The organism is Pseudomonas sp. B14-6 (assembly GCF_013260315.1).
GTDB classification, from domain to species: domain Bacteria; phylum Pseudomonadota; class Gammaproteobacteria; order Pseudomonadales; family Pseudomonadaceae; genus Aquipseudomonas; species Aquipseudomonas mandelii.
Window position 1 is genome coordinate 1,211,103 of record NZ_CP053929.1, and the last position, 57,671, is coordinate 1,268,773.

43 protein-coding genes and 1 pseudogene (2 of these 44 cut by a window edge) are annotated in these 57,671 nt (G+C 58.6%); 22 read left to right on the plus strand and 22 right to left on the minus strand.

The window, feature by feature from the left end; all coding sequences use genetic code 11:
• The 11 genes from HP062_RS05510 to HP062_RS05560 form a co-directional block, all read right to left on the minus strand.
• Positions 1 to 823, minus strand: partial view of an autotransporter serine protease gene (locus HP062_RS05510; protein ID WP_172791022.1) — the beginning only. 2,135 nt of this gene lie to the left of the window's left edge; only the first 823 of its 2,958 coding nucleotides appear in the window; its start codon is at positions 821 to 823; its stop codon lies beyond the left edge, outside the window.
• Positions 824 to 895: 72 nt separating this feature from the next.
• A complete protein-coding gene (locus tag HP062_RS05515) occupies positions 896 to 2,263 on the minus strand; it encodes a TolC family outer membrane protein (RefSeq protein WP_042932057.1) in 1,368 nt (455 codons plus the stop codon).
• Between the two features lie 2 nt (positions 2,264 to 2,265).
• Positions 2,266 to 3,615, minus strand: coding sequence for an HlyD family type I secretion periplasmic adaptor subunit (locus HP062_RS05520; RefSeq protein WP_010460397.1), 1,350 nt, complete (start codon positions 3,613 to 3,615; stop codon positions 2,266 to 2,268).
• Entirely contained in the window at positions 3,612 to 5,387 is a 1,776-nt protein-coding gene (locus HP062_RS05525) for a type I secretion system permease/ATPase (RefSeq protein ID WP_169857734.1), read from the minus strand. The genes HP062_RS05520 and HP062_RS05525 overlap by 4 nt, the downstream gene beginning before the upstream one ends.
• A gap of 173 nt (positions 5,388 to 5,560) precedes the next feature.
• Positions 5,561 to 5,986 (minus strand): AprI/Inh family metalloprotease inhibitor, encoded by a 426-nt coding sequence (locus HP062_RS05530; protein WP_172791023.1) that lies wholly within the window; start codon positions 5,984 to 5,986, stop codon positions 5,561 to 5,563.
• Positions 5,987 to 6,060: 74 nt separating this feature from the next.
• A complete protein-coding gene (locus HP062_RS05535) occupies positions 6,061 to 7,518 on the minus strand; it encodes a serralysin family metalloprotease (protein WP_172791024.1) in 1,458 nt (485 codons plus the stop codon).
• A 438-nt stretch (positions 7,519 to 7,956) separates the two neighbouring features.
• A complete protein-coding gene (locus tag HP062_RS05540) occupies positions 7,957 to 8,220 on the minus strand; it encodes a hypothetical protein (RefSeq protein WP_172791025.1) in 264 nt (87 codons plus the stop codon).
• A gap of 118 nt (positions 8,221 to 8,338) precedes the next feature.
• Positions 8,339 to 9,424 (minus strand): polyamine ABC transporter substrate-binding protein, encoded by a 1,086-nt coding sequence (locus HP062_RS05545; RefSeq protein ID WP_077747854.1) that lies wholly within the window; start codon positions 9,422 to 9,424, stop codon positions 8,339 to 8,341.
• Positions 9,425 to 9,475: 51 nt separating this feature from the next.
• Positions 9,476 to 9,817: a cupin domain-containing protein gene (locus tag HP062_RS05550; RefSeq protein ID WP_010460408.1), complete on the minus strand. Its 342-nt coding sequence runs from the start codon at positions 9,815 to 9,817 to the stop codon at positions 9,476 to 9,478.
• A 43-nt stretch (positions 9,818 to 9,860) separates the two neighbouring features.
• Positions 9,861 to 11,267 carry an FAD-binding oxidoreductase gene (locus tag HP062_RS05555; RefSeq protein ID WP_172791026.1) on the minus strand — a complete coding sequence of 469 codons (1,407 nt, stop codon included), beginning with the start codon at positions 11,265 to 11,267 and terminating at the stop codon, positions 9,861 to 9,863.
• A 50-nt stretch (positions 11,268 to 11,317) separates the two neighbouring features.
• Entirely contained in the window at positions 11,318 to 12,133 is an 816-nt protein-coding gene (locus HP062_RS05560) for a helix-turn-helix domain-containing protein (protein ID WP_172791027.1), read from the minus strand.
• 263 nt (positions 12,134 to 12,396) lie between these two features.
• Between HP062_RS05560 and HP062_RS05565 the strand changes: the two genes are divergently transcribed.
• A complete protein-coding gene (locus tag HP062_RS05565; protein WP_172791028.1) occupies positions 12,397 to 12,672 on the plus strand; it encodes a DUF1652 domain-containing protein in 276 nt (91 codons plus the stop codon).
• Positions 12,673 to 12,729: 57 nt separating this feature from the next.
• On the opposite strand, the pseudogene HP062_RS05570 reads toward HP062_RS05565, so the two are convergent.
• Positions 12,730 to 15,203: pseudogene (locus HP062_RS05570) on the minus strand (UvrD-helicase domain-containing protein).
• Between the two features lie 281 nt (positions 15,204 to 15,484).
• On the opposite strand from HP062_RS05570, the gene HP062_RS05575 reads away from it, so the two are divergent.
• Positions 15,485 to 16,180 carry a pirin family protein gene (locus HP062_RS05575; RefSeq protein ID WP_077747847.1) on the plus strand — a complete coding sequence of 232 codons (696 nt, stop codon included), beginning with the start codon at positions 15,485 to 15,487 and terminating at the stop codon, positions 16,178 to 16,180.
• 187 nt (positions 16,181 to 16,367) lie between these two features.
• On the opposite strand, the gene pgm is transcribed toward HP062_RS05575, so the two are convergent.
• From pgm to HP062_RS05595, 4 genes are all read right to left on the minus strand, one after another.
• Positions 16,368 to 18,014 carry a phosphoglucomutase (alpha-D-glucose-1,6-bisphosphate-dependent) gene (pgm, locus tag HP062_RS05580; protein WP_083376719.1) on the minus strand — a complete coding sequence of 549 codons (1,647 nt, stop codon included), beginning with the start codon at positions 18,012 to 18,014 and terminating at the stop codon, positions 16,368 to 16,370.
• A 119-nt stretch (positions 18,015 to 18,133) separates the two neighbouring features.
• Positions 18,134 to 19,534, minus strand: coding sequence for a PLP-dependent aminotransferase family protein (locus HP062_RS05585; protein ID WP_172791030.1), 1,401 nt, complete (start codon positions 19,532 to 19,534; stop codon positions 18,134 to 18,136).
• Positions 19,535 to 19,601: 67 nt separating this feature from the next.
• Entirely contained in the window at positions 19,602 to 21,080 is a 1,479-nt protein-coding gene (locus HP062_RS05590) for a hypothetical protein (RefSeq protein ID WP_172791031.1), read from the minus strand.
• Between the two features lie 560 nt (positions 21,081 to 21,640).
• A complete protein-coding gene (locus HP062_RS05595) occupies positions 21,641 to 22,663 on the minus strand; it encodes a zinc-dependent alcohol dehydrogenase family protein (RefSeq protein WP_010460426.1) in 1,023 nt (340 codons plus the stop codon).
• Positions 22,664 to 22,932: 269 nt separating this feature from the next.
• Here HP062_RS05595 and HP062_RS05600 point away from each other — a divergent pair, with 269 nt between their 5' ends.
• The 4 genes from HP062_RS05600 to HP062_RS05615 all read left to right on the plus strand — a co-directional run bounded on the left by HP062_RS05600 (position 22,933) and on the right by HP062_RS05615 (position 30,031).
• Positions 22,933 to 23,850: a LysR family transcriptional regulator gene (locus HP062_RS05600; RefSeq protein WP_008156370.1), complete on the plus strand. Its 918-nt coding sequence runs from the start codon at positions 22,933 to 22,935 to the stop codon at positions 23,848 to 23,850.
• A 311-nt stretch (positions 23,851 to 24,161) separates the two neighbouring features.
• Positions 24,162 to 25,415: a multidrug efflux RND transporter periplasmic adaptor subunit MexE gene (mexE, locus tag HP062_RS05605; RefSeq protein ID WP_010460432.1), complete on the plus strand. Its 1,254-nt coding sequence runs from the start codon at positions 24,162 to 24,164 to the stop codon at positions 25,413 to 25,415.
• A 15-nt stretch (positions 25,416 to 25,430) separates the two neighbouring features.
• A complete protein-coding gene (locus HP062_RS05610; protein ID WP_172791032.1) occupies positions 25,431 to 28,613 on the plus strand; it encodes an efflux RND transporter permease subunit in 3,183 nt (1,060 codons plus the stop codon).
• Positions 28,610 to 30,031, plus strand: coding sequence for an efflux transporter outer membrane subunit (locus HP062_RS05615; protein WP_010460436.1), 1,422 nt, complete (start codon positions 28,610 to 28,612; stop codon positions 30,029 to 30,031). Before HP062_RS05610 ends, HP062_RS05615 begins: the two co-directional genes overlap by 4 nt.
• A gap of 55 nt (positions 30,032 to 30,086) precedes the next feature.
• Here HP062_RS05615 and HP062_RS30960 read toward each other — a convergent pair whose 3' ends face one another.
• Positions 30,087 to 30,215: a hypothetical protein gene (locus HP062_RS30960; protein WP_256577972.1), complete on the minus strand. Its 129-nt coding sequence runs from the start codon at positions 30,213 to 30,215 to the stop codon at positions 30,087 to 30,089.
• A 182-nt stretch (positions 30,216 to 30,397) separates the two neighbouring features.
• Here HP062_RS30960 and HP062_RS05620 point away from each other — a divergent pair, with 182 nt between their 5' ends.
• The 3 genes from HP062_RS05620 (at position 30,398) to HP062_RS05630 (ending at position 34,749) form a co-directional block, all read left to right on the plus strand.
• Complete coding sequence (locus HP062_RS05620; RefSeq protein ID WP_010460438.1) at positions 30,398 to 31,453, plus strand: tetratricopeptide repeat protein; 1,056 nt, start codon at positions 30,398 to 30,400, stop codon at positions 31,451 to 31,453.
• A gap of 126 nt (positions 31,454 to 31,579) precedes the next feature.
• Positions 31,580 to 33,082, plus strand: coding sequence for an ATPase domain-containing protein (locus tag HP062_RS05625; protein WP_010460440.1), 1,503 nt, complete (start codon positions 31,580 to 31,582; stop codon positions 33,080 to 33,082).
• Positions 33,083 to 33,096: 14 nt separating this feature from the next.
• Positions 33,097 to 34,749, plus strand: coding sequence for an ATP-binding protein (locus HP062_RS05630; RefSeq protein WP_186353662.1), 1,653 nt, complete (start codon positions 33,097 to 33,099; stop codon positions 34,747 to 34,749).
• Positions 34,750 to 34,779: 30 nt separating this feature from the next.
• On the opposite strand, the gene HP062_RS05635 is transcribed toward HP062_RS05630, so the two are convergent.
• The 5 genes from HP062_RS05635 to HP062_RS05655 form a co-directional block, all read right to left on the minus strand.
• Positions 34,780 to 35,157, minus strand: coding sequence for a response regulator (locus HP062_RS05635; RefSeq protein ID WP_059405185.1), 378 nt, complete (start codon positions 35,155 to 35,157; stop codon positions 34,780 to 34,782).
• A gap of 77 nt (positions 35,158 to 35,234) precedes the next feature.
• A complete protein-coding gene (locus tag HP062_RS05640; protein WP_010460446.1) occupies positions 35,235 to 36,416 on the minus strand; it encodes a hybrid sensor histidine kinase/response regulator in 1,182 nt (393 codons plus the stop codon).
• Positions 36,410 to 37,003, minus strand: a complete 594-nt coding sequence (locus HP062_RS05645) for a chemotaxis protein CheB (protein WP_169857728.1) — start codon at positions 37,001 to 37,003, stop codon at positions 36,410 to 36,412. The genes HP062_RS05640 and HP062_RS05645 overlap by 7 nt, the downstream gene beginning before the upstream one ends.
• On the minus strand, positions 37,000 to 37,833 hold the full coding sequence (locus tag HP062_RS05650) for a protein-glutamate O-methyltransferase CheR (RefSeq protein WP_010460449.1): 834 nt from the start codon (positions 37,831 to 37,833) through the stop codon (positions 37,000 to 37,002). Before HP062_RS05650 ends, HP062_RS05645 begins: the two co-directional genes overlap by 4 nt.
• A complete protein-coding gene (locus HP062_RS05655) occupies positions 37,833 to 41,324 on the minus strand; it encodes a response regulator (RefSeq protein ID WP_172791033.1) in 3,492 nt (1,163 codons plus the stop codon). Before HP062_RS05655 ends, HP062_RS05650 begins: the two co-directional genes overlap by 1 nt.
• Positions 41,325 to 41,582: 258 nt before the next feature.
• Here HP062_RS05655 and HP062_RS05660 point away from each other — a divergent pair, with 258 nt between their 5' ends.
• The 13 genes from HP062_RS05660 to HP062_RS05720 all read left to right on the plus strand — a co-directional run.
• The gene (locus HP062_RS05660) at positions 41,583 to 41,942 is read left to right on the plus strand and encodes a response regulator (RefSeq protein WP_172791034.1); all 360 of its coding nucleotides are present in this window, start codon (positions 41,583 to 41,585) and stop codon (positions 41,940 to 41,942) included.
• A 341-nt stretch (positions 41,943 to 42,283) separates the two neighbouring features.
• Positions 42,284 to 43,576: a glycosyltransferase gene (locus HP062_RS05665; RefSeq protein WP_172791035.1), complete on the plus strand. Its 1,293-nt coding sequence runs from the start codon at positions 42,284 to 42,286 to the stop codon at positions 43,574 to 43,576.
• A gap of 148 nt (positions 43,577 to 43,724) precedes the next feature.
• Positions 43,725 to 44,591 (plus strand): phospholipase, encoded by an 867-nt coding sequence (locus HP062_RS05670; protein ID WP_172791036.1) that lies wholly within the window; start codon positions 43,725 to 43,727, stop codon positions 44,589 to 44,591.
• Positions 44,592 to 44,780: 189 nt separating this feature from the next.
• Positions 44,781 to 45,668, plus strand: a complete 888-nt coding sequence (locus HP062_RS05675) for a phospholipase (RefSeq protein ID WP_172791037.1) — start codon at positions 44,781 to 44,783, stop codon at positions 45,666 to 45,668.
• An 81-nt stretch (positions 45,669 to 45,749) separates the two neighbouring features.
• The gene (locus HP062_RS05680) at positions 45,750 to 46,655 is read left to right on the plus strand and encodes an AraC family transcriptional regulator (RefSeq protein WP_077747836.1); all 906 of its coding nucleotides are present in this window, start codon (positions 45,750 to 45,752) and stop codon (positions 46,653 to 46,655) included.
• A gap of 296 nt (positions 46,656 to 46,951) precedes the next feature.
• Positions 46,952 to 48,262: a sugar ABC transporter substrate-binding protein gene (locus HP062_RS05685; protein WP_172791038.1), complete on the plus strand. Its 1,311-nt coding sequence runs from the start codon at positions 46,952 to 46,954 to the stop codon at positions 48,260 to 48,262.
• Positions 48,263 to 48,444: 182 nt separating this feature from the next.
• Positions 48,445 to 49,371, plus strand: coding sequence for a carbohydrate ABC transporter permease (locus HP062_RS05690; protein WP_077747832.1), 927 nt, complete (start codon positions 48,445 to 48,447; stop codon positions 49,369 to 49,371).
• Between the two features lie 10 nt (positions 49,372 to 49,381).
• Positions 49,382 to 50,212: a carbohydrate ABC transporter permease gene (locus HP062_RS05695; protein WP_007936731.1), complete on the plus strand. Its 831-nt coding sequence runs from the start codon at positions 49,382 to 49,384 to the stop codon at positions 50,210 to 50,212.
• Between the two features lie 159 nt (positions 50,213 to 50,371).
• Entirely contained in the window at positions 50,372 to 51,475 is a 1,104-nt protein-coding gene (locus tag HP062_RS05700) for an ABC transporter ATP-binding protein (protein WP_172791039.1), read from the plus strand.
• 15 nt (positions 51,476 to 51,490) lie between these two features.
• Entirely contained in the window at positions 51,491 to 52,963 is a 1,473-nt protein-coding gene (locus tag HP062_RS05705; protein ID WP_172791040.1) for a mannitol dehydrogenase family protein, read from the plus strand.
• A gap of 158 nt (positions 52,964 to 53,121) precedes the next feature.
• Positions 53,122 to 54,618 carry a xylulokinase gene (gene xylB, locus HP062_RS05710; protein WP_172791041.1) on the plus strand — a complete coding sequence of 499 codons (1,497 nt, stop codon included), beginning with the start codon at positions 53,122 to 53,124 and terminating at the stop codon, positions 54,616 to 54,618.
• 13 nt (positions 54,619 to 54,631) lie between these two features.
• Positions 54,632 to 55,570 (plus strand): carbohydrate kinase, encoded by a 939-nt coding sequence (locus HP062_RS05715; RefSeq protein ID WP_172791042.1) that lies wholly within the window; start codon positions 54,632 to 54,634, stop codon positions 55,568 to 55,570.
• Positions 55,571 to 55,952: 382 nt separating this feature from the next.
• Positions 55,953 to 57,671: the 5' portion of a type VI secretion system tip protein VgrG gene (locus tag HP062_RS05720; RefSeq protein ID WP_172791043.1), read on the plus strand. It continues 354 nt past the right edge of the window; the window shows 1,719 of its 2,073 coding nt (coding positions 1-1,719); it begins with the start codon at positions 55,953 to 55,955; its stop codon lies off the right edge, out of view.

A 57,671-nucleotide genomic window follows, 5' to 3' on the forward strand; every position in this document is an offset into this window, starting at 1 on the left:
TTCCGCACTGGTTGTACTTTTGCTGGTTACTTTGATCCAACCCCGACACGGCCAGCCAGTGGCCTTCCAGGTCCGGCTGGAAGTAAGGCAAGGCCGAACGCACGCTGGCATTGGGGTAACCGCTGTTGCCGGCGCTGAACACATTGATCACACCGCGACGGGAAACGTCAGCCGCCGCATCGAGCCAGGTGCCTTTGTTCCAGTGCTGGGCGTAGGCGGCGTGCAGATCGTCGAGGGTGCGATAGCTGACGTCCGGTGGCTGGCTGCCCCAACTGTTATTGATCGCCCGCACACCGGCGTCGGCCAAGGCGTTATAGACTGCTTTGAAGTAGCGCGGATCCGGATTGGGGCCGAACAGAAAACTGTCGTTCTTGTTGGTATTGCCGACGTAGACCTGCGCGTTGTACGCCACACCGTGCATGCCGGTGCCATCGCGGGAGGCGCCAATGGTGCCGGCGACATGGGTGCCGTGGGAGTCGTTGTTGGCGTTGAGGGTGCCGTCGACATTGAACAGTGAGCCGTCGACGTAGCTGCCGCTGGCCAGTACCGCGTGGTAACGGTCGGTGGCGAATTCGGGATGGGCTGCATCGAAGCCTGAATCGAGTTCGCCGATTTTCACACCCTTGCCGGTGATGCCGGCGGCGTAGGCCTGGTCGGCCTGCATGCGGGCCAGTCCCCAGTCCCGCTGAAATTCCACCGAGCGCCAACTGGCCGCATCGCCCAGGGTGCCGTTTTCCTGATAAAGCGCCTGGGCCGAGCCTGGCGCTACTGAAATCCAGAGCAATAACGTGCCGACCGACATCGGCTTGATCTGTACGTCCATGTCAACTTCTCGCTTTTTTGGCGTTTTTAGAATTCTGGTTGCCCACTAGGGGCTGCAACGCAACAGCTCAAATCATTGAGATCTCGGGCCTTGACCGAATGCCTCGTCCACCTTGGCCAGATCCTGCTCATTCAAGGTCCCGGCGTAGTAATGCAACTTGGTCCAGGCCATCAGGTAGTCGTACCTTGCCTGAGCCAAATCCCGGCGGGTGGTAAATAGTTGTTGTTCGGCATTCAACGCATCCAGGTTCACCCGCTCACCGCCCAGGATGCTTTGCTTGGTCGAAACCACCAGCGCTTCCGCCGATTTCAGGGCTTTCTGATAAGCGCGCAACTTGTTCACCCCCGACAGGCAGGCACTGAATTGCCGACGCAGCTCGATCAGGGTTTCCCGGGTCTTGCCATCGAGTTCGTACTCGGCCTGTTCCATTGTGCGGCTGGCCTGACGGGTCGACGCCGACACCCCGCCGCCGGCGTACAACGGCACGCTGACTTCAATGCCGATGGTGTTGGTGTCGTAACGCTGGTTGTAGGTATTGCCGCTTTCCGATTCGTTCTGGCGCACCGAAGCGTAGGCACTGACTTTCGGCAGGTGTCCGGCGCGGTTGCGTTCGACTTCATACCGCGCGACTTCCACCGCCTGACGCTGGGAGGCCAGGTTCGGGTTGTTGGCCACGGCCATCTCGTGCCAGGTGTCGTAGTTGGCCGGCAGCAGGCTGAAGGTCTGGAAGTTCTGGTCCAGTGGCGCCAGATCGGTGATGTCGACGGCCGGCACACCAATCAGCGCGCCCAGTTCGCGCAAGGACGCGTCCTGCTCGTTGCGTGCCTCGATTTCCTCGGCGGTCGCCAGTTCGTAGCGAGACTCGGCCTCAAGAATATCGGTGCGCGTGCCCTCGCCCTGGCGGAACATCTGCTCGTTCTGCTGGAACTGCTGTTCGAAGGCCTTCTTCTTCGCCAGCGCGATGTCGATCTGATCCTGGGCGAACAGCGCATTGGTGTAGTTTTCCAGCACACGAACCAGCAATTCCTGGCTCTTGCCGCGGAACGCTTCGTCGGCAAACAGCGACTGCGCCACGCCTTTGCGATACCCCGCGTAGGCTTCGTAATCGAGCAACGGCTGTTGCAGGGTCAGGTTCGAGCCGTAGCTGCCGTAGTTGCGGTCCTCGGTGAAGTCCGGCCGACCTTCATTGATTTGGGTGACCTTGGAGGTGTTGCGCCCCTTGTTGTAGGTGTAACCGAGCCTGGGCAACAACCCGGCCCGGCCTATGATGCGGTTTTCAAGGCCGGCATCGCGTTCCTTCATGGCGCCAAGGAATACCGGGTCATTGCGCAACGCTTGCTCGTAGATATCGAAAGGCCCCATGGCGGCCATCGCACCGTTGCACGTCAGCAACGCCAGGGTGGCTGTGAGCATTGAAAGCTTATTCATACAGCCGAACATCCTTATTCCTCGGTCAACGCGGAGCCTGCCCGGTCGAGCAGCGGTTTGAACAAATAGTTGAGGAGTGAACGTTCACCGGTGCGCACGAACATTTCCGCCGGCATGCCGGGCTTGATCACCAGCCCGTTGAGTTTTTCCATGGCCTGATCGCTGACGCTGCTGCGCAGCACGTAGTACGGCGCGCCGGTTTTCTCGTCGACCATCTGGTCGGCGGAAATCAGGCTGACTTCGCCGGGTACGCGCGGTGTACGGCTCTGGTTGAACGCGGTGAACAAAATGTCCACCGGCAAGTGGGTGCCGACCTTGTCGATCAGGTTGATCGGCAAGTGCCCTTCCACTTCCAGGCGGGTGCCTTGCGGCACGATCTCCAGCAAGGTGTCGCCCTGGCGGACCACCGCACCTTCGGTGTGCACCCCAAGGTTGACCGCGATGCCGTCGGCGGTGGCGATGATCTCGCTGTGTTGCAGATCAAACCCGGCGGAGGTCAGTTGCTCTTCCAGGGTCACGCTTTTGAGTTGCGCGTCGGCCAGTTGCGTGCGGACTTCTTTCTGGTATTCCTCGATGTGCTGTTGCAGCTTCAGGCGCGACTCGAGGATGCCCTGCTCGACCCGGCCGCTTTCGCCGCTGTTTTCCGCCAATTGCTGCTGCACCTGCGACAGCTGCCGCTGGAACTCCATCAAGCGATTGCGCGGGATGTAGCCGTTGTCTGCCAGGGGCTGAAGGTTACTCAGTTGTTGCTGCAAGGAGCTGGCCTGAGCCGAAAGGTCGGTACGCGCGCGGCGCATGCCGGCCAATTGCGCGCTGGCGCCTTCGATGCTGGCGCGCAGACCCGCCTGCTCGCGGGAAAACGCTTCGCGGCGGCTGCTGAACAATTGCCGCTGGCCTTCGAGGACCAGCGCCAGGCGTGGGTCGGGATCGTTGCTCAGTTCCGCGGGGAAATTCACCTGCTTGAGGTTGTCCCGCTCGCTCTGCCAACGCGCCAGGCTGGCCCAGGCCATGCGGTATTGCGCTTGCAGCGATTGCACATCGGCCGCGACCTGGGTCTGGTCGAGCTGGAACAGCGGTTGGCCCTGCTTTACCACCTGGCCTTCGCTCACCAGGATCCGGCTGACCACGCCGTTGCTCATCGATTGCACGGCCTTGCGCTTGCCCGAGACCACGACTGTGCCTTGCACCGGGATTCCTTGGTCGAGCGGCGCGAGGCTGGCCCAGGTGAAGAAACTGCCAGCACCGACGATCGCCAGAATCCAGCCCATGCGGGAGAAGAAACGAGCATCACGCTCAGGGCGTTCGGCGATGTAATCGTGTTCCATCGTCGCTTCGTTTTCAGTGTTCATGCGAGCGCTGGTCATACACCCGAATTCCTTGTCGTAGGCTGATACTGGCGACTCATGCTGAGCCCGCCTGGTGCTTGAGCCGGTTTTTCACGTTGCTGTTCCTGGGCGCCGGAGAGTGCCTTGAGCACTTCCTGGCTGGGGCCAAAGGCCTGTAAACGACCGTCGTTGAGCACCAGCAACTTGTCAGCCTGGGCCAAGGCCGAGGAACGATGGGTCACCAGAATCACGCTCGTGCCCTGAGCTTTCATTTGCGCGATGGCGCCGGCCAGCGCCGCTTCGCCCACGGTGTCGAGGTTGGAATTGGGTTCATCGAGCACCACCAGGCTTGGCTTGCCGTACAGCGCGCGGGCCAACGCCACCCGTTGCTTCTGGCCGCCAGACAAGCCACTGCCGTCCTCGCCCAGCACCGTGTCGTAGCCCTGCGGCATGCGCAGGATCAGTTCATGGACGCCCGCCTGTTGCGCCGCTTCGACGACTTTTTGCGGATCCGCTTCGCGAAACCGGGCGATGTTTTCCGCGATGCTGCCGCTGAACAATTCGATGTCCTGGGGCAAGTAACCGATGTAGGGACCCAGATCGTCGCGGTTCCAGCGATGGATGTCCGCGCCATCAAGCCGCACCGTGCCGCCGAGGGTTGGCCAGACGCCAACCAGCACCCGGGCCAGGGTCGACTTGCCGGAGCCGGAGGCGCCGAGTACGCCCAACACTTCGCCGGCACTCAGGCTGAAATTGACCATGTGCAGGGTCGCCGCGCGTTGCCCCGGAGGGCCGGCGCTGACTTGTTCGAAGGTGATTTGCCCCTTCGGCGCCGGCAGTGCCATGGCTTCGTCACTCGGTGGAAAGGCTTGCAGCAGCGAATCAAGACGACGATAAGCGAGCTTGGCGCCGCTCCACTGTTTCCACACCGCGATCAGCTGATCGATGGGGCTCAGGACGCGGCCCATCAGAATGGAGCCGGCGATCATCATTCCGGCGGTCATATCGCCCTTGATCACCAGTAACGCGCCGAGGCCCAGGACCAGGGATTGCAGGCACAGCCGCAAGGTTTTGCTCAGGGAGCTGATGATGGCGCCGGTGTCGCTGGCCTGATTTTGCAGGCCGAGAAAACGCGAATGCACTTGGAACCAGCGCTTGCGCAACACGCCGAGCATGCCCATCGCCTGGATGGTTTCGGCATTGTGCAGATGACTGGTGGCCAGTTGGCTGGACTTCTGGGAAAACCCGGCGGCTTCGCCCAAGGGCTTTTTGGTCATTGCCTCGTTCAGGCACGCGAGGCCGATGAGCACCAGCGCGCCCACGGTCGCGAACACACCGAGCCAGACGTTGAACAGGTAAATCACGAAGAGGTAGACCGGAAACCACGGCGCGTCGAAGAAGGCAAACAGCGCAGGACCGGTGACGAATTGGCGAATGTGGGTCAGATCGCCAAGGGACTGACCGGCGTTGCCCTCGCCCTTGAGCAGGTTGCGCTCGAACGCGGCCTGATACACCCGCAGGTTGAAACGGCGCTCCAGTTGGCTGCCGATGCGGATGACGATGAAGCTGCGCACGATCTCGAGCAACCCGATGAAGGCGAAAAATCCGACCACCATCAGCGACAACATGGCCAGGGTGGTTTCGTTTTGCGAAGACAACACGCGGTCGTAGACCTGGAGCATGTAAATCGACGGGACCAGCATCAGCACATTAATTAACGCGGTAAAACAACCGACGCTGATCAGGATGCTCTTATAGTCGCCCAGTGCCTTGAATAACGGTGCGGTGGCCGGGCTCATTGCCATCTTCATGGTTTCTTCCTGAGGTGTTAATCCTCGTCATGCCTGACGAAGTTTCCATTAACTGTCCGCGCAGAGGCAGATATAGGTTTGGCGCATCAGCGCTTACAAACCAATAACAACTTTTATTCTGGTTTGGTGCTTATAACGATAATGACCGTCGCTCTTTCGCCGTTGCCTTTTAATTACTGCGTCTGGCGCACAAGTGTTATGACCAGCGCGGATTTCAATGTGGCTTTATAAGCGCCGTCACGTTGACGGCTGAGAAATAGAATCTTCGAACCTTCGTTGCCGGTGATCGCAATGCCGTCCGGTTCCGGGAACCAACCGGTAGCGGTTTTGCCATCCAGCCAGGCGCTAAGGCAGCTGGCGCCCTCACCCAATGTCTGGGTTTGCTGAAAGTCGATGACGCACACGTTGGACGGTTTGTCTTGCAGCGCCCGGGACTCTGGCGAGTCATCTTTGGCGCTGAGAGTCGCCTGCCATTTGCCGGCCAGTTCCGACGGATCCGCTAATTTCAGGCTGCTTGACATGGCTGTCTCTCCAAAAAAAATCATCAACGTCGCCTGGAGCCACGCGGTTGTAAGGTTGGTAAAGGCTTTATGAGCCATAGGTTGTTGTACTCCGGCAGCGGTCTTTGGCACAGAGGGCGGCGCATCGGCGCCACCCTCCTTATCGCGCTACATCACGCGGCGATGTCCGAGAACGCCGCCTGGCCAACGGTGCTGACCAGGAAGTCAGCCACGCCATGCCCGGAGAAGTCCACCGCCAACTGGCTGTTACCGCCCGAAGAGGTCAACACGGCATCGCCTGCCGCACCGGTGAACGAATTCACGAAGTGCAGGCCCGCGCCTTTGGTGATGGCGGTCAGGTCGATCTTGTCCAGGCCACTGACAAAATCGAGGATCTGATCAGTCGCACCCGGCTTGGAATCGCTGCTCGCTGCGAACACAAAAGTGTCCGAGCCGGTACCGCCCCACAGCTTGTCCGCACCGCCCGCGCCGAAGAGGATGTCGTTGCCGGCACCGCCCTTCAGCTCGTTGGACACGCCATTTCCAATCAGCAGGTCGTTACCCGAACCGCCAATCGCGTTCTCGATGGTTGCACCCTTGGCAATGGAAACGTTGCCAACCATGCCGCCAACATCGGAGAACGAGGCCTCATTGAGGTTGATCTTCTGGCTCTGGGTAAAACCGGAGAAGTCCAGCGTGTCTTTGCCGCCCGCATCCCACACCGAGAACACGACCTTGTCCGACGACGAAGACGCGCTCAGGAAATCGCGACCGGCATTGGAGTTGAAACCGTAGGTGGTGTCACCGGTGCGGGTGGTGGTGTTGGCACCGTAGAGTTTCTGGATGGCGGCAATATCGTCCAGCAACGGACCGGACGCATAGGCTTCGACGCCGGCCTTGCTGAAGTTCTGGTCGGTGTTGCTTTCACTCCAATAGCTCATGAGGCTGTAGCCGCGGGTGTCTTCCGCGTAGGTCGCGTCGTTGTAAGTCGGCGCGCCTTCACCGGCGTTGTAGTCGCCGGGGTGGGCCAGGCCCAGGGAGTGACCGATTTCGTGGGTCAGGGTTTGACGACCGTAGTTGTTCAGGTCCGGTGTCTTGTTGGGCGTGTAGCTGCTGTTGGTCAGGTACCAGGAAGTACCGTCATAACCGGCGCCGGTGCCAGGCAGGTAGGCGAATGCCGCTGCGCCGTCCTGGCCGCTGCTGTAATTGCCGAAGGTCATGTGACCGTCGCCGCCTGTGGCTTTCTCGGTGAAAGTGACTTTGGCCACATCGGCCCAGGATTGCATGGCGAGCACGGCCTGGGCTTTCTGCTGGGCGCTGAACTGACTGAAACCGGAAATCCCGTGCTTGTTCATGGTGCTCGACGACGCCGAGGTCAGGAACGTGTAGGTCAGTTCGATTTTGCCGCTGCCGTCCTTGTCCTGATAGGCAGCGCCGTCACGCAGCAATTGCGTCGCTGCCTCGTCGACGGAGTAGGACGGTTTGCCATTGACCGTGAGATTGCCACCCCGGTCATACTGATGGCTGAAGCTGTCGATCTGGTTGTACGCAGAACTGGGCGCAGCCAATGCTTGCAATGGCGAAAAGGCCTGTTCGGCAAGATCAATAGCGTTGTTTTTAACTTTCGACATAAACACACTTCCTTGTTTAGCAATGGAACAGTTTTTGTCAGATAGCGACAATCTCTGGCGAGATCGTCCTATCACTCGCCCAATGAAGGCGAAAGAAAATTGACACAATTCGAAATCAAACGTCTACATTTTTTTTGACGTCAAATTGTTCTGCCCCGGCAAGTACCCGGAAACAATGCCTGCGCTGTCGAAATATAGTTTTTAGTTGAGGGTTTCGGACTAATTGTCTGACAATTGCGTATTTAAATATTAAATAGAGGTAAGTTGGTTTTTGTCGAGAGCGTCTCACTTTTCCGTGACTTATTAATATGAGTGCCAGTGCAATGCCATCAGCCAAATCAAACGCCCGATGAGGGCAGTCATCCGCGATGACTTCCAGACGAACAGGAGCCAATGGTGAACACGTTGCGTGTTCACCATCGCATTTACCCACCGCCATCACTGCTTTCTAAACCTCATCAACAACGGACAAGACCGTTTCTCGACTGTCCAGAATCCCCAGTTGCTGGAGGATGTCATTGATGCCCCCCATAGGCCGAGATCCTCAGGTGTCGGGGCTTCGACCAAGATACGACGCAAGCTCAGGTTGACCTTCAACCTGCCATAGGCGATTTCATCGGACTGGGCGCCTTTATCGATGATTCGCTTGGCAGCGAGGTTAATCTCTCCTTCAACGTAAGCTTGCAAAGCTGATTTGTTCATCGCGATTCTCCTTTGCAGACGTTATGTCTGTGCCGGAAACGCTACAAAGGATTTTGCCAGCCATCTACTGTCAGAATTTACAGGTCCAGACGGTCAATGCCGCGATTGGGTTATGGCCTCAACTCCCCGTCCGAATCTTGTTCCACACCCTCGTCCGAATCCGGTCGATATTCAGCGGCATCGCCTCCAGGGCGAACAGCTTGCCCATCATTTCCGGGCTCGGATAAACCTTGGTGTCATTCTTGATGGCCGGTTCGATCAGGCTGTCGGCCTGCTGGTTGCCGTTGGCGTAGTGAACATAGTTACTGATGCTGGCCATGACGTCCGGGCGCAGCAGGTAGTTCATGAACGCGTAGCCGGCCTTTTCGTCCGGGGCGTCGGCGGGCATGGCGACCATGTCGAACCAGATCGCGGCGCCTTCCTTGGGAATGGCGTAGCCGATGTCGATACCGTTCTTGGCTTCTTTGGCACGGTTCTCGGCTTGCAGGATGTCGCCGGAGAAACCGACAGCTACACAGATGTCTCCGTTGGCCAGGTCGCTGGTGTATTTGGATGAGTGGAAATAGCTGACGTAGGGCCGGACTTTCATCAGCAGCGCTTCAGCTTTTTTGTAGTCTTCCGGGTTCTTGCTGTGGTGCGGCAGCCCGAGGTAATTCAGCGCGGCCGGCAGCAGTTCGGGGCCGTTGTCGAGGATGGCGACGCCGCACTTTTGCAGCTTGGCCATGTTCTCGGGCTTGAAGATCAGGTCCCAGGAGTCCACTGGCGCGTTGTCGCCCAGCACGGCCTTGACCTTGGCGATGTTGTAGCCGATACCGGTGCTGCCCCAAAGATATGGGAAGCCGTGTTCGTTACCCGGGTCGTTGGTCTGCAATGCCGTGAGCAATACCGGGTTGAGGTTCTTCCAGTTCGGCAGCTGGTTCTTGTCGAGCTTCTTCAGCGCCCCGCCCTGAATCTGCCTTGCCATGAAGTGGTTGGACGGGAATACCACGTCGTACCCGGATTTTCCGGTCATCAGCTTGCCGTCCAGGGTTTCGTTGCTGTCATAGACGTCGTAGCTGAAGGCGATGCCGGTTTCTTTCTGGAAGTTTTTGGTGGTATCCGGCGCGATGTAGTCCGACCAGTTATAGATCTTGACGGTCTCGGCGGCATGGCTGAGGGACGCGACAAGCGCAAGGGGTGCCAGGGTCAGTGTCTTTCGGATCATGAGTCGATTCCTGTATGGGTTGTTTTTGGCAGGCAATCAAAGGATCAAAAATCAAAAAATCAAAACGTAGGTCTTGCGCACGGTTTCCTGGATATCCCAGATGCCGAGGCTGTTGGCTGGCAACATCAGTGCGTCGCCGGCTTCGATGTAGAGGGTTTCACCGTCGTCGGGGGTGAAGGTGCAGCGGCCCTGGATGAAGTGACAGAATTCCTGGGCAACGATCTGCCGGCGCCAGCGGCCGGGCGTGCACTCCCAGACGCCGGTTTCGACGCCATCGTCGCGTTCGACGCTGGTGGTCGAAGCCACCGCCACCGGCGCTCCCAACGGCACGGCGACGGGGTTCGACTCCTCCAGTTCCAGTGTTGCGGTGTTCTTGAATTGCGTGATGCCCATGGGAGTACCTGTCGATTGAGCCTGTAGATGTAGAACGCGGCGTTTACTGCATGAGACCTTCCATGAACCCCGCCACCTTGCTCGCCAGTTTGCGGCGCCAAGGGGCTGTCGCCGGGTTGGCCAGGGTCTGGTCTTCGTGGACGAAGCTGCGGATGATTGCGTTGTAACCCAGCCAGCGGCAGGGCTCTGGCTCCCAGGCCCGGAGCGTGTCCAGACCGCCTTGAGGCATGACCCAAGGCTGGTGAACCAGTTCGGTATCGCGCTCAAGAATCAGATCCGCCAGGGTTCGGCCGCCCAGGTTGCTGGCGCCGACGCCCTCGCCGCCATAACCGCCGGACAAGGCAATGCCGCTGGCCTGATCGCAGAGCATGTGCGGCTTGAAGTGCCGGGACATGCCCAGGTTGCCGCCCCATGCGTGGGTAATCTGCACGTTCTTGAGTTGCGGGAAGAGTTCGCTGAACAGGTAGCGCCGCAACTCCACTTCGCTGGTGGTCAGGTCAAAGTCATGGCGCAATTTTCCGGCAAACTGGTAGCCGCCCCGGGCGCCGAACACCAGGCGGTTGTCGGCCGTACGCTGGCCGTAGGTGACCTGTCGACTGCTTTCGCTGAACGCCTGGCCGCGGCTCAGGCCGATTTCGTCCCAGGTCGCGGCAGACAATGGTTCGGTGGCGACAATCAGGCTTTGTACCGGTAACTGATAACGACCGAGGGGTGGCAACGTGACCGAATAACCTTCTACCGCCGGCACGATCCAGCGGCTGCGGACCTGAGCCTTTGCCGTGCGCAAACTCCCCGACTGCCACTGCGTGACCGCGCTGTTTTCGTAGATTTTGACACCCATGCGCTCGACCGTTTCTGCCAGGCCTCGCACCAACTTTGCCGGGTGAATGGTCGCAACGTGCGGTGCATAGATACCGCCATAAGGCTTCGCCACTCTGATCTGTTGCGTCAGTTGCTCCGGGCTGAGCCAGCGGTAATCGCTTTCGGTCAGGCCTTGGCGGTAAAGCTTGTCCAGATAGTCGCGCAGGCTGGTTTCCTGCTCGGGATAACGCGCGGCACAGTACAACACCCCGCCTTTGCGATAATCGCAGTCGATGCCCTCCCGTTCGATGACAATCTCGACTTCATCAGGAATGCTGTGCAGCAGATCGAAAGAGGCCCGACGTTGGTCTGGCGGCAAACCCGCCAACAGACGGTCCTCGCCCAGCAAGTTACCCATCAGCCAGCCGCCGTTGCGGCCCGACGCGCCAAAACCGGCGGTTTGCGCTTCGACGATGGCAATGTCCAGGCCTGGCGCCAGGCGCTTGAGGTAATACGCGGTCCAGAGCCCGGTGTAGCCCGCACCGATGATGGCCACGTCGACGTCCAGGTCATGTTCCAGCGCAGGACGCGCCAGCAACGGCTCGTCGAGTTGATCCATCCACAAACTGATAGTGCGCCACGCCGACATGCCAGACTCCGCCACTCAAACTTCGATGGCGTCGATCCTAGTGCGTGACCTCAGGGGCTGTCGTGCGCGCGTGCACGCAAAGAAATTTGTTTGATGTAAGCCTTGGGCGACAGCCCTGTGTGCTGGCGAAAACAACTGTAGAACGCCGACAAGGAGTTGAAGCCGGCGGCAAACGCCAGCTCATCAATGCGCAGCGGTGGCATGGCGGCGTCCAGCGCCGCGAGTAAATGCTGCAGCCGCGCCTGGTTGACATAGCGATAGAAGCTCTGGCCCAACACTTGATTCAGCAGATAGGAAATCTGATTGCGGCTGTAACCGCACTCCTGCGCCACCCGTTGCAGATCGAGCTCGGGATCCAGATAAGGCTGCTGGCGCTGGAAATACTGTTGCAGGTCCTCAGCCATGAAACTCAGCTGGCGCGGTGAAAGCCCAAGTCGGCTGGCGGCCGGGCGCGAATTCGTAGCGGTGTTGCGTTGCGGTTGTTCGCGCACCAGTGATGCGTATTCGTTGACTCGCCAGATCAACCCGTCGCGCACCGTGATCGCTTCACTGGAACGGAACGACACCAGCCCTTCGCCGCCGCGCAAGGTCATCTGGTACTGGATGAACGCAGTGTTGCCGTCCAGCCGTATGCGATCGGAATGCTCCAGCGCTTCGTCCGGGTTACGCGGCATGCTGCCGCGCACGTACTCACGCAACTCATCCAGGCCCATGACCCGGTTCTGGAAAAAGTCGTTGTACTGAATGTCCGGGTGATAAAGCGCCATCACACCGTCCAGATCCCGGTGTTTCCAGCACAGGTGGTAGCGCATGACCGTCTCGCCCGTGGCCTGGGTTTGCAGGGGGCCATCATCATCGGCGTGCATAAGGGACTCGACGAAAAAAGCCGAGCTTGCCGAAGTTCGGCCGCGGCTTCAATGACCTCGCCTGATCGCCGGTAACGCCGAGCAAGGCCCGGCACGTGATCCATATCAAAAAAACGGTAGCAATCGCCAAACGGACTGAAAAAAATCACATGGTTTTCACATCCGGGTGCTACTTTTAAAGGCAGTCACCGGTTGAGCCATTGAAGGCTCTTCCCTCCTAACATGAGCTAAAGGAAGCGCTCGATGAAGAAGGCGGGCAACACATGAATAAAGGGTCTTTCAGCAAAGTCACGTTTCCAAACGCCTGTCAGCTGATGCGCTGGCATTTCCATCCCATGGGATTTGAGGCGAGCATGGACGCGCCGGGCAGCATGATTGCCCGCCTGTTTGACCGCGCCAGTGGCGAGACCATGATCGCCATTGCAGGCATTCCATGCGCAACCGTGATGAATGCCGCGGACGTAGAACGAATAATCGAAGCCGTGGAAGACGAGTTAGAGTCTTTCATACTTCCCCAGGCCTTCAAGAGTTATGCCTGAAGGCCAAACGCCCAACAAAAAGCCCACATCATGTGGGCTTTTTTGTGGGGCTCGGGTTCAGGCCAGTTTCTGACCCTGGCGATGATCAGCAAAGAATGGCTTGTCCTTGCCAATCCGGTCAGATGCCTTGGGCATGTTCGCCGCCTGAGTATCCTGCCCGTCGACATACCAGTAGCAATGACTCACCGCCCGAGTGATGCCGACGTAAGCCAGTCGCAGGATTTCGTCTTTCTGTGCGTTGTCGTATGGCTCGTTGTCGCCCGTCTTGCCAAGGCCCGCCATGCGATAGACCTGATTCTTGTAGGGAGAACTGGTCAGATGCTGACAATCACCCAGCAAAAACACCGCGTCAGCCTGCAAGCCCTTGGCGCTGTGATACGTCAGCTGTTTGATGCGCCGCGCTTCATACGGCAAGTTAGAATCCACATTAACTACAGATTGAATGTGTTGTTCAATCAATAACTTATCGCTGCTTTTTCGATAAAGCATCAAGATTGAATCACCTTGTCGGTAATGCTGGATCAGGCGTTGAGCCATGCCTTGATCATCCCGATCCATGACGTTCACCGGCAACAGCGCCTTGGGTTCACCGCTGGCCTTGGCCTTCTTTCCGGCGATCGACGGCGCAGCGCGGACGATATGCTCGGCCGCATCAATGATGTGCTGATGACTGCGGAAATTGTCGCTGAGCATCACTTTGGTCGTGCTCGGTGACGGGAATTCCTTGTTGAACTCCATGAAATACGCTGGAGAACTGCCGCGCCAGCCATAAATGGACTGCCAGTCATCGCCGACGCAGAGCAAGGACGAACGTTGCGCGCCTCGCCCCACATGCATCGCCGGGCCGCGACTGCGGATCTCGGCCAGACTGGCACGGATCCACGAGACAATTTGCGGCGATACGTCCTGGAATTCGTCGATCATCAGGTGTGACAAGGGCCTTAGCAGCTCATCGCTCAGCAGCTTCAGGTTTTCCGGGGAATGCTCGCTAAACAAGGCAAACATCCGGTTGTAGGTCATCACCGGTGGTTTTTGATCAAGCAAATGATCTTCCAGGGCGCGCCAGAACAGGCTCAGAGCCTCGAAGAAATACCGGTCCGGGTCATCCTTGGCGAAACTCATCTGGCCTACGGCACTCGGAACATCCAGGCCGAGGTTTTCGATAAACCCGGCGGCGGCCACAAAACAATCCAGCAAGGGGGCTGATCCCAGCTCACCCTTGACCTTGTAATCGAAACCCGGACCGGCACTGGCATCCCCTGCCAGGGAAGCCAGCACGCGCTTTGATGATTCGTAACTATCCAGCCATATCAATGGTTTACGACAGAAAGCTTGAAACAGGGTGCGCTTAACCGCCCATTCCGCGCGGACAGTCAACTTGGCATTCGGGCGGCAGACCTGCGGATTTTCCCGTGGGTCAAAACCGAGTACCACCCAGGCGTCCAGCGTGGGGATGTAGCCGTGACAATGGAAAGTCGCACCATTGATATCGAAAGCCTGCCGATTGGGCTCGATGCCTTTGGCTGGCCAGGCGCCGGCACGAAACCACAGGTCTTCAATCGTGTCGCAGAGCTCCTCGTCACGTTTGGCCGCCAACTCGGTCACCGCCACGCGCTTCTGCACGTCGGGGTGATCGCGCTCAAGCTCCTTGAGCTGCAAGGCATGACGGGACAATGGCTTGATCAGTTCGCGAAAACGCTCATCGCGAGTGTGCAGGCTGTGAAAACAGGCATTGAGTTGCTGACGCTGCGCGTCATTGATGCGCAGGTCGAAGGGATTGCTGTCGACCTCCTCATCGCCGTTTTGCGCGCGATTGCTGAGGTTTTCGAATGCTTGCAGGCGCTCGAAGCCCGGCAGGCTGCGCACCATCGGCAGGATTCGCGAGTGGAAGGTGCGCACCAGGTCGCGCGCCTCCTTGAGGCTCAGTGCCCGACCCCACACACCAAACAATTCGATCAGCTTATTAATGAAGTCCTTGCGCGACTCACGGGTGAAGGTCACCACGGTCATCGAGCTCAGCTCGAAGCCCAGGTAATGGGTCAGCAGCAGGATACGCAGGACCAGTGTCGTCGACTTGCCTGCACCCGCCCCGGCAATCACCGACGTCGAAGGCGTGTCGCTGAAAATCATTTTCCACTGGGCGGCGCTGGGCTGAGCGTGAGGTGGCAGCAGTCGGGCGACATCGGCCTTCATGCGCTTCTTCAGGTCAGTGCCGAGTGGCAGGCGCCAATCGTCGAACAAGTTGTGATCGACATTAGGTGGCCGGTGCTCGGTGGAGCGCGAATCGCGGATCAGCAGAACCTGCCGGCCTTCTTCCAACCCCTCGGCTTTGCCTTCCTTATAGCCGTAATCGACCCCGGCGCTGTGACCACTGCGAAACCCATCGGCTTGCCCGTGCAACCACGAGGCACGGTGTTGCGCGCGCAGACGGGTCAAGCCATGGCCAAAGAACCGGGCGGCGAGGCGCTTGAGCAGTGGCATCTCGGCCAGGGGACGAAGTTCGGGAGGAAGATCGGGGTGTGTTGCGGCACGCGGGCTGACTCCAGGGTGTGAGGCTGACGAGGGCTATGGTGTCCGTATTTGCCGTTGAGTTCTAGTGAAATGCTTACAGGTCATTGGCTTATACGATGAAGTGAAGGCTGGATGAGAACGTTTCGAGGTTATTTGATATCAACTTATCCGATCATGATGAGGCATTTTTTACGCTTTTTATCGATTGGTGCCTGATAGATGATGCCCGCCATCAACCACCGGTTCTCGTTTCGTGGCTCAGGCGCTCTGCCCCATGACGAACCTTTTTCAGGAGACGATCATGCTTGAACTCAGACCTTTCAGCTCCCTGGGCGGCGCCCACCATGGCTGGTTGGATGCCCACCACCACTTTTCGTTCGCCGAGTACCACGACCCGAAACGCATGAACTGGGGCAACCTGCGGGTATGGAACGACGACGTGATTGCCTCCGGCACTGGGTTCCCTAAACACCCGCACCGGGACATGGAAATCATTACCTATGTTCGTGAAGGTGCAATTACCCACGAAGACAACCTCGGCAACAAGGGCCGCACCGAAGCGGGCGACGTTCAGGTCATGAGCGCCGGCACCGGGATCGCTCACAGTGAATACAACCTGGAAGCGAACGAAACCAGGATCTTTCAGATCTGGATCATCCCGAACGAATCAGGCCTGGCCCCCTCATGGGGCGCCAAGCCATTCCCGAAAGGCCAGCGTGAAGGCTTCGTGACGTTGGCCAGCGGTAAGGCGGGTGACGATCAAAGCCTGCGAATCCGTGCCGATGCACGGCTGGTGGCCGCCAATCTGAAAGCCGGTGAATCCGCCGAGTATCGCCTGGACAGTGGCCGTCGCGCTTATCTGGTTCCGGCTACCGGGGTCATTGAAGTCAATGGCTTGCGTGCACAAGCTCGAGACGGTGTTGCTGTGGCGGATGAGCAGGTGTTGCGGGTAACTGCGATTGAGGACAGTGAGATCGTGTTGGTGGATCTGGCTTGATCGGGTAAATGCAGGGCAAAAAAAGGGGCGACCGTTGATGGTCGCCCCTTTTTTACATCTGAATCCTGAGTGGCCGTGCTGGCGTCTTCGCGGGCAAGCCTCGCTCCTACAGGATAGATATCGCTCACAATCATGTGATCGACTCCGCCCTTGCAGGAGCGAGGCATGCCCGCGAAGGGTCGCTCAATCACTTCGCAGAAATAGCGCCATCCACCAGGGTCTGAGCTTCTGCAACCAACTGCTTGAGGTGCTCGTCACTGACGAAGCTCTCAGCGTAGATCTTGTAAATATCTTCAGTCCCCGAAGGCCGTGCCGCGAACCAGCCGTTCTCGGTCATGACTTTCAAACCGCCAATGGCCTGGTCGTTACCCGGCGCGTGGCTGAGGATGCTCTGGATCGCTTCGCCCGCCAGTTGGGTCGAGGTGACCTGATCCGGTGACAGCTTGCTCAACAAGGCCTTCTGTTCAGGGTTGGCCTTGGCGTCGACGCGCACCGAGAACGGTTCGCCGAGCTCGTCAGTCAACGCACGGTAGGCCTGGCTCGGGTCGCGACCGGTACGAGCGGTCATTTCTGCCGCCAGCAATGCCGGAATCAAGCCGTCCTTGTCGGTGCTCCAGACGCCGCCGTCCTTGCGCAGGAACGAGGCCCCCGCGCTTTCTTCGCCGCCAAAGCCCAGCGAACCGTCGAACAGACCGTCAGCAAACCATTTGAATCCGACTGGCACTTCGTACAGGCGACGGCCCAGGCGCTTGGCCACACGATCGATCAAGCCGCTGCTGACCACGGTTTTGCCCACGGCAGCATCGGCGCGCCACTGTGGACGGTTCTGGAACAGGTAATCGATGGAAACGGCGAGGTAGCTGTTCGGTGCCAGCAGACCACCGGACGGGGTCACGATGCCATGGCGATCGTGATCCGGGTCGCAAGCAAACGCTACGTCAAAGCGCTCTTTCAGACCGATCAGGCCTTGCATGGCATGGCTCGACGAGGGGTCCATCCGGATTTGCCCGTCCCAGTCGACTGTCATGAAGCGGAACGTCGGGTCGACCTGTTTGTTCACCACTTCCAGGTCCAGACGGTAGTGCTCGGCAATCGCCGACCAGTAGCGCACCCCTGCTCCGCCCAGCGGATCAACACCCAGACGCAGCTTGGCATCACGGATGGCATCGAAGTCGATCACGTTGATCAGGTCGGCGACGTAGGTGTTGAGGTAATCGTGACGATGGGTCGTGCCGGCCTTCAATGCCTGCTCGTAGCTGATGCGTTTGACCCCGGCCAGCTTGTTGCCCAGCAGCTCGTTGGCCTTCGCTTCGATCCACTTGGTGATGTGGGTATCGGCCGGTCCACCGTTGGTGGGGTTGTATTTGTAGCCACCGCTTTGCGGCGGATTGTGCGATGGCGTGATGACGATACCGTCCGCCAGGCCCGAGGTACGGCCGCGGTTGTAGCAAAGAATCGCGTGGGAAATCGCCGGGGTCGGCGTGTATTCGTCACCCTCGGCGATCATCACGGTCACGCCGTTCGCGGCCAGCACTTCCAGGGCGCTGGCGCCGGCCGGGGTGGACAGTGCGTGGGTGTCGATGCCGACAAACAGCGGACCATCGATACCCTGGGCTTCGCGGTACAGGCAGATCGCCTGACTGATCGCCAGAACGTGCCATTCGTTGAAACTCAGATCGAACGAGCTGCCTCGGTGTCCGGACGTGCCGAAGGCTACGCGTTGGGTAGAGATGGCGGCATCAGGCTGGCCGGTGTAATAGGCCGTTACCAGTCGCGGGATGTCGACCAACAATTCTGCCGGTGCCGGTTTGCCCGCAAAAGGACTGAGTGTCATGCAAAACCTCTGGAATAGAGTGGTTCAGGAGTAGGAGCGCAGTTTACTGGCAGTTTGACCGCAGCGCGACGTTATCGATCCCGAGGGAAATGTTATCAATCGCCAAAGCCCACCCCTGCTCAATCGATCGATTCCAGGCGCAAGGCATCGCCCAGCAAACCCATGGCCGCCGCGAGGTCGTGGTCGCCGCCGAAGGTATGGCTCAGGCGCAAGTGTTGCGCGTGCAACCCTTGGAGGCTGAACAGCTCCCCTGGCGCAATCACCACCTGGTGCCTGAGCAGGCGCTGGAACACCCGACGCACATCGACCTGACGCAGCGATTGCACCCAAATCGTCGCACCGCCCAAGGGTTCGACAAAGTGCAAGGCATCCCCCAGACGCTCCTGTAACAGTTGGGTCATGTGCACCTTGCGGTCCTTGAGCAGCCGGCGCAATACCAACAAGTGCTGATCGATTCGTCCATTGCTGTAAAGCCGTGCGATGGCTTTCTGGCGAATCGGTGACAACCGGAATGAACGTAACAGGAAATGCCGCTGCAGTTCGACGCTCAATTGCCGCGAGAGCAGATAACCATAAGGCGCTTCCGGCCCGATGGATTTTTCGAAGGTGGAGAAAACGATCAGCCGGTCCGGGTTCAGCAGATCGCGAAACCGCAGGCCGTCGGGCTCGAATGCGAGCTCGCCATAGCAGTCGTTCTCCAACACCCAACTGCCATGACGCTCCAGCAGTTCAGCGGTTGACTGCCTGTTGCTGTGGGAAGCCACGCTGCCGCGCGGCATGTTGAGGCCGGAAGAAAGCAAGACCAGCCGCACCGGCTTGGTCTCCAGCAGTTGCTTGAGCTGCTCAAGGTCCAGGCCACCATGGGCTTGCAGGGGCAACTCGATGACCTGGACGTCAGCGTCCTGGAGCAAGCGCAGGATCATCCAGTCGCAGGGCGATTCGACGACTACCATGGCATCTTTGAGACACAGTACAGCGATCAGTATTTCCAGGACACCACGCAAATCGGCGCCAATGTAGACATTATCGGCGTGCCAGCAACGTGCCGGAGACGAGGTATAGCGTGCGGCCAGTGCGGCGCGCAGTTCCAGTTCACCACAAGGTTGTGAAGTCGGTTGCGGCTGACGCGGATATTGACGCAGCAGTTCTCTTTCAAGCAGCAACAACGGGCTGTCCAAGGGCTGCAACAACGCCGGTTCATCCGCGCTCAACACCAGCATCCCCGGTCGCCTGGCGTTCACATAAACCGTCTCGAGCAGGTCATTGCCGCTGCTGAGCGGGTGAATGGACGACACCGGCAGCGCGTAATAGCCGGATTTGGCGACCGAATACACCCGCCCTTCCTTTTCCAGCAGCGAATAGGCGTACTGAATCGTCGAAATCGATACGCTCAAACGGTCCGCCAATTGCCTTAATGAAGGGAGGCGGACCCGCGTGTCGCTGACGGGCTCGTTGATGAGGTTAGTCAGGTAACGGTACACCGCCTGATAGGCAAAGTCGGTTTCGCGGGGTCCTTTCATGGGTGATGACCGAGCACGCCACGCGCCGCGTGGGGTGGGTGGATGAGCGCGGTAACCCCGAGCATTTTCAACGACCCGTTGACCGTTCGCCATTTGCGGCGTTGCCCGCGTCGAGGTCCAGCGCAGGCTCATCCGCATTACCGACTGCCGGGCCCGGCCCTTCGCCCCTCGCAACCGGTTCCATCCGGTAAAGCGTGCCGATCAACTTGACGGTCAACCCGCTGACGTCGACCATCCATTGCAGCACCTGCTCGGGAGCCGACTTGCCCTGCATCGCCCGGTGCAGATCAGGCAACGCCACGAGCATACCGGGATGGCATTGGCGTAGAAAACGCTCAAGCGAGGCGCCGTTATCGACGAAGGGCGCGAACAGCAAGCACACCAGTTGAGCCTCACTCAAGCCCAGGCTTTTCTGGGCCTGCGCCGCTGCCAATGCACGCTGGTCGGACATTGTCGTCGGGTTAACGAACGTTTCCATTACCTGCTCGCAATAGCGCTCGGGAAGCTGTTTGCGACGCATCATGACCAAGGCCCGCTGTACGTAATCGGCGACGCCTGCTTCATAGGTGCGGCCATGAACAAAACACGCCTCCAGCCCCCGAACGTGCGCAGAAATCGTCAGGCTGACAAACTCGTTATCACTAAGCTGGGCCGCCAGTTCGTCAGGCTGAAACCCGAGGAAATCGGTGAGTAGCGGCCAGCGATCTTCCAGATTGCTGACCAGCATGTCGTGAATATCGATGAAGGTTGTGCGCCGACACGCTTCAAATGATTCGGCCGGCCGCCACTCAGCCTGCCCATGCTCAGAATAAAACTCGCGGTAGCAATCGCTGCCCAGTTCATCCAGTCGCGCGAACAGCTCCTCATAACCGGATTCAGGGTCATTCGATGCATTGAGGCCAGCCTTTTGCGCCGCACGGGTCAACCCATGCATGAACTGCTTTTGCTGACGAGGTGTATCGCTGCTGACCAACGCATCGACGCCTCGGTCCCAACGGCAGATTTGCCCATAAAACTCGCCCGCCGCCAGGTACCCGTCATCCCACAGGTCAAGCGGTCCGTTCCAGGTTCGCCGGTGACCCACCATCAACAGATTGAGACGATTTGACTCGCGACCTGCATCGGAGACCGGCGCCAGATGGCTGAATGGCAGGACTTCCCGGTTATCGACCATCACCACTTCGACCCGAGGATCGTCGTAGAGAAACAGCGCACTGCAACTGTGGTGGATGTTTTCAAGGGCCATCGGGCTTGCGCCATTCGTGCGCAAGGTCGCGACTCGCAGCTGGAACGTCGCAGGCGCCCGGCCAGCGATGCTCAATTGTGCGGCGCGCAGCAATGCCAGCGTGTAGCAACAGTCGCGGGTTCCGGACTGGATCGACAAGACCTTGTATTCGCCGATCCGCTCCATGCCACCCGCAGAGACCACCAGGCGCTGAATCATCAGCTGCAGTGCCGTGCGCTCGGCGCGTGAAAAAAAACTCAGCAATCGCTGCAATACTTGCTGATAAACATAGTTCATTGCCTGTTCATGGGTATGGGTCATCATTGTTTACCTGTTACGCATAGGTTCGATGTCACGCAAACAACTGTGTGCATTGCGCAAACGGCTGACTGACATGATTAAAGTGTTTCGATTGATATGAAATCCTAACACTTAGTTTTGAGTAATTATTTGAAATGAATCGAGCTTACTTGTGACCCCGCCCGCGCATGATTGCAGGAAAGCCCCGCAGGACAAGGGTCCTGTGACCACGCGAGGGATCCTAGGAAATGTCCGACAGCGTCCCACAGACATGTAGCACGAGAAATAAAGAAAGAAGTCGCAATTAATTTTTCGGCAATTGATCGATAACACGCTATTTGTTGAGCTTGTATTACCGGAGCGCGAAGAAAAGTATCTGTCCAATACCCAGCCATAGCTCATTCCTTGAGATGAAAGTAATCATTCAATTATCGGGGCTTATAGGGTGATTAGAAGATACAGATTGAGAGCAAAAACCAGTTCAGTTGCTGAACTGACTCGTCGCAGGTTGAGGGGACGTCTCGGAGTTTCGGAGGGGGAAATGCAAAAGTCCGTGCAAGCACGGACTTTTTTCAGTGGTGTTACGCCGGATCGACCTGGAGCGCAACCCGTTCGCGACACGGGCATTCATCCATGTAGCGGTGCGCCTCGACAAACTCGGAAAACGGAAAGACCCGAGTCTTGAGTGGCAGCAACACGCGGTCTGCGGTCAGCTGGTTGATGTCGCGCAAGGCACGTTGCAGTGCGACCTGATCCTGGATGATGCCCAGCTCCGGCTTGCCAGTGAAGTTGCCGATGCAGTGAACGAAGAACTGAATGTTCTTCTGGAACGCTGCGCAGGCCGGGAACGGCGTCTGGTTACCACCTTGCAGGCCGTACAGCACCAGGCTGCCACGAGGCGCGAGCACATCGCCGAGCAGTGACATCTGCGGACCGCCGAGGCCATCGAACACCACATCCACGCCGCGGTTGTCGGTGATTTTGTTGATCCGCATGAGCAGATCCTCTTCCTCGGTGACGATTACTTTCTCGGCACCCAGTGACAGCAGGTATTCACGTTCTTCAGCGGTCTTGGTGGCGGCAATTACCCGCACGCCCAATGCCTTGCCCAGTTGCACAAACGATGGACCGGCACAGTGGCTCGCGTCAGTCACCAAGGCAAATTGCCCAGGTTTGACACGCGCCAGATCGACATAAGCGAAGTAGGCAATCAGCAGCGGCGTGTAATGCACGGCCGCTTCAATCGGGCTGAGCACGTCCGGATAACGGGTCAATGCCGAGCGAGGCAGAACGATCTGCTCGCCGTAGACCGGATAGTCGTTGGGGCTTTCAGCCGGGAAGCTGGCGACCTTGTCACCGACTGCCAGGTCATCGACGCCCTCGCCGACTGCTGTCACGACGCCGGACATCTCATGGCCAAGGCCAGAAGGCAGACGAGCATGGGATGAGGCCAGGTTCTGGCGCCAGAGAATGTCGTACCAGCTGATGCCAATCGCCTCGACGCGCACCTGCACTTCGCCCGGCGCAGGGAGAGCGGCCGCATGCTCTTCGCATTTGAGCACCTCGGCTGGACCAAACTTGTGAAAACGGATCGTGCGGGACATCGCAAACCTCGTCAAAGAAACCTCTAATGCCCTGAACTCTATCTGGGCTTTCTACCCAAGACTATCAGTGGCTATTAATAGTCGACATGCCTGTCATTGATTCCGCAGCATCCATTGGATCAACGGTTATCGTAAAAATCCGGAGCATCCGTTCCAGGGAAACTGAATTATTCGGTGCAGAGTAGCAGCCTTTCCCCGTAATATTCATGCCGGCCATTGTTCTCATATGGCCGCTCTCGTCAAGCTTGATGACTCTGCCAGGACTCCAGATGAATCGTAATGACCTGCGTCGTGTCGACCTGAACCTGTTGATCGTTTTTGAAACATTGATGCACGAACGCAGTGTGACCCGTGCTGCGGAGAAATTGTTCCTCGGCCAGCCGGCCATCAGTGCGGCGCTCTCACGCCTGCGCGGGCTGTTCGATGATCCGTTATTCGTGCGCACCGGGCGCAGCATGGAGCCTTCCGCTCGCGCGGTGGAAATCTTCGCCCTGCTCTCTCCTGCCCTGGATTCGATTTCCACGGCAGTCAGCCGTGCGGCAGAATTCGACCCGGCGACCAGTACGGCGGTGTTCCGCATTGGCCTGTCGGACGATGTCGAGTTCGCGCTGCTGCCGATGCTGCTCAAGCGTTTGCGTGCGGAATCGCCGGGGATCGTATTGGTGGTGCGTCGGGCCAACTACATCCTGATGCCGAGCCTGTTGGCCTCGGGGGAGATTTCCATCGGCGTCAGCTACACCGCCGACCTGCCGGCCAACGCCAAGCGCAAAGTGCTGCGCCGCAGCATGCCGAAGCTGTTGCGCGCCGATACGGTGCCGGGGCCATTGAGCCTCGATGACTTCTGCGCCCGCCCCCATGCGCTGGTGTCGTTTGCCGGTGACCTGAGCGGCTTTATAGATGAAGAACTGGAAAAGCTCGGGCGCAAACGTCATGTGGTGCTCGCGGTGCCGCAGTTCAACGGGCTCAGCACACTCATCAGCGGGACCGATATCGTCGCGACGGTGCCTGACTATACCGCTGAGGCGTTGACGGCGGCTGGCGGGGTGCGAGCTGAAGATCCGCCCTTGCCGGTGCGCAGCTTTGAATTGCACATGGCGTGGCGTGGGTCGCAGGATAATGACCCGGGTGAACGTTGGTTGCGCTCCAGGATCCAGATGTTCTTCGGGGATCCGGATAGCCTGGCGTGATCCTGATCTTTTGTTGGGGCTGATGGCCTCTTCGCGGGCAAGCCTCGCTCCTACAGGGATTTAATCAGCGCCACAATTCCCTGTGGGAGCGGGCTTGCCCACGACTCGGTCTCAAGCCAATCCCTTGCATTCTGCGCAACATAGAATTGTCATCAATCCAATTGATCGCCGTTCAATGTAAGGCGCATGCTAGAGGGCTGGCTTCAGACTTATATCATTCCGAATGATAGTTACCTTTGCTTCATTCGATTCGTGCGATACCACCCCGCCGCTCATCATCCGCCCATCTCAATACATTGGCGGATGCATCCATGGAACAGTCACTCAAACATTTGCGCTTCCCATTGGCCATGTTGGCCGTACTGGTGATGAGCGCCTGCGGCAAGGCTCCGGAGTCTGCCGCTACCATGCCTGCGGCGAAAGTCAGCGTCGCCAAGGTCCTGGAACAACCGGTCAACGAGTGGGACGAATTCACCGGGCGCCTTGAAGCGCCAGAAACCGTAGAAATTCGTCCACGGGTATCCGGCCAGATTGATGAAGTGGCCTTCACCGAAGGCGCACTGGTCAAGAAAGGTGACCTGCTGTTCCAGATTGACCCACGCCCATTCCAGGCCGAGGTCCGCCGCCTCGAAGCACTGGTTGCCCAAGGCCGCGCCAACGCCACCCGCAGCGAAAACGAAGCCCAGCGTGGCGAACGCTTGCGCACCAGCAACGCGATCTCCGCCGAACTGGCCGATTCGCGCACCAGTGCAGCCCAAGAAGCCCGCGCCGCCGTCGGCGCTCTCCAGGCTCAACTGGACCTGGCCAAACTGAACCTGAGCTTCACCCGCGTCACCGCGCCTATCAGCGGTCGCGTCAGCCGTGCGGAAATCACCGCCGGCAACCTGGTGACTGCCGACACCACCGCGCTGACCAGCGTCGTTTCCACCGATAAGGTCTACGCCTACTTCGACGCCGACGAACGTGTGTTTCTCAAATACACCCAGCTCGCTCGCCAGGGCAAACGCGGTGCAACCACTCCGGTTTACCTCGGCCTGTCCAACGAAGACGGCAACCCGCATCAGGGCGTGATGAACTTCGTCGACAACCAGGTCAACCCGAAAACCGGCACCATCCGCGGTCGCGCGGTCTTTGATAATGCTGACGGACAGTACACCCCAGGCTTGTATGCCCGTTTGAAACTGGTCGGCAGCGGCACTTACTCCGCCGTGCTGATCAACGACGAAGCGGTCGGAACCGATCTGGGCAAGAAATTCGTGCTGGTGATGGATGCCGACAACAAGACGGCCTATCGCTCCGTCGAACTGGGGCCGAAGATCGAAGGCTTGCGCATCGTGCGCAGCGGCCTGAACAAGGATGACACCGTCATCGTCAAGGGGCTGCAACGGGTTCGCCCTGGCTCGCCGGTCACCCCTGAAGTGATCCCGATGGCCAGCGAACAAACCCTTGCGGCACTCGCACAACAACGACAAGCGCTGGAAGCCAGCAACCTGCCCCAAGTCGCACCTGCCAAGGTCGCGCCGGGTACGGTTGTGAAACTGGCTGCTGCGACTCCACGCGGTTAAGGGACGACAACTCCGATGAATTTTTCCCAATTCTTCATTTCACGGCCGATCTTCGCAGCGGTGCTTTCGCTGCTGATCCTGATCGCCGGTGCCATCTCGCTGTTCCAGTTGCCGATCAGCGAATACCCGGAAGTCGTGCCACCGACCGTTGTGGTCCGTGCGAACTTCCCCGGCGCCAACCCAAAAGTCATCGGTGAAACCGTGGCCGCTCCCTTGGAGCAAGCCATTACCGGTGTCGAGAACATGCTGTACATGTCCTCGCAGTCCACCGCTGACGGCAAGATTACCCTGACCATCACCTTCGCACTGGGCACTGACCTGGACAATGCACAGGTGCAGGTTCAAAACCGCGTGACCCGGACCGAGCCGAAACTTCCAGAAGAAGTGACGCGCATCGGTATCACCGTCGACAAGGCGTCGCCCGACCTGACCATGGTTGTGCACTTGACCTCGCCGGACAAACGCTACGACATGCTCTACCTGTCCAACTACGCCTTGCTCAACATCAAGGATGAGCTGGCGCGCCTGGGCGGTGTCGGTGACGTGCAACTGTTCGGTATGGGCGACTACTCGCTGCGGGTCTGGCTCGATCCGAACAAGACCGCTTCGCGCAACCTGACTGCCACCGATGTGGTAACCGCGATTCGTGAACAGAACCGTCAAGTCGCTGCCGGTGCACTGGGTGCGCCCCCTGCGCCGAATGCCACTGCGTTCCAGCTGTCGGTCAACACTCAGGGCCGTCTGGTTTCTGAAGAAGAGTTCGAGAACATCATCATTCGCTCCGGCGACAACGGTGAAATCACGCGCCTGAAAGACATCGCTCGCGTTGAGCTGGGCTCCAGCCAATACGCATTGCGCTCGCTGCTGAACAACCAGCCTGCGGTGGCGATCCCGATCTTCCAGCGCCCTGGCTCCAACGCGATCGAGATCTCCAACGAAGTTCGCGACAAGATGGCCGAACTGAAGAACAACTTCCCGGAAGGCATGGACTTCAGCATCGTCTATGACCCGACGATCTTCGTGCGCGGCTCCATCGAGGCGGTGGTCCACACCCTCTTCGAAGCGCTGATCCTCGTGGTTCTGGTGGTGATCCTGTTCCTGCAAACCTGGCGTGCCTCGATCATTCCGTTGGTGGCGGTGCCGGTTTCGCTGATCGGTACGTTTGCGGTGATGCACCTGTTCGGATTCTCGCTGAACGCCCTGTCACTGTTTGGCCTGGTATTGGCCATCGGTATCGTGGTGGACGACGCCATCGTGGTGGTGGAGAACGTGGAAAGGCACATCGAGCTGGGAGAAACGCCCGTAGAAGCCACCAAGAAAGCCATGCGTGAGGTGACCGGGCCGATCATCGCGACGGCGCTGGTGCTGTGTGCGGTATTTATCCCGGCGGCGTTCATTTCCGGACTCACCGGCCAGTTCTACAAACAGTTTGCCCTGACCATTGCCATCTCGACCGTGATCTCGGCGTTCAACTCGCTGACACTGTCCCCTGCCCTGGCCGCCGTGCTGCTCAAGAGCCACCATGCGCCGAAAGATGGCTTTACCAAAGTGCTTGATAAACTGTTGGGCGGCTGGCTTTTCCGTCCGTTCAACCGGTTCTTCGAACGCGCCAGCCATGGTTATGTCGGCACCGTAGCCCGGGTTATCCGCAGCAGCGGTATTGCCCTGCTGTTGTACGCAGGCCTGATGGTGCTGACCTTCTTCGGTTTCGCTCACACCCCGACCGGCTTCGTACCCGGCCAGGACAAGCAATACCTGGTGGCCTTCGCGCAACTGCCGGACGCTTCAAGCCTTGACCGCACCGAAGACGTGATCAAACGCATGTCCGACCTGGCCCTGAAACAGCCTGGCGTGGAAAGTGCGGTAGCGTTCCCGGGCCTGTCGATCAACGGTTTCACCAACAGCCCGAATGCCGGCATCGTGTTCGTGACCCTGAAACCGTTCGACGAGCGCAAAGACCCGAGCATGTCGGCCGGTGCGATTGCCGGTGCATTGAACGGCCAGTTCGCCGGGATCCAGGAAGCCTACATGGCGATCTTCCCGCCGCCTCCGGTACAAGGCCTGGGCACCATCGGTGGTTTCCGCCTGCAGATCGAAGACCGGGGCAACCTGGGCTACGACGAGCTGTACAAAGAAACCATGAACATCATCACCAAGAGCCACAACGTGCCGGAACTGGCGGCGCTGTTCACCAGCTACACCGTGAACGTGCCGCAGGTCGATGCCGCCATCGACCGTGAAAAAGCCAAGACCCACGGCGTGGCCGTCAGCGACATCTTCGACACCCTGCAGATCTACCTGGGTTCGCTGTATGCCAACGACTTCAACCGCTTCGGTCGCACCTATCAGGTCAACGTCCAGGCTGAACAGCAGTTCCGTCTCGAACCGGACCAGATCGGTCAGCTGAAAGTGCGTAACAACAGAGGCGAGATGATCCCGCTGGCGACCTTCATCAAGGTCAGCGACACCTCGGGCCCGGACCGCGTGATGCACTACAACGGCTTCATCACCGCTGAAATCAACGGTGCGGCAGCCCCAGGCTACAGCTCCGGCCAGGCTCAGGCAGCGATCGAGAAACTGCTCAAGGAAGAACTTCCAAACGGCATGACCTACGAGTGGACCGACCTGACCTACCAGCAGATTCTGTCCGGCAACACCGCGCTGTTCGTGTTCCCGCTCTGCGTATTGCTGGCGTTCCTGGTGCTCGCGGCCCAATACGAAAGCTGGAGCCTGCCACTGGCGGTGATCCTGATCGTACCGATGACCCTGCTGTCGGCCATCATCGGTGTGATTGCTTCGGGAGGCGACAACAACATCTTCACCCAGATCGGCTTGATCGTACTGGTGGGACTTGCGTGTAAGAACGCGATTCTGATCGTCGAGTTTGCCAAGGATAAACAGCAGGACGAAGGTCTCAGCCCGCTGGCTGCGGTCCTGGAAGCATGCCGTCTGCGTCTGCGTCCGATCCTGATGACTTCCTTCGCGTTCATCATGGGTGTTGTGCCTCTGGTCTTCTCCAGCGGTGCCGGTGCCGAAATGCGTCACGCCATGGGTGTGGCGGTGTTCTCCGGGATGCTCGGGGTGACCTTCTTCGGTCTGTTGCTGACACCCGTGTTCTACGTATTGATTCGTAACTTTGTGGAGCGCGGTGAAAAGCGCAAAGCGGCCAAGGTCCTCAAACTGGAGGCGCAACAATGAGCCTTAAAGCCTTCCTGCCGAGCCTTCTGGTACTGGCCTTGAGTGCCTGTGCCGTCGGCCCGGACTACAAGACACCCGCCACAGAGCCGGCCAACATCACCACTGCCACTGACGGCGCTGCCGGCCAGAAAAACTTCGACCGCTCGCGTTTCGAAGGCATCTGGTGGCAGCAGTTCGAAGACCCGACCCTCAACCAGTTGGTGACTCAATCGCTGCAAGGTAACCGTGATCTGCGCGTGGCCTTCGCCCGCTGGAAAGCGGCCCGGGCGATTCGCGATGACGTCAGCAATGACGCCATGCCCACCATCACCAGCCGCGCCAGCAGTGACTTGGGCAAGGGTCAGATCCCGGGCCAGACCACCAAACGGGTCAACAGCGAACGTTACGACCTCGGCCTGGACATGGCGTGGGAGATCGACCTGTTTGGGCGTATCCAGCGCAACCTCGAGTCCGCCGATGCCGAACAGCAGGCGCTCGAAGCCGATCTGTACCAACTGCAAGTCACCATGATTGCCGAACTGGTGGATTCTTATGGCCAATTGCGCGGCGCACAGTTGCGCGAAAAGATTGCCCTGGCCAACCTGAACAACCAGCAGGAGTCGCGCAAGATCACCGAAAGCCTGCGTGATGCCGGCGTCGGCGATCAACTGGACGTCGAGCGTGCCGATGCACGCCTGGCCTCGGTCGAAGCCAGCGTGCCGCAGTTACAGGCCGAACAGGTTCGACAGAAAAACCGTATCGCCACCCTGCTGGGAGAGCGTCCGGACAAGCTGACTGTCGACTTGAGTCCAAAAGACTTGCCGGCCATTGCCAAAGCATTGCCGATCGGTGACCCGGGGCAGTTGCTGCAACGTCGTCCGGACATCCTCAGCGCCGAGCGCAAACTGGCCTCCTCCACCGCCCGTATAGGCGTGGCCAAGGCGGATCTGTTCCCTCGGGTCAGCCTCAGCGGCTTCCTTGGTTTTACCGCCGGCCGTGGTTCGCAGATCGGTTCTGCGGCGGCCAATGCCTGGGCGCTCGGCCCGAGCATTACGTGGGCTGCGTTCGACCTGGGTAGCGTGCGAGCCCGTCTGCGCGGCGCCGATGCCGATGCCGAAGGCGCGCTGGCGACTTACGAACAGCAAGTGCTGCTGGCGCTGGAAGAATCGGAAAACGCATTCAGCGACTACGGTAAACGTCAGCAACGGCTGATCTCGCTGATCCGTCAAAGCGAAGCGAGCCGCGCCGCCGCAGACCTGGCGCAAATCCGCTACCGCGAAGGCACCGTGGACTTCCTCGTCCTGCTGGATGCCCAACGTGAGCGTCTGGCGGCTGAAGATACCCAGGCCTCGGCGGAAACCGATCTTTATCGCGGCATTGTCGCGATCTACAAAGCCCTTGGCGGTGGCTGGCAACCAGAGACGGTCGCCAGCAAGTAATTTTTAAAGAGCTCCTTTGGTTGGCCGCAACCAACCAACTTTTTAGCCCTGCGCCTCATTCGGTCGCGGGGCTTTTTTTTGCTTTTTCAGAAGACAATGTGAGCCCGTTGCCATAGCAGGGATCAGGGTCGGTTTTGAGCCCGGGGTTGATCATCGCCTTGAAGTACTGGAGCAGCGGTTGCATGGGAACACTCTTCGAGCCATCTCCAGCAAGCGTAGTCACTGCTTCAGGGCTTCGACGGGTTTCAATGTCGACGTGACTTGTAGGCAAAATCGCCAGCATCGGACTGAGTCAGGGTTTGACTCACACGCCCACCTGACCGAAGCTGACAGCTTTGCAAAAGCTGCCAGCCCCCGGATTCCTGCATGCCCCAGTCCCGCCGCTACTTGCTCATCAGCCTCTGTGTCCTGTTCGCCATCGCTCTTGCCTGGTTTTTCCTGCGCAGCACGACGCCCGTGGTGCCGGAAGCCATCAAGCGCGGCTATAGCGAAGCGTTGACCCAGGCACGTGCCGGGCAACCGGGGGCCGCACGGGTGCTCTACCAGCAGCTGGGTCGCCCTGACCTGTCGCCCAAGCGCCGTGTCTGGCTGCATGCCGAACTGCCGAACTACCCGAGCCCGCAAGCCTTGAAACTGGCGGATGCAGACCTGCAAAACCCGTCGGCCGACGTGCGCATCGCAGCCATCAAAAGCATTGGCGGACTGGTGCCCAGTGGGCAGCGCAGTTTGCTGATCGGACCATTACTCGACGACAGCGAACAAAGCGTCCGGTCTGCCGCGATCAACGCGCTGCTGGGTTTATCGCCGGATGACCTGGGCTTGTATTTCGGGCCGTTGCAGCAAGCCATCGATGCCTGGGAACGGGACCTGAAAAGTCTCCCGGAAAGCGCCGAAACCCAATACCAACTGGCCCGTCTGCACTTGCACAATGCCGAACTGAAAGATGCGCAGCAGGCGCTGGAACGCACGCTGCAACTGGAGCCGGGCAATCTGCCGGCGTTGGTGATGCAGATTGAAGTGCTGGATAAACAAGGCCAAAGCGACGCAGCCCGGCAATTGCTGGCGAAACAGTTGAAGGCTCAACCCGACTCTGCCTACCTGCAACATGCCCTGGGGCTTTGGTTGCTGCATCACGGGCAAAGTGAATTTGCCCTGCTTGGGCTGTCCAAAGCGGTCGAGATAGAGCCGAACAACAAGGATTACCGCTACGACCTTGCGACTACGTTGCACGGTGAGCAAGAGCTGGAAGCGGCGCAGAAACAGTTGCAGGAAATCGTCCAGCGCCATCCGGCGGATCGCAAGGCGCGTGTGCTGCTCATCAACTACTGGAAAGAAAGCGGACAATTGCAGAACGTGCAGATCCTTCTGGCGCAGCTGGAACAACTCAATCCAGACGATCCGGCGTTGCAGCAGGGTTTATAACGCCACTGATATCACACCGGCAAAAAGGTTGAACCGTCGCCACGGCAAAAGGTCGAGTGATCAGGCAGTCCATTCAGGCACTTCAAGCCTGCTGCCTCGCTTCCCCTAGTCATGAGAGGGTTTTTTTTGTCTACATCTAACGAGTTGTTCAGTGCAAAAGCCGCCACCGGCATCGACGGTCTGGATGACATCCTGGCCGGTGGATTGTCCCGCGGCCATGTGTTCTTGCTGGAGGGTGAACCCGGAACCGGCAAAACCACCGTCGCTTTGCATTTTCTGTTGGCCGGCGCCCGTGCCGGCGAGCGCTCGTTGTACATCACGCTTTCAGAAACCGAGCGCGAACTGCGCCAAGGGGCGTTGTCCCACGGTTGGGAGCTGGATGAAAACATCCACATCTTCGAACTGACACCGCCAGAAAGCCTGCTCAATGCCGAGCATCAGCAGAGTCTGCTTTACTCCTCGGACCTTGAACTGGGCGAAGCAACCAAACAGATTTTCGAAGTGGTCGAACGGGTCAAGCCGACCCGTGTGGTCCTCGACAGCCTTTCCGAAATCCGTTTGCTCGCCCAGAGTTCCCTGCGATATCGCCGGCAGATTCTGGCGATCAAGCACTACTTCGTGCGCTACGACGCAACCGTGCTGCTGCTCGATGACCTGACCACCGAATCCCTCGATAAAACCGTGCACAGCGTGGCGCACGGCGTGGTTCGTCTGGAAGAACTGACGCCCAACTACGGCGCCGAACGCCGGCGCATTCGTGTCGTGAAGTACCGCGGTCAAAAGTACCGTGGCGGTTTCCATGACTTCACCATCATGGGCGACGGTGTGCACGTGTTCCCTCGTCTGGTCGCCGCTGAACACCGCGGCGGTTATATCCGCCAGCAGTTGACCAGCGGCATCAAGGAAATGGACGCCCTGCTCGGCGGGGGCATCGAGACCGGTTCGAGCACGCTGATTCTCGGCCCGGCCGGTACCGGCAAGTCGCTGATCTCGATGATCTTCGCCGCCGCGGCCGTCGCCCGGGGTGAGAAAGCCGCGCTGTTTATCTTCGATGAAGAGCTGGGACTGCTGTTCGAACGCATGAAAAACATGGGCATCGACCTGCAGGCGCTGCAAGACACCGGCAACCTGCTGATCGAGCAAGTCGACGCCGCCGAACTGTCCCCCGGCGAGTTCTCGCACCGGGTTCGTCGTTGCGTCGATGAGCGCAACATCAAAACGGTGGTGATCGACAGCATCAACGGCTATCAGGCCGCAATGCCCGAGGAAAACGCGCTGGTGCTGCACATGCACGAGTTGCTGCTGTACCTCAATCGCCGAGGCGCCGCGACGTTCATGACCGTGGCCCAACATGGGCTGGTCGGGGACATGCAGGCCCCGGTCGACATTACTTATCTGGCTGACACGGTGATTCTGTTGCGCTACTTCGAAGCGGTAGGCAAGGTTCGCCGGGCCATTTCAATTATCAAGAAACGCACCGGCAGCCACGAATCGACCATTCGCGAATACCGCATCGGCAGCGCAGGCATGACCATCGGCGAGCCTTTGGATGCATTCCAGGGTGTATTGCGCGGCGTTCCAACCTATCTGGGTGCCAGCCAGCCACTGCTCAAGGATGATGAACGGTGAGCGTTGTCGAGGCGATGTCCGAGCGCGCGCTTATTCTCGCGCCGCTGGGACGTGACAGCCAGATTGCACTGATGATGCTTAACGAGGCGGGATTCGAAGGTCTTGTGACACGGGATCTGGTCACGCTGTGCAGCGAGCTGGCACAAGGTGCCGGCCTGTTGTTGATTTCTTCGGAAGCCTTGCTGGGTTGCGACCTCGAACCGCTGCTGGGCTTGATCGAGGAACAACCGGCCTGGTCAGACCTGCCGATCGTACTGTTGACCCACCACGGCGGGCCGGAACAAAACCCCGCGTCACGTCTCGGACCGCAATTGGGCAACGTGACCTTCCTCGAGCGCCCGTTTCATCCGGTCACATTGATCAGCCTGGTCACTACCGCATTGCGTGGGCGACGACGGCAGTATGAAGCCAGGGACCGGTTGATTGACCTGAGCCAAAGCGAACTGCGTCTGCAAAATACGCTGGAAACCCTCGAACAACAGGTCGAGGAACGTACCGCCCAACTGCGTCATAACGAAGAAGCCCTCAGACAGTCGCAGAAAATGGAGGCTGTCGGCCAACTCACCGGTGGTATCGCCCACGACTTCAACAACATGTTGACCGGCATCATCGGCAGCCTCGAGTTGCTACGTCGACGCCTGGCCCGAGGTCGCACCGATGACCTGGACGGCCTGATCGATCTGGGGGTGACCTCGGCCAATCGCGCGGCCGGTCTGACCCATCGTCTGCTGGCGTTTTCCCGACGCCAGTCGCTGGATTCAAAACCCGTGAATATGAATACCCTGGTGGTGTCCATGGGCGAACTCCTGCAGCGCAGCATCAACGAAAGCATTCAGCTGGACATGCAGTTGAGCGAGGACTTGTGGGTGGCCGAGGCCGATCCCAACCAGCTCGAAAGCGCCCTCCTCAACCTGGTGCTGAACGCCCGCGACGCCATGCCCGAAGGCGGGAAACTGGTGGTCAACACCTCGAATCAGCATCTGGACAAAGGTTTCACGCAGGTTCACAGCAACCTGCAACCGGGTGATTACGTCGTGCTGCGCGTGACCGACACTGGCTGCGGCATGCCGGAAGGCACCATCACCAGAGCCTTTGATCCGTTCTTCACGACCAAACCGATCGGCCAGGGCACCGGTTTGGGCTTGTCGATGATTTACGGTTTCAGCAAGCAATCCCACGGCCACGTCACCATCGAGAGTGAAGTGGGCAACGGTACGACGGTGAGCCTGTATCTTCCGCGCTACAACGGTGCGCTAGTCGAGGACACGCTGATCGACATCGCACACGCGCCTCATGCTCAGGACGGAGAAACCGTGCTGATCGTTGAGGATGATCCGGCGGTACGGGTGTTGGTCAGCGCGGTACTGAGTGAGTTGGGCTACGCCTTCGTCGAAGCAGGCGATGCCGACAGCGCGGTGCCGATTCTCGATTCCGGCCAGCGTATCGATTTGTTGATCAGCGATGTGGGATTGCCAGGGATGAATGGCCGGCAACTGGCGGAAATCGGTCGGCAGTACCGGCCTGATCTGAAAGTATTGTTCATTACCGGTTATGCCGAACACGCGGCAGTGCGCGGTGGATTCCTTGACCCGGGCATGCAGATGATCACTAAGCCGTTCACCTTCGACCTGTTGACGGCCAAGGTGCGGGAGATGATCCGAATCTGAAAGCCCCCATGACGGGGGCTTCGGGGCTATTTACGACAGCATTTCCTGCATCAGCTCTTGCAACACATCCAGATCGAACGGCTTGCCGAGGATCGGCGCCTTGCGCGTGATCGGGCTGTCGGTCTCGCGGATCTCCTGCGGATAACCGCTGATAAATATCACTTTGAGCTCTGGTCGCAGCTTTACGGCAGGCTCGGCGATCTGCACGCCGGAGATGCCGCCAGGCAGGCGAAAATCAGTGATCATCATGTCCAGGTGCGGCTTGCTCGCCAATATTTCGAAGGCCTGCTCGCCGTTTTCGGCCTGCAGCACCCGGTAACCCTCACCCGACAAGTAAGCGGACAATACCATCAGAATCGAGGGGTCATCCTCGACAATGAGTACTACATCTTGTGCATCTTCACTCATGGGAAGCCTTTGTTCGGTCAATAGCTGCTGATACGACCATGGGGTCGATCAGAGGTTGCGTTTATCCGGCTGTTTTCCTACAACGGCAGACAAACGCGAAATAAGGCGCCCTCGTTGATCTTGCTCTCGACGGCGATGGAGCCGCCATGGGCGGCGACGATCTGCTCGGAAATAAACAGCCCCAGTCCCAGCCCCGCGACCACGGTTTTGGCTGACACCCGTTCGAACTGTTGAAAAATGCGCTTCTGGTTTTCTTCACTGATACCGATCCCGCGGTCCTGCACTTCGACCCGTGCCTGACCCTCGTGACTGTAGACCCTGACATCAATCAGGCTCTTGCCACCATAACGCAAGGCGTTGGTCAGCAGATTTGAAATCACTTGTTCGATACGAAATTCGTCCCAATTGCCGACCACTGGCTGCTCGGCGGTAAACGCAACGGAACACTCGGCGGCGTCAACTTGCGGCGCGAAGTTTTGCAGCAGGTTGCTGACCAACTGCACGAGGTCAAATCTGGTCGAGCGGATCGACAACTTGCCGGTGCGGATGCGTGACACATCCAACATGTCTTCAATGAGACGGATCAGGCTTTTGATCTGGCGCTCGTCACGGTCGACCATGGCGTGCATCTTGTCGAGGGTGAACGCCGACGCGTTGTCCCGGGCCAGATGCATCTTGCGCAGCTGGGTTTCGAGGATCAGGCCATTGAGTGGCGTGCGGACTTCGTGGGCGACGATCGACATGAAGTCATCGCGCATGCGCACCGCTTGCTCCAGTTCATTCTGGGTGGTCTGCAACTGCTTGAGCAGCGCTTCCTGCTCGCGGCGAGCCTGCTCCAGCTCTTCAACCTGTTGCTTCATCGCCTTGCTTTGGCGGTAGAGGTCGACGAAGACGTTGACCTTGCTTTTGACGGCGTGAATATCCAGTGGCTTGTGCAGGAAGTCCACGGCCCCGCTTTCGTAACCCTTGAACGCGTAGTTCAGCTCGCGGCCCGCGGCACTGACAAACACGATCGGGATGTTCTTGGTCTTCTCTGTACCGCGCATCAACTCGGCCAGTTCAAAGCCGTTCATGCCCGGCATCTGTACGTCGAGAATGGCCATGGCGAATTCGTGTTGCAGCAGCAACGACAAGGCTTCGTCGGCGGACAAGGCTTTGTAGACCATGCGGTCTTCACGCTTGATCAGCGCCTCAAGTGCCAGCAGGTTCTCCGGCAGATCGTCGACAATCAGCAATTTGGCTTGGATGTTACTTAGCATGCTATTCGTTCCAGCTCGACAAGCAGACGGCCGATGCCGCGTATTGGGAGAATGTGGTCAGGGCAGTGCAAATCCAGCGCCGCCCGAGGCATGGTCGCGACCTGGGCTTCGTCCGGGTCCTGCACGATGGTCAGGCCGCCGCAACGTTTGACCCGCGCCAATCCGTGTGCGCCATCACGGTTCGCGCCAGTCAGCAGCACGGCCGCCAGGCCTGGGCCATAGACATCGGCCGCCGACTCGAACAGAAAATCAATGGAAGGCCGCGAGTAATGCACGCGATCCTCAAGGCTCAGGGAAAAACTGCGGTCCTGCTCCACTGACAAGTGATAGCCCGGAGTGGCGAAATACAACGTTCCGGCTGCCACATCAATTTTGTCGCCAGCTTCCTCGACAGGCATGGAGACCCGGCGGGCAAAGACTTCGGCCAGTTGGCTGCGGCGCTCGTCGGGCAGGTGCAGGACTACGATGATCGGCAGCATGAAACCTTTACGCAACGGACTGAGAATGTTGAGCAATGCCTCCACCCCACCGGCCGAAGCGCCGATCACGATAGCGTCTATCGAAGGCAAATCCGCTGCATTGTTCATGATTTACGGTAAATCCGTTCTTGTTTGACCAAGGGCGAAAACTGGTTGCCGAAGGCGGAAAAATCCGGGGTTTCCTTACTGCCCAGGACCAGGAATCCTCGATGACAAAGGGATTCATGGAACAAACCGAACGCGCGATCCTGAAGCTTTTTATTGAAATAAATCAAAACATTACGGCACGAAATCAATTGGGTTTCTGAAAAGACGCTGTCCGTCGCCAGGCTGTGATCGGCGAACGTCACGTTCTCACACAACGTCTTGTCGAAAATCGCGTAGCCATACGCCGCCGTGTAGTAGTCGGCGAACGAACGCTGGCCACCGGCCTGCTGGTAGTTGTGAGTGTAGGCGCGGACATTCTCCATGGAGAAAATCCCCTGTTTGGCCTTCTCCAGCGAGCGCGGATTGATATCGGTGGCGTAGATGATCGTGCGATCGAGCAAGCCTTCTTCGCGCAGCAGAATCGCCATCGAATAGACTTCTTCACCCGTGCTGCAACCGGCGATCCAGATCTTGATCGACGGATAGGTCTTGAGCAGTGGCACGACTTCCTTGCGGATCGCGAGGAAATGCGAAGGATCGCGAAACATTTCGCTGACCGGGATCGTCAGCAATTGCAGCAACTGCATGAACGCGGTCGGATCGTGCAGCACCTTTTCTTGCAGGGCCGAAATGGTATTGCACTCGAATTGCGCCAACGCATGATTGACCCGGCGCTTGATCGAAGCGCCGGAATAATCGCGAAAGTCGTAGCTGTACTTGAGGTAGATCGCCTCGATCAACAACCGCAATTCGATCTCGCTGTTTCGCGCCACTGTTTCAATGCGTTCCACTAAATGCGTTCCATCTTCGGTAACCACACGCGAATCAGCGAAAACAGGCGATCCAGGTCAATGGGCTTGGCCAGGTAATCGTTGGAGCCGGCTTGCAGGCAGCGCTCCTGATCGTCCTTCATGGCCTTGGCCGTCACCGCAATGATGGGCAGTTTGCGCCAGCGCGGGTCCTTGCGGATCTCGATGGTGGCTTCGAAACCATCCATCTCCGGCATCATCACGTCCATCAACACCAGATCGATGTCCTCGACTTCATTCAGTTTTTCAATCGCCTCACGACCGTTCCGCCCGATGACCACGACTGCACCCTTTTGCTCCAAAGCGCTGGTCAGGGCGAAGATGTTGCGTACATCGTCGTCCACCAGCAGCACTTTGCGGCCCTCGAAGACTTTGTCGCGGCTGCGCGCGGTCTTGAGCATCCGTTGGCGTTCATGGGACAACCTGGATTCGACTTTGTGCAAAAAGAGTGTGACCTCATCCAGCAAACGCTCGGGTGAGCGAGCACCTTTGATGATGATCGAGCGCGAGTACTTGCGCAGCTCAGCCTCTTCGTCCCGGGTCAGGTTGCGTCCGGTGTAAACGATGACCGGCGGGAACGAGCAGATATCTTCGGTGGACATGCGCTTGAGCAGATCGTTGCCAAGCATGTCCGGCAGCTTCAGGTCGATGATCATGCAATCGAAAATGGTCGTGCGCAGCAGGTCGAGCGCTTCCTGGGCGAAGCCGACGGCGGTGATTTCAATGTCCTCGTCGCCGATCAGGCGAGCAATGCTGTCGCGTTGCAAATCATCGTCTTCGACCAGCAGCACCCGTTTGACCTTCTGGGTCAGCTTGGCCTCGAGGCGGGCAAACACGTCCTTGAGTTCTTCGCGAGTGGTCGGCTTGACCGCATAACCGATCGCGCCCATGTGCATGGCCGCCTCAACCCGATCTTCCACCGAAATCACATGCACCGGAATGTGGCGGGTTTCGGCATGTTCTTTCAGACGCTGCAATACGGTCAGCCCGGAATGGTCCGGCAGGCGCATGTCCAGCAAAATGGCGTCGGGAATGAACTCCTTGGCCAGGTCGTAGCCTTCATCGGCCCCGTGAGCGACCAGGCACTGGTAACCCAGTTCGTGGGCCAGATCGTAGAGAATGTTTGCAAAATTCGGCTCATCTTCCACCACCAGGATGCAACGGGTGGTGAATGGCGCCTTGCTGCGGTCATCATCGAAACGTGGAATGTCGACTTCGGCAATCAGCGGCACCAGCGCGGGCGTTGTCACCCTAGGTTTTGCGGCGACCGGGGTAGCCTGCATCGGCGCGACGGGCGCATCACCCGGTTCTACGTATTGCTGCGGCAGCACGAGGGTGAACACACTGCCCTGCCCCGGCTCGCTGGTGACGCTGATCGAACCGCCCAGCAACGCCGCCAGATCGCGGGAAATAGACAGGCCTAGCCCCGTGCCGCCATAACGCCGATTGGTGGTGCCGTCGGCCTGGCGGAAGGCTTCGAAAATGCTGTCCTGCTGGTCGGCGGCGATGCCGATCCCGGAATCGCGGACGATAAAGGCGATGCCGTCGTTCGGCTGGGACGCCACCGTGAGGCTGACGATGCCTTTTTCGGTAAATTTCACCGCGTTCGACAGCAGATTCTTAACGACTTGCTCCAGACGCTGGCGGTCGGTGAACAGCATCATCGGCGAACCGGGCTGCACGTCGACCTCGAACTCCAGCTTCTTGTCAGCGGCCATCGGCTCAAACATTCCGCGCAGTCCGTCCACCAGACGCGCAACGCTGGTGTTCTCGGGGCGCATTTCCAGCTTACCGGCCTCGACCTTGGAAATATCGAGAATGTCATTGATCAGATTGAGCAAGTCATTGCCGGCGGAGTAGATCGACTCGGCGAACTTCACCTGCTCGGCGCTGAGATTTTCCTGAGGGTTTTCCGCCAGCAACTTGGCCAGGATCAGCGAACTGTTCAACGGCGTGCGCAGTTCGTGGGACATGTTGGCGAGGAACTCGGACTTGTACTTGCTCGATCGCTGCAATTCTTCGGCGCGCTCTTCAAGCTGGGCCTGGGCCTGGTTGAGCTCGGTGTTCTTCAAGTCCATCGCATCACGCTGATCGGCCAGAATCTGTGCCTGATCGGCGAGTTGTTCGTTGGTCTGCTCCAACTCGACTTGCTGGGTTTCCAGGTGAGCCTGGGACTCCTTGAGAATCCGCGATTGCTCTTCGAGCTCTTCGTTGGCGGTCTTGAGTTCTTCTTGCTGAACTTGCAGCTCTTCGTTGAGCTGCTGGGTTTCGGCCAGCACTTCCTGCAAACGCTGACGGTAGCGAGCGGCCTCGATTGACGTGCCGATGTTGCCGGCAATCAGCTCGAGCAATTCGACGTCGCGGTCGTCCAAGGGGCGCAGGAAACCCAACTCGATCACGCCATTGACCCGATCATCGTCGCTGGTGGGCACCACGAGCACGCTACGCGGCAGGCCTTCGCCCAGACCGGAGCTGACTTTGAAATAGTCGCTTGGCACGTCATCGAGACGGATCAGGCGAGCCTGTTGCGCCACCTGGCCGACAATCCCTTCATCGCTGTAAATCTGCTGGTCGCGCTCTTCCTGCTCGCGAGAAAAACCGTAGGACGCTATTCGTCTGAGGCCGCCATGTTCTTCGCGCACATAAATAGCAGCGACCGCAGTGCCCAGATATTGCGCGCAGAACTGCAGGATGTTGCGCCCCAACAGATTCAGGGACAGTTGCCCCAGCACCTGCTCGGCCAGTTCGGTCTGGCCGTTGCGCAGCCACGCTTGCTGTTCCAGGCGCCGGGCGCTGGCCTGTTGTGCGGCGAGGTTGGCGCTATAGCTTTGGGACAGGTTGAGCAAATCGCGACGACCGATATAGGCCAGCAAACCGCTGATGCCGAGGATGAACAGCAGGTAAAGGGAGATGCTCCAGATCGTGGTGCGGCGCACTTCCTCGTTGCGCGTGGTGCGCAACTGCTGCTCCATGTCGATCACGTCTTCGAATTGCTTGCGGATTTCGTCGGTCAGCCGTTTGCCCTGCCCAGCTTTGACAGCACCACGATAATCACCGTTGGTGCGCTGTAACTCGATCATGGATTGCGCATAGTTGGCCCACTCAACCTGCAAGGCCTGGAGTCGGCGCAGACGATCGGTCTGAACCGGATTGTCGGCCGTGAGCTCGAGCAAAGTATTGAGCGCGACCGCGATTCTCGGCTTGGCCGTTTCGTAAGGGTCGAGAAAATGCTCATCGCCGCTGAGCAGAAAGCCGCGCATCCCCGTTTCCAGATCAACGGTCAGTTTCACCGCCTCATTAGCGTTATTGATCACCCGGTCGGTGTGCTCGACCCACTGGATTACCGACAGCAGGTAAGTGATCAGCGAGACAAAGAACACCGCGCTGAGCACGCCAACGCCCAACGGCAGACTGATGTTGCGGCTCAGGAGTTTACGGAATCGTTGCTCATCAACCGAAGACGCAGGGGTCATGGGGAGGCCTTGTCGAACTGTTCAAAACCAGGGAGTTTGCCCCAAAACGGGCACATTGATCCAACTTTCTGCGGCCGATCCGGGCAAATACCCGCATTTAGCTGCGATCGATCTAAGGAGCGGTTATCCTGCCGTCTCTTGTACAGCTATTCTTTTTTGCACAACGCCGGGAACTTGTCGGGATCTGCCACTTACTCATGATAGAGCCCGGCGATTTCGATCGACCTGCGACCCTGAATTTACCTTGAGAGCCCTCTTATGTCCTCCACCCCGTCCACCATCCTGGTAGTAGAAGACGATGACATCGTGCGCATGCTGATCGTCGATGTACTGGAGGAACTGGAGTACAAGGTCCTTGAGGCCGATGGCAGCGAAAAGGCGCTGGAGTTTCTCAACAATGAGGACCAGCACATCGATTTGATGATGACCGATGTGGGTTTGCCGGATATGGATGGCAGAGAACTGGCGAAACAGGCGCGGATGCTGCGTCATGAATTGCCGATCCTGTTCGCCAGCGGTTATGCCGAGAGCATCGAGCTCCCTGCGGGCATGCAAGTGATCGGCAAGCCGTTTTCGATTGATAAGTTGCGCGACAAGGTCAAAGGCATGCTTGCTTAATCATTCATTACATTTTCTTAGGCGCACTTTTTCCAAAAAATGGTTTGCCGTATCAACGGCAAACCTTAGCTGCCTATAAATGATCCTGCTGCACTTGAGCAATCAATGCGCCTTCCCTGTTTATTGAAACAATCCATCACACTAACAACCTTGCTACCGGACCTGTGCGGATAAACCTGAGCACGTTTTCCATAGCCTTAGCCTGCCCACCACCGGTTGCACAGGCCGCCCTGGATGGCAGAACATTCCATCGACGTCGTGATCCCTTGCGGCCAGATATGGTTAAATCCCGCGCCTCTCGCGTCACTCAGCCCTCATCCCGAGTCAAGGAAATACCGTTCATGAATCAGCCCCGCGCAACCAAAGTCCTCGTCATTGGTTACGTCTGGCCCGAGCCCCGCTCTTCGGCCGCCAGTGGGCATGTGATGCAGATTCTGGATACGTTTCTGAAACAAGGCTGGGATATTACCTTCAGCAGTCCGGCCGGTACCGGTGAACATCGCGCGGATCTGACGGCGCTAGGCATTCGCGAAGTCCCGATCGAATTGAACAACAGCAGTTTCGACGACTTCGTCAGCCAACTGGCCCCGGATATCGTGCTGTTTGATCAATTCATGATGGAAGAGCAATTCGGCTGGCGTGTCGAGAAACACTGCCCCGCCGCCTTGCGAGTGCTTGAAACTTCGGATCTGCAAAGCCTGCGGCACGCCCGGCATCAGCGTCTCAAGGATCGCTTGAAGAACAGCGACGATAACAATGATTTCACTGACCTGTTCGCACCGGCATTGCGCGAAGAGTTTGACTTGATGGCCGATACCGATCTGGCCAAACGGGAAATGGCCGCGCTGTATCGTTGCGATTTGAACCTGATGATCTCTGAAGTGGAAATCGAGTTGCTGGTCGAGCAGTTCAAGATGCCGCGCAATTTGCTGCACTGGTGCCCGTTGATGGTCGAACCGCCGAGCGTGCCGGCGGCTGCCTTTGAAGATCGGGCGCACTTTCTCAGCATCGGTAACTTTCGACATGCGCCGAACTGGGATGCGGTGCTCTGGATGAAAACGGCGATCTGGCCGTTGATCCGCGAACAACTACCCGGCGCCCAACTGCACATCTATGGCGCTTACACGCCGCCCAAGGCCACTGCGCTGCATAACGCGGCCCAAGGGTTCCATGTCATGAACTGGGCGGAAGACGCCTTGCAAGTGATGTCGGCGGCGCGCGTGTGCCTGGCACCGCTACGTTTCGGCGCGGGCATCAAGGGCAAGATCATCGACGCCATGCTGTGTGGCACGCCTACAGTCACAACGCCTATCGGCGCAGAAGCCATGCACGGCCAGCATCCCTGGCCTGGCGCCGTGGCCCGGACGGCACGGGAGTTCGCCGATGATGCGGTGCGGTTGTACAAGGATGAAGCACTCTGGACGGACGCCCAATCCAGAGGGCAGGTGTTGTTGGCCAATCGTTATAGACAAGCCGAACATGGCCCGGCACTTATCGAAAAGTTAATAGACTGCCAACAACGCCTCGCCCAACTTAGAACGGATAACTTTACCGGCAGCATGTTGCGTCATCACCACCATAAAAGTACCCAGTATATGGCGCAATGGATTGAAGCAAAAAACCGCACTCACTAACTATCGACACTATCGCTACACACTTTGCATTGTCACGCTTATTGACCCCTTCCACACCCCACCTTATAAACAACTCGCCGGATTAGATTCAGACAAACTTATCCGGCGGCATTTATCTAACTTACCACTTGATGCAAGGATGCATTAAATGACTACCATTGTTCAAAACAACCTGACACTTAACAACTGGATGGCCAGCACGCCGGCCATTGACACGTTGTCACTCTGCGAATTGACCCTGCCGGGCACCCATAACGCTGGCAGCGACTGGAAAGCCTCTTGGCCGCTTATTCCAGGCGCCCACTGGCTGGCTTGTCAGCACCAATCGTTTTACTCGCAACTGTGCAAAGGCTCTCGAGCGTTGGATATCAGACTCGTATTTGACGCCAAGGAACCGGGGCTTGGAAAATTCCGAATGCATCACAACGGCTACCGCAACAATCGTACCTTGGGGAACTTGTTTACCGACCTGAGGCAGTTTCTTGACGAGAACCCCGATGAATTCATTGTCCTGGACTTCCACGAACTAAAAGGGGATGCGTTTGATTACACTTTTTTCAACAACATGATGATCCATCTTATGGGGCACCAGATAATTCCCACTCGAAACCGTTCTCTGAGCCTGCATCAACTCAAGCAAATCAGTTCTGAGCAAAGGCTCCTGGTCGCGGCCCCTGGGCATTGGCAGCTTGATCGAAACGTGTTCCTTGAACAGATTGAACACCAATGGTCTGGCAGCGGTATCACAAGCGCCGCCGATCTGCAGAAGCACATTACGAGCGTCCTGACCTACCCGCCAGGCACATGGGCACCATGGTCGCTCTCGGCAGCGAGTTACAGCGCCCTCGGTGGCCCCGTGGATATTCATGATGAACTCAATGCCTGGTTCGACCCGGAAAAAAATGATTGGGCGGCAAAGTGCAACATCATCAATGTTGACTTCATTGAAGAGTCGCAAATTGTTTCCTATTGCCGAACCGCAAACGTATATAAAGCCGCCAAACGAGCCAACTAATCGGCGTGCCATTAAACGGCTATCTATGTGTAACTGTTTCCATGACTGGAAATCCTCTTACTCACTTCTATGCTGGGTCATGAAAGCCTTTCTGCGCAGGGCGATCAACACAGGTGTGGCGTGCAGCCAACTCTGATACATGAACTTCGTCGCCCCACGGAGGGGGCGCGTCAACGACAAGGAACTGTCATGACCCAAAACACAGCGGGCACGTTAGACAAACAAAAGTGGATGAGTAACGTCCTGGATATCCATCGATTAAAACTGACCGATATCGTCTGGCCGGGCGCCCATAACGCCGGCATGGATAAACAGGCACCCAATTATGATGTGGTTATCGGCAACTGGACGACGTGTCAAAACGGTTCATTTGCCTGGCAACTGTCCAACGGTGCCCGGGTCTTTGATATCCGCCTGGGTTACACCGAGGGCGCGGACCAGTCGATTTTCTATTTTCACCACAACGGATACCAGTCACATCGGGTCCTCGATGAACTGATGACAGACGTGTCAGCGTTCCTTGACCGCAATCCCGATGAGTTCATCGTGCTGGATTTCCACCAACTCGCGGATGGGTCCAAACCCTTTGATTATCAGAAACTCAACGATCTTCTGGTGAGTCGACTCGGGCATCGAGTGATCCCCCCCGGCGACGCCGAAAAAACCATCGGCGAACTGAAGCGGATCAGTCCTCGCCGCCGGGTGGTGTTGGCGGCGCATGGACGGCGGGAACTGGATGAGGATTACTTCTGGCCGCGCATCCCGCACAAGTGGGTAAACAAACGGTTTACCGATACCGAGGATCTGCAAAACCATGTTTCCAGCGCACTCGAAGACGCGCCGTACGAAACGTTTCTATGGTCGTTATCAGCCACCAGCTACGCGTTTCTGGGAGGGCCTCAGGACATCAAAACCCAGATCAATGACTGGTTCAATCCCACCCGGGACTGGGTCACGCGCTGCAGCATCATCAACACCGACTTTTTCGACGAATCAGAGATCGTTCGTTATTGCTGGACGGCCAACAGCATGAAAGCGGTTTACGGCCATGCGTTGCATGAGCGGACACCGGGCTGACACACGGAACGTTGCACACTGGCATTAGGGGCTTGGAAAGAGGCATGATCAGGGCGCAATGATAATAAAAAGCGCCCTGACATGACCCGAACCGCAAGAGTCACCGATCCTTCCTACGAACTGATGGACGACCATAACGGGTTGTCGATCATCTATCGCCAGCATGGATTCCCCTGCCCGTTGGTGCGGTGGCATTTCCACAAGGAATACGAACTGCACCTGATCGTCGCCAGTTCCGGCAAGGTGTTCATCGGCGATTACATTGGCAACTTCTACCCGGAAACCCTGTTCTTGACCGGCCCGAATCTGCCTCACAACTGGATCAGCCAGGTGGCTGAAGACGAGGTAGTGCCCAAGCGCGACATGCTGGTCAACTTCACGGATGAATTGTTCGAGAGCGGTCATCAGGTATTCGCAGAACTGAAGACCCTTGCGCCACTGCTGGAGCGCGCGCAGTACGGCATCGAATTTCGTTGCAAGCGCACCATCCGCCAGGCCATGACGTTGATGCAACGCATCGCTGACACTAAAGGCGTCACCCGGCTCGGGCACTTTTTCATACTGCTGGAGCTGCTCGCGGCTTCTGACGATTTTCAGTTGCTGTCGGGTGCCACCACGCCGCAACTGGCGGATGAACACAATATCGATCGCACCAACCGGGCGGTGGATTACATTTTTGCGCATTACGCCCGGGACCTGCCGCTCGAGGAAGTCGCCGAGCATTTAGGCATGAAGCCAACGTATTTCAGCCGGGTGTTCAAGCAAGCCACCGGGCGCTGCTTCATCGAGTTCGTCAATCGCCTGCGCATCAGCAAATCCTGCGAGTTGCTGGCCGATGGCGACAAACCGGTGACCGATGTGTGTTTCGAATCGGGTTTCAACAATATTTCCAACTTCAATCGGCGGTTCCAACAGCTCAAGGGCATGACGCCCTCGCATTACCGGCGGCTGGCGGTACAGCGGCTGACCGAACAGAATCTGGCCTGAACGTCTTGGTCATAGGGCGTTCTGGGCCATACGCCATACCTGTAGGAGCGCGAGGCTTGCCCGCGAATGGGCCGGAAAACCTGTACAAAATCGATGACTGTTCACCTCTGTGAAGCCTGTCCTTGTATCTCCCCCCATTAATACCAGTGCAAAAAAGTATCGATTCAAGTGCGACGGATGATTTGTCACATCCTCAATTGAAGGCTGTAATCAGTGCACATTCTTCCTGCCCTCGGAAGACACAAAAACAATAACTGTCCTTCTGTCCCCCATCGGGTGCAGAAAAGGAGTGCACGATGCAACCTTCTGTAAAAGCTCTGTTTGCCCTCACCTGCATGACCCTCAGCAGCGTCAGTCTTGGCGCTCAGACGCTGACCATCGCCACCGTCAACAACAGCGACATGATCCGCATGCAAAAGCTCTCGAAAACCTTCGAGGCCGAGCATCCGGACATCAAGCTCAATTGGGTGGTGTTGGAAGAAAACGTCCTGCGCCAACGCCTGACCACTGACATCGCCACCCAGGGCGGGCAGTTCGACGTGCTGACCATTGGCATGTACGAAGCCGCACTCTGGGGCGCCAAGGGCTGGCTGGAGCCGATGAAGGATCTGCCGGCCACCTACGCCCTCGACGATGTGTTCCCTTCGGTGCGTGAAGGCCTTTCGGTCAAGGGCTCGCTCTACGCCCTGCCGTTTTACGCGGAAAGCTCCATCACCTATTACCGCACCGACCTGTTCAAGGACGCCGGGCTGACCATGCCCGAGCGCCCGACCTGGACCCAGATCGGCGAATTCGCCAGCAAGCTCACCAATAAAGACAAAGAACAGTACGGCATCTGCCTGCGTGGCAAGGCCGGTTGGGGCGAGAACATGGCGCTGATCACCACCGTCGCCAATGCCTATGGGGCACGCTGGTTTGATGAGCAGTGGAAGCCGGAATTCACTGGTCCTGAGTGGAAAAACGCCTTGAATTTCTACGTCGACACCATGAAGAAATCCGGCCCGCCGGGTGCCTCCAGTAACGGCTTCAACGAAAACCTTGCGTTGTTCAACAGCGGCAAGTGTGCGATCTGGGTGGACGCCAGCGTTGCCGGTTCCTTCGTCACCGACAAAACCCAAAGCAAGGTCAGCGAGCACGTTGGCTTTACTTATGCGCCGCATGAGACCACCGACAAAGGTTCAGCCTGGTTGTATTCCTGGGCGCTGGCGATCCCGACCAGTTCCAAGGCCAAGGACGCGGCGAAAACCTTCAGTGCCTGGGCCACCTCCAAGGAATACGGCGCATTGGTTGCCGAAAAAGACGGTATCGCCAACGTGCCGCCCGGCACTCGGGCCTCGACCTACAGCGAGGCTTACATGAGCGCCGCACCGTTTGCCAAGGTCACGCTGGAATCGCTGAAAGCGGCGGACCCGAGCAAACCGACCCTCAAACCGGTGCCTTACATCGGCATCCAGTTGGTGACTATCCCTGAATTCCAGGCGGTGGGCACCCAGGTCGGCAAGTTGTTCTCGGCGGCGCTGATTGGCCAGACCACGGTCGACCAGGCACTGACGGCGGCCCAGCAAACCACCGAACGTGAGATGAAACGCGCCGGTTATCCCAAATAACCCCTAGCCATCCAAATTGTGGCGAGGGCGCTTGCTCCCGCTGGGCTGCCTAGCGGCCCCAAATCCGGGAAACGCGATTCATCAGACAGACCGCATTTTCCGGATTTACGACTGCTTCGCAGCCGAGCGGGAGCAAGCTCCCTCGCCACAGGGTCTCGCCGCATTTCGAGCAAGTGATCGCCATGAATATTTCAACTGCCAAAGCTCACATGGACATCCCCCAACCGGTGCGTAAAAGCCGATTGGCCAATCCCGGCTGGTTTCTGGTCAGCCCCTCGGTGGCGTTGTTGCTGCTGTGGATGATCGTGCCGCTGGGCATGACCGTTTACTTTTCAATGATCCGCTACAACCTTCTCTATCCCGGCGAAAACGAATTCGTCGGGCTGGAGAACTTCACCTACTTCCTGACTGACTCCGGGTTCATGCCCGGCGCCACCAACACCCTGTTGCTGGTCGGCAGCGTGCTGCTGATCAGCGTGGTACTGGGTGTGCTGATCAGTGCCTTGCTGGAGGCCAGCGAATTCCTCGGTCGCGGCATCGTGCGGGTGATGCTGATCTCGCCGTTTTTCATCATGCCCACCGTCGGCGCACTGATCTGGAAGAACCTGATTTTCCATCCGGTGTCGGGGATTCTCGCCTACGTCTGGAAGCTGTTCGGCGCACAGCCGGTGGACTGGCTGGCGCACTACCCGCTGCTGTCCATCATCATTATCGTGTCCTGGCAATGGCTGCCCTTCGCGATTCTGATCCTGATGACCGCCATGCAATCCCTCGACCAGGAACAGAAAGAAGCCGCACGTCTCGACGGGGCCGGGCCGATCGCGATTTTCTGGCACCTGACCCTGCCGCACCTGGCCCGCCCGATTGCGGTGGTGGTGATGATCGAAACCATCTTCCTGCTCTCGGTGTTCGCCGAAATCTTCACCACCACCAACGGCGGTCCCGGCTATGCCTCGACCAACCTGGCGTACCTGATCTACAACCAGGCACTGGTGCAGTTCGACGTCGGCATGGCGTCCGCCGGCGGCTTGATCGCGGTGGTGATCGCCAACATCGCGGCCATCGTGCTGGTGCGGATGATCGGCAAAAACCTGACAGACAAAGCCTGAGGCCTGCGCCATGACTCTTCAACAATCCCGCCGCCTGCAAAGCCTGCTGCTCGGCACTCTGGCCTGGGCCATCGCGATCCTGATCTTCTTCCCGATTTTCTGGATGGTGTTGACCAGTTTCAAAACCGAAATCGACGCCTTCGCCACGCCGCCGCAGTTCATCTTCACGCCGACGCTGGAGAACTACCTGCACATCAACGAGCGCAGCGATTACTTCAGCTTCGCCTGGAACTCGGTGGTGATTTCGTTCAGCGCTACGGCTCTGTGCCTGCTGATCGCGGTGCCGGCGGCCTACTCCATGGCGTTCTACGAAACCCAGCGCACCAAAGGCACGCTGCTGTGGATGCTCTCCACCAAGATGCTGCCGCCGGTGGGCGTGCTGATGCCGATCTACCTGTTGGCCAAGAGCTTCGGCCTGCTCGATACGCGCATCGCGCTGATTGTGATCTACACGCTGATCAACCTGCCGATCGTGGTCTGGATGATTTACACCTACTTCAAGGACATCCCCAAAGACATCCTCGAAGCCGCGCGCCTCGACGGTGCCACGCTTTGGCAGGAAATGGTCCGGGTGCTGCTGCCGATCGCCAAGGGAGGCCTGGCCTCCACCGTGCTGCTGTCGCTGATCCTGTGCTGGAACGAAGCATTCTGGTCGCTGAACCTGACCTCGTCGAAAGCCGCGCCACTGACCGCGCTGATCGCTTCGTACTCCAGCCCCGAAGGCCTGTTCTGGGCCAAGTTGTCGGCGGTGTCGACCCTGGCCTGCGCGCCGATCCTGATTTTCGGCTGGATCAGCCAGAAACAATTGGTCCGCGGCCTGTCGTTTGGCGCTGTGAAATGACCTGCCGACATGCAAATCCCTGTGGGAGCGAACCTGCTCGCGATGAGGGAGTGTCATGCAGCATTAATGCATCTGACTTACCGCAATCGCGAGCAGGCTCGCTCCCACAGAAAAGCCCGCCCGGCTCAACTGAATAACAACACGTGGAGGCCCATCATCATGGCCAACCTGAAAATCAAGAATCTGCAAAAAGGCTTCGAAGGCTTTTCCATCATCAAAGGCATCGACCTGGAAGTGAACGACAAGGAGTTCGTGGTCTTCGTCGGCCCGTCGGGCTGCGGCAAATCCACCCTGCTGCGCCTGATCGCCGGCTTGGAAGAAGTCAGCGGCGGCACCATTGAACTCGACGGTCGCGACATCACCGAAGTCAGCCCGGCCAAACGCGACCTGGCGATGGTGTTCCAGACCTACGCCCTGTACCCGCACATGACCGTAAAAAAGAACATGTCGTTTGCCCTTGATCTGGCCGGCGTACCAAAGGCTGAAGTCGAGAAGAAAGTCGGTGAAGCGGCGCGCATCCTCGAGCTGGGGCCAATGCTTGAGCGCAAGCCCAAGCAACTCTCCGGCGGCCAGCGTCAACGTGTCGCAATCGGCCGCGCCATCGTGCGCAACCCGAAAATCTTCCTGTTCGACGAACCGCTGTCCAACCTCGACGCCGCGCTTCGCGTGCAGATGCGCCTCGAACTGTTGCGCCTGCACAAAGACCTGCAAGCGACGATGATCTACGTAACCCACGATCAGGTCGAAGCGATGACCATGGCCGACAAAGTGGTCGTCCTCAACGGCGGCAAAATCGAGCAAGTCGGCTCGCCGCTGGACTTGTACCACCAGCCAGCCAACCTGTTTGTCGCCGGGTTCCTCGGCACGCCGAAAATGGGTTTCCTCAAAGGCAAAGTCACCCGAGTCGAGAGGCAAAGCTGTGAAGTCCTGCTGGACGCCGGCACCCGCATCACCCTGCCGCTGAGCGGTGCCCAACTGAATGTCGGCGGCCCGGTGACCCTGGGCATTCGTCCGGAGCACCTCAACCTCGCACAAACCGGCGACTGCACCTTGCAGGTCACCGCCGACGTCAGCGAACGCCTGGGCAGCGACACCTTCTGCCACGTCGTCACCGCTTCCGGCGAAGCGTTGACCATGCGCGTTCGTGGCGACCTCGCCAGCCGTTACGGCGAAGCCTTGAGCCTGCACCTGGACGCCGAACACTGCCATTTATTCGATGCCGACGGCGTGGCGCTCACCCGCCCGCTGCGTGCAGCGGCCTGATTTAGAGAGCCTGTGATGAAACTCAACCAACATAACCTCAACCGCCTCGCGCCCGAAGTGGCCCTGCCGGCCTACGCCCTGAGCGATACGCGCCAAGGCATCGCCCACATCGGCGTCGGAGGTTTTCACCGTGCCCATCAGGCGTATTACACCGACGCCTTGATGAATACCGGAGAAGGCCTGGACTGGGCTATTTGCGGGGTCGGCCTGCGCGCCGAAGACCGTCGCGCCCGGGACGATCTGAAAGAGCAGGATTACCTCTTCACCCTGTTCGAACTGGGCGACACCGACGACACTGAAGTCCGGGTCATCGGCGCGATTCGCGACATGCTGTTGGCCGAAGACGGCGCGCAGGTGTTGATCGACAAGCTCGCCAGCCCAGAGATCCGCATCGTCTCGCTGACCATCACCGAAGGTGGTTATTGCATCGATGACAGCAACGGCGAGTTCATGGCGCACCTGCCGCAAATCCAGCACGACCTGGCCAACCCGAACGCACCGAAAACCGTGTTCGGCTTCCTCTGCGCCGCACTGGCCGAACGTCGCGCCGCCGGCACGCCGGCCTTCACCTTGATGTCCTGCGATAACCTGCCGCACAACGGCGCCGTCACCCGCAAAGCCTTGTTGGCCTTCGCCGCGTTGCGCGATGCCGATCTGCGTGACTGGATCGCCAACAGCGTGAGCTTCCCCAACGCGATGGTCGACCGCATCACGCCAATGACCAGCACCGAACACAAGCTGCAACTGCACGACAAACATGGCGTCGACGACGCCTGGCCGGTGGTCTGCGAACCCTTTGTGCAGTGGGTGTTGGAAGACAAGTTCGTCAACGGGCGTCCGGCTTGGGAAAAGGTCGGCGTGCAATTCACCGACGACGTCACTCCGTATGAAGAGATGAAGATCAAACTGCTCAACGGCAGTCATTTGGCCCTGACGTATCTGGGGTTTCTGAAGGGTTATCGCTTCGTACACGAGACCATGAATGATCCGCTGTTTGTGCGCTATATGCGTGCCTACATGGACCTGGACGTCACCCCGCAACTGTCGCCCGTGCCGGGCATTGACCTGACGGATTACAAGAACACGCTGGTGGCGCGTTTCTCCAATCAGGCCATCGCCGATCAGCTGGAGCGTGTGTGTTCGGACGGCTCGTCGAAGTTTCCCAAGTTCACCGTTCCGACGATCAATCGCCTGATTGCCGATGGCCAGGAAACCAAGCGTGCCGCGCTGGTGGTGGCAGCCTGGGCGTTGTATTTGAAGGGGGTGGATGAGAATGGTGACACCTACTCGATTCCCGATCCGCGGTCGGCGTTCTGCCAGGCCTTGGTGGCCGATGATGCGTTGATGACCCAGCGGTTGCTGGAAGTTGAGGAGATCTTTGGTACGGCGATTCCCCGTTCGTCGGCGTTTGTGGCGGCGTTTGAATGGTGTTGTAACAGCTTGCGGGAGGTGGGTGTGACGCGGACGCTGGAGCGGCTGCTGGCGTAAATGCGGCGGTGACAATGCTGCCGTCTTCGCGAGCAGGCTCGCTCCCACATCGGATCGTTGTCGAACATGACTAAACATCCCCTGTGGCAGCGGGCTTACCCGCGATGACGGACTGACCGACAACCTAAATGTCGAACCTGACGATCCAAGGACCTTCGATGGCAAACCAACAATTATTCCTCGGCATTGACTGCGGCACCCAAGGCACCAAAGCCGTGATCCTGGACGCCCACACTGGCCAGGTCCTGGGCCAGGGCGCCGCTGTGCACAGCTTGATCAGCGGCGCCAACGGTCGCCGCGAGCAAGACACCGGCCAGTGGCTCGAAGCGTTCACCCTGGCCACTCGCCGTGCGTTACTCGCGGCGAAAGTCGACGGTCAGGACATCCTTGGCCTCGGCGTCTCCGGACAGCAACACGGCCTGGTATTGCTCGATGACCAAGGTCAGGTGCTGCGTCCGGCGAAGCTTTGGTGCGACACCGAATCCACCCCGGAAAATGACCGTCTCCTGGCTCAACTCGGTGGCGAAAAGGGTTCACTTGAGCGCCTGGGTGTCGTCATCGCGCCCGGCTACACCGTTTCCAAACTGCTGTGGACCAAAGAACAGCACCCGGACATTTTCGCCCGGATCGCCCACATCCTCCTGCCCCACGACTACCTGAACCATTGGCTCACCGGCCGCAGTTGCAGCGAGTACGGCGACGCGTCAGGCACCGGGTATTTCAACGTGCGGACCCGCCAATGGGATTTGCAGTTGCTGCGCGACATCGACCCGACCGGACGCCTGCAAGCCGCGTTGCCGGAGTTGATCGACGCGCATCAAGCAGTCGGCACGATCCTGCCCGGAATCGCCGAACAGCTTGGCATCAACCCGCAGGCGCTGGTCTCCAGCGGGGGCGGCGACAACATGATGGGCGCGATCGGCACCGGCAATATCAAGCCCGGCGCGATCACCATGAGCCTCGGCTCTTCGGGGACGGTGTACGCCTATGCTGACCAGCCGAAAGTCAGCCCGGATGCGTCGGTCGCCACGTTCTGCTCGTCCAGCGGTGGCTGGCTGCCGTTGATCTGCACCATGAACCTGACCAACGCCACGGGGGTCATTCGCGAGCTGTTCGCCCTTGATATCGAACACTTCAACGATTTGGTCGAGCAGGCGCCCATCGGTGCTGAAGGCGTGTGCATGCTGCCGTTCCTCAATGGCGAGCGCGTCCCCGCCTTGCCCCATGCCACCGGCAGCCTGCTGGGCTTGACCATGACCAACCTGACCCAGGCCAACCTGTGCCGCGCAGTCGTCGAAGGCACGACCTTCGGTTTGCGTTATGGACTGGACCTGCTGCGCCAGAATGGCTTACAAAGCCGCAGCATTTGCCTGATCGGCGGCGGCTCGAAAAGCCCGGTGTGGCGCCAGATCGTCGCCGACATCATGAACACCCCAGTGATCTGTACCGAGCAGAGCGAAGCGGCAGCCCTGGGCGCAGCGATTCAGGCGGCGTGGTGCAAGTCCTGGGCAAACGGCCACGAGGACAGTCTGGCGGACCTTTGCGAGCGTTGTGTAAAGCTCGATCTGGCCAGTGAAACCTCGCCGATTGCCGACAATGTGGCGGCCTGTCAGCAGGCCTATGAACGTTATCAACAACATGTCGCAACCCTTTAAAGAGCGAACAACTATGTATCTGGTGTGTGGCGAAGCGCTGTTCGATTTCTTCAGTGAAGACGACGCCAGCGGCCTGGCTTCAAAAGTGAACTTCAAAGCAATTGCCGGCGGTTCGCCGTTCAATGTGGCGGTTGGTTTGCGGCGATTGGGCGTGGAAGCGGCGCTCTTTGCAGGACTCTCCACCGACTACCTTGGCCGACGCTTGCAGCAAGTACTGCAGGATGAAGGTGTGCGCCCGGATTACCTGGTGGAATTCGCCGCACCGACCACACTGGCAATGGTCGCGGTCGGGGCCAATGGCTCGCCGCACTATAGCTTTCGCGGTGAAGGTTGCGCGGACAGGCAGCTCAGAACTGAACATTTGCCTGAGCTGGGGCCGCAAGTGCGTGGTTTGCACATTGGCTCGTTCTCCCTGGTGGTGCAGCCGATTGCCGACACGCTGCTGGCGTTGGTGCAGCGGGAAAGCGGAAAACGCCTGATCAGCCTTGATCCGAATGTCCGCCTCAATCCTGAACCGAATATCGACCTGTGGCGTTCGAGGATTGCGACGCTGGTTGAGTTGGCGGATCTGATCAAAGTCAGCGATGAGGATTTGAGTCTGTTGTACCCCGAGCAGGATCCGCAGCGGGTGATTGAAGGTTGGTTGCAGCATCGCTGTCAGTTGGTGTTCCTGACCCGAGGTGGTGAGGGTGCCACGGTGTTCAGCCGCACTCAGGGTTCGTGGTCAGTACCGGCGAGCTCAGTGAAAATCGCTGATACCGTGGGCGCGGGCGATACGTTCCAGGCGGCGTTGATTACCTGGTTGACCGAGCAGCAGCTGGATTCGGTTGCGGGTGTGCAATCCCTTGAGCGCGGGCAAATCGACGGGATGTTGAAGTTTGCGGTACAGGCAGCGGCGCTGACGTGCAGCAAGACCGGGCCGGATTTGCCGTATCGGCAGCAACTCATCTGATAGATCGTCCCCACGCTCCGCGTGGAAATGCAGCCCGGGGCGCTCCGCGTCCAAAGCGGACGCGGAGCGTCAGTGAGGCATTCCCACGCAGAGCGCAGGAACGATCAACAGGATCATCGGCAATGGCGGCAGCAGGCTTTTATCGGTCGAAGAGGACTTTAGTCTGGAAATGACTGTTGATTCTTGGCCGCCTGGAAGTTGTGGCGCAGTGATACCCAGGAAAAGATAACTAAAAATCCCCTGCATTCATTGGCCGAAACCTTGTATCTAAGGGTTTTCCCGATAGCCCAACGCATCCACTCCTACGCCATTTGCGCCTTGAACGTGGCGGTTTAATCCTGCACCATCCGCACCAGCTTATTCAAAGGACGGAATTAAAGGCATGCTGGACGCGAACGCAACCCATATTTCCCTGACGCTGGAAGGCGTTTCCGTTGACCTGCAAGTGCTCAGCTTCGTCGGTCGCGAAACCCTCAATCAACCGTTCTGTTTCGACATCGAACTGGTCAGCGCCCGTCCCGACCTGAAACTTGAAGAGTTGCTGCACAAGCCTGGCTGCCTGACCTTCGGCGCCACCGGCAAGGGCATCATTCACGGTCTGGTCTATCGCATCGAGCAAGGCGATTCCGGCAAAAGCCTGACGCGCTACAGCATCAGCCTGGTCCCGCAACTCGCTTACCTGCGCCACAACCATGACCAGCAGATCTTCCAGCATTTAAGTGTGCCGAAGATCATCGCCCAGGTACTGGAGGCGCGCGGTATCCTGTCTGACGCTTACAGTTTCCAGCTCGGCGCGATCTACCCCGAGCGCGATTACTGCGTGCAGTACGACGAGTCCGACCTGCACTTCATCCAGCGTCTGTGTGAAGAGGAAGGCATTCACTTCCACTTCCAACACAGCGCCAGCGGCCACAAACTCGTCTTCGGCGATGACCAGACGGTGTTCCGCAAACTCGCACCCGTGGCCTACCAGCAAGACTCCGGCATGGCCGCCACGAAACCGGTGATCAAGCGCTTCAACCTGCGCCTGGAAACCCGCACCACCCGCGTCAGCCGCCGCGACTACGACTTCGAAAAACCACGCATCCTGCCCGAAGGCGCCGCCAAGAGCGCTTTCGCCCCGGACCTCGAAGACTACGACTACCCCGGCCGCTTCCTGACCCGCGAGCGCGGCAAACAACTGGCCACCCGCGCGCTGGAGCGCCATCGCAGCGATTACAAACTGGCCGAAGGCAAAGGCGACGAGCCAACCCTCGTCAGCGGCCACTTCATGGCCCTGAGCGAACACCCGCGTGCCGAGTGGAACGACCTCTGGCTGTTGCTCGAAGTCGTGCACGAAGGCAAGCAGCCGCAAGTGCTCGGCAAAAACGTCACCAGCGACGTCACCCACCACAAAGACGATTTCCATCAGGGCTACCGCAACACCTTCCTTGCCACCCCGTGGGACGCGCACTTCCGCCCTGCCCTCGAACACCCGAAACCGAAAGTCCTCGGCAGCCAGACCGCCATCGTCACCGGCCCGCCCGGCGAAGAAATCCACTGCGACCAATACGGCCGCGTCAAAGTGCAATTCCACTGGGACCGCGACGGCCAGGCCAACGACACCACCAGCTGCTGGCTACGCGTCGCAACCGGCTGGGCCGGCAGTGCCTACGGCGGCATCGCCATCCCGCGCGTCGGCATGGAAGTCCTCGTCAACTTCCTCGAAGGCGACCCCGACCAACCGCTGATCACCGGCTGCCTGTTCCACAAGGAAAACGTCGTCCCCTACGACCTACCTGCGAACAAGACCCGCAGCACCTTCAAAACCCTCAGCTCCCCGGGCGGCAAGGGCTACAACGAGTTCCGTATCGAAGACAAGAAAGGTGCGGAACAGATCTACCTGCACGCCCAGCGCGACTGGGATGAAAACATCGAGCACGACCAGAAGATCCGCATCGGCAATGAACGCCATGACACGGTCGAGGCCAATGTTTTCAGCGAGTTCAAGGTTGAAGAACACCGGATTACCCATCTGGACCGCAAGACTGAAGCGCGGGCGGATGATCACCTGACCGTGGCGGTGACCCAGCATGTGAAGATCGGCACAGCGCAGTTTGTC

Coding starts and splice junctions, on each gene's coding strand:
- HP062_RS05600 (WP_008156370.1), top strand. CDS start 22,933: ATGAATCGTAATGACCTGCGTCGTGTCGACCTGAACCTGTTGATCGTT.
- HP062_RS05525 (WP_169857734.1), bottom strand. CDS start 5,387: ATGAAGATGGCAATGAGCCCGGCCACCGCACCGTTATTCAAGGCACTG.
- HP062_RS05705 (WP_172791040.1), top strand. CDS start 51,491: ATGAAACTCAACCAACATAACCTCAACCGCCTCGCGCCCGAAGTGGCC.
- HP062_RS05535 (WP_172791024.1), bottom strand. CDS start 7,518: ATGTCGAAAGTTAAAAACAACGCTATTGATCTTGCCGAACAGGCCTTT.
- HP062_RS05665 (WP_172791035.1), top strand. CDS start 42,284: ATGAATCAGCCCCGCGCAACCAAAGTCCTCGTCATTGGTTACGTCTGG.
- HP062_RS05640 (WP_010460446.1), bottom strand. CDS start 36,416: ATGCTAAGTAACATCCAAGCCAAATTGCTGATTGTCGACGATCTGCCG.
- mexE (WP_010460432.1), top strand. CDS start 24,162: ATGGAACAGTCACTCAAACATTTGCGCTTCCCATTGGCCATGTTGGCC.
- HP062_RS05660 (WP_172791034.1), top strand. CDS start 41,583: ATGTCCTCCACCCCGTCCACCATCCTGGTAGTAGAAGACGATGACATC.
- HP062_RS05560 (WP_172791027.1), bottom strand. CDS start 12,133: ATGCACGCCGATGATGATGGCCCCCTGCAAACCCAGGCCACGGGCGAG.
- HP062_RS05565 (WP_172791028.1), top strand. CDS start 12,397: ATGAATAAAGGGTCTTTCAGCAAAGTCACGTTTCCAAACGCCTGTCAG.
- HP062_RS05615 (WP_010460436.1), top strand. CDS start 28,610: ATGAGCCTTAAAGCCTTCCTGCCGAGCCTTCTGGTACTGGCCTTGAGT.
- HP062_RS05550 (WP_010460408.1), bottom strand. CDS start 9,817: ATGGGCATCACGCAATTCAAGAACACCGCAACACTGGAACTGGAGGAG.
- HP062_RS05585 (WP_172791030.1), bottom strand. CDS start 19,534: ATGAAAGGACCCCGCGAAACCGACTTTGCCTATCAGGCGGTGTACCGT.
- HP062_RS05595 (WP_010460426.1), bottom strand. CDS start 22,663: ATGTCCCGCACGATCCGTTTTCACAAGTTTGGTCCAGCCGAGGTGCTC.
- HP062_RS05610 (WP_172791032.1), top strand. CDS start 25,431: ATGAATTTTTCCCAATTCTTCATTTCACGGCCGATCTTCGCAGCGGTG.
- HP062_RS05540 (WP_172791025.1), bottom strand. CDS start 8,220: ATGAACAAATCAGCTTTGCAAGCTTACGTTGAAGGAGAGATTAACCTC.
- pgm (WP_083376719.1), bottom strand. CDS start 18,014: ATGACACTCAGTCCTTTTGCGGGCAAACCGGCACCGGCAGAATTGTTG.
- HP062_RS05675 (WP_172791037.1), top strand. CDS start 44,781: ATGACCCAAAACACAGCGGGCACGTTAGACAAACAAAAGTGGATGAGT.
- HP062_RS05530 (WP_172791023.1), bottom strand. CDS start 5,986: ATGGCTCATAAAGCCTTTACCAACCTTACAACCGCGTGGCTCCAGGCG.
- HP062_RS05645 (WP_169857728.1), bottom strand. CDS start 37,003: ATGAACAATGCAGCGGATTTGCCTTCGATAGACGCTATCGTGATCGGC.
- HP062_RS05575 (WP_077747847.1), top strand. CDS start 15,485: ATGCTTGAACTCAGACCTTTCAGCTCCCTGGGCGGCGCCCACCATGGC.
- HP062_RS05515 (WP_042932057.1), bottom strand. CDS start 2,263: ATGTTCGGCTGTATGAATAAGCTTTCAATGCTCACAGCCACCCTGGCG.
- HP062_RS05700 (WP_172791039.1), top strand. CDS start 50,372: ATGGCCAACCTGAAAATCAAGAATCTGCAAAAAGGCTTCGAAGGCTTT.
- HP062_RS05555 (WP_172791026.1), bottom strand. CDS start 11,267: ATGTCGGCGTGGCGCACTATCAGTTTGTGGATGGATCAACTCGACGAG.
- HP062_RS05520 (WP_010460397.1), bottom strand. CDS start 3,615: ATGACCAGCGCTCGCATGAACACTGAAAACGAAGCGACGATGGAACAC.
- HP062_RS05695 (WP_007936731.1), top strand. CDS start 49,382: ATGACTCTTCAACAATCCCGCCGCCTGCAAAGCCTGCTGCTCGGCACT.
- xylB (WP_172791041.1), top strand. CDS start 53,122: ATGGCAAACCAACAATTATTCCTCGGCATTGACTGCGGCACCCAAGGC.
- HP062_RS05620 (WP_010460438.1), top strand. CDS start 30,398: ATGCCCCAGTCCCGCCGCTACTTGCTCATCAGCCTCTGTGTCCTGTTC.
- HP062_RS30960 (WP_256577972.1), bottom strand. CDS start 30,215: ATGCAACCGCTGCTCCAGTACTTCAAGGCGATGATCAACCCCGGGCTC.
- HP062_RS05680 (WP_077747836.1), top strand. CDS start 45,750: ATGACCCGAACCGCAAGAGTCACCGATCCTTCCTACGAACTGATGGAC.
- HP062_RS05655 (WP_172791033.1), bottom strand. CDS start 41,324: ATGACCCCTGCGTCTTCGGTTGATGAGCAACGATTCCGTAAACTCCTG.
- HP062_RS05715 (WP_172791042.1), top strand. CDS start 54,632: ATGTATCTGGTGTGTGGCGAAGCGCTGTTCGATTTCTTCAGTGAAGAC.
- HP062_RS05635 (WP_059405185.1), bottom strand. CDS start 35,157: ATGAGTGAAGATGCACAAGATGTAGTACTCATTGTCGAGGATGACCCC.
- HP062_RS05630 (WP_186353662.1), top strand. CDS start 33,097: ATGTCCGAGCGCGCGCTTATTCTCGCGCCGCTGGGACGTGACAGCCAG.
- HP062_RS05670 (WP_172791036.1), top strand. CDS start 43,725: ATGACTACCATTGTTCAAAACAACCTGACACTTAACAACTGGATGGCC.
- HP062_RS05545 (WP_077747854.1), bottom strand. CDS start 9,424: ATGATCCGAAAGACACTGACCCTGGCACCCCTTGCGCTTGTCGCGTCC.
- HP062_RS05590 (WP_172791031.1), bottom strand. CDS start 21,080: ATGACCCATACCCATGAACAGGCAATGAACTATGTTTATCAGCAAGTA.
- HP062_RS05685 (WP_172791038.1), top strand. CDS start 46,952: ATGCAACCTTCTGTAAAAGCTCTGTTTGCCCTCACCTGCATGACCCTC.
- HP062_RS05690 (WP_077747832.1), top strand. CDS start 48,445: ATGAATATTTCAACTGCCAAAGCTCACATGGACATCCCCCAACCGGTG.